Below are 57671 nucleotides of genomic sequence, written 5' to 3' on the forward strand. Positions count from 1 at the left end.
CACAAGCTCATCGCAAAGAAACTGGAGGCCGATTTCTTCTTCGCCCACCCCTATTCCTCTTGGGAAAGGGGACTCAACGAATACACCAACAAGCTTATCAGGCAGTATATACCGAAAAAGCAGCCCTTTGAACAATTCAATGAACAGGATATCAGAAAGATACAGCACAAAATCAATGCAAGGCCAAGAAAAAAACTAGATTACCAGAACCCCAAGAACATTTTTTATGCTACCTTAGACAAAAAAGTTGCATTGGTGAGTTGAATCTACCATTGTCCAATAACTGGAGTTTTGTTAGAGCTGAAAGGTCGACAATGAACCACGCGGTGCTCAGCGAAGCCAAGTGCCTGTTGAATCGAATCGGATATCTTTCTTCTGTCGTTTTTTCGTTTTGGTATGCCCAATCACTAGATTTGGCCGTGGAATTCCGTATTTTTGCGCCGTCGAACTTTTTAGGATCAACGAGTGAGAAATTGTCCTTTTTAGCTTCGAAAAACAAAATCATTAATGGCAAGAAAAGAGCTGGATTCAAAATCCTACATTATCATAAAGGGCGCACGCGTCAATAATCTAAAGAACATCGATGTTGCTATACCTAAAAACAAACTGGTAGTCATCACGGGTCTTTCCGGATCTGGAAAATCCTCTTTGGCATTCGACACTTTATATGCAGAAGGGCAGCGACGCTATGTAGAAAGCCTATCTTCCTATGCGCGTCAGTTTATGGGGCGAATGAACAAACCTGAGGTAGACTACATAAAAGGGATAGCTCCTGCCATTGCTATCGAGCAGAAAGTCATTACGAGCAATCCCCGATCTACTGTGGGAACTAGTACGGAAATCTATGATTACCTCAAGTTGCTCTATGCTCGAATTGGGAAGACCTATTCTCCCATATCGGGCGAGGAGGTGCGGAAGGACACGGTGACCAGTGTAGTTGATTTCATGGTGTCGTTGCCAGAAGATACGGTAGTAACTATTTTCAGCCCCTTGATCCCTATAAATGGGCGTGCCTTGAAGGAAGAGCTGGCCGTGCTGCTGCAAAAGGGATTTGTGCGGGTAGATTATAAAGGTGAAATCGCCAAGATCGAGGATTTGCTGGAAGATAGTGGTGTGGCAAATACCTTGGCCAAGGTTGGGGAATTGCGCATCGTGATAGATCGTATTCGGGTGAGTAAGGATGACGAAACCTTGAGCCGATTGGCAGATTCGGTCCAAACAGCTTTTTTTGAAGGTAAAGGAGACTGTTATATTTCGGAAAATGGGCAGGAACATGCTTTCTGCTACCGGTTCGAAGCTGATGGAATCGTGTTCGAAGAGCCTAGTCCCAATTTTTTCAGTTTCAATAATCCCTATGGGGCCTGTCCAACCTGTGAAGGCTATGGCAAGGTGATAGGCATAGATCCTGATCTGGTAATTCCGGATAAAAGCAAATCTGTATACGATGGGGCTATTGCACCTTGGAGAGGAGAGAAAATGGGCGAATGGTTGCAGCATTTGGTGCGAAATGCCATCAAGTTCGATTTTCCGGTACATAGGGCCTATTCCGATCTTAATAAGGAGCAGAAAGCCATTCTTTGGACGGGGAATAGCTATTTTAGGGGCTTAAATGAATTTTTTGCAGAATTAGAAGAACAGACCTATAAAATACAATATAGGGTCATGCTTTCTAGGTATAGGGGGAAAACGGATTGCCCTGATTGTCACGGCTCGCGACTAAGGAAAGATGCTTCCTATGTAAAGATAAATGGGAAGTCGATTAGTGAAATTGTGCTTTTACCCTTGGATCAGGTGTATGATTTCTTCTCCAATCTCAAATTGAGCGAAAACGAGGCGAAGATAGCCAAACGACTGTTGATGGAAATCGTTACTCGGGTGAAGTTCCTTATGGAAGTAGGCCTGAGCTATCTCACGTTGAATCGGCTGAGCAATACCCTTTCCGGTGGAGAGTCGCAACGGATTAACCTGGCTACTTCTCTCGGCAGCTCGCTGGTAGGATCTATATATGTATTGGATGAGCCAAGTATTGGTCTGCATCCGCGGGATACGCAGCGACTTATTGGCGTATTGCGCTCTTTGAGAGATGTGGGCAACACAGTGATTGTGGTAGAGCATGAGGAAGAGGTGATGAAGGCAGCCGATTACTTGATTGATATTGGTCCCGAAGCTGGAGTGAATGGCGGTCAGCTTATGTTTGCCGGCACATACCAAGAGATACTGAAAGATAAAAAAAGTTTGACTGGACAATATCTAGGGCATAGCCTAACCATTCCGGTACCGAACCAAAGACGTCCTTGGCAGCATGCTGTCGTCGTAAAGGGAGCTTGGGAGAACAACTTGAAAGGGATCGATGTGTCTTTTCCACTAGATGTATTTACGGTGGTGACGGGTGTATCTGGCAGCGGGAAGACTTCTTTGGTGAAACGGATTCTCTATCCTGCCCTGCAAAAGGCCACGGGCAATTATACAGGTGAGCATACTGGTATATACGATGGGCTAGAGGGGGACGTGGCCTTGTTGGAAAAGGTGGAGCTTGTGGACCAGAATCCCATCGGACGCTCTTCCAGGTCCAATCCCGTAACCTATGTAAAAGCTTGGGATGATATTCGAGCTTTATATGCATCTCAGTCTTCGGCCAAAGCGCAGGGGCTAAAACCCGCAGCCTTCTCATTTAATGTAGAGGGAGGGCGATGCGACGTGTGCCAGGGAGAGGGAGAGGTGAAGATAGAGATGCAATTCATGGCCGATATTTATCTGCCTTGTGAGGCATGTAATGGAAAGCGTTTCAAGCAGCAGGTGCTGGATGTGGTTTGGAAAGAGAAGAACGTGTCGGATGTGCTGAATATGACCATAGATGAAGCAGTCGCCTTTTTTGCTGACCAGCCTAAGATTTTGGCAAAGTTGCAACCCTTGGTGGACGTCGGCTTAGGCTACGTGCAGCTGGGACAGTCGTCCAATACGCTGTCAGGAGGCGAGGCGCAGCGTATCAAATTGGCATATTTCTTAGTGAAAGGAAATGATAGCAAGGGTACTTTATTCATATTTGACGAACCCACTACTGGCCTGCATTTTCACGATATAAAGAAATTGCTAAAGTCTTTTTCTGCTCTGATAGAACAAGGAAATACTATTCTGGTAATTGAGCACAACATGGATGTGGTGAAAAGCGCGGATTGGGTAATAGATATCGGACCGGAGGGAGGAGAGAGAGGAGGGCACCTTCTGTTTGCCGGTATTCCCGAGCATCTTGCAGAAGAGCCAGATTCCTATACAGGACAAGCTCTTAGGCCCTATCTCCAGTAGTTTACTTCTTGATTGGCTTTTACTTTAGAAAGTGATAGTCTTTTTTCCCTGCCTGAAAGCTTCTCTGACAAGTGGTGGATTCGCTTTACGTTTGCTTAAGAGGCGAAGGATATCTTCGACTATCGCCTTACGAAGTTGAAGAAGCTCTTTCGTTAGGGTTGGTCGGTGCTTGTGCGTCGAGTTTGCAGGGCAAAGTTGAATGTCGGAGAAAATGCTTATTTTAGCGGTTTATTTCTATCAAGGTAGATATGTTATCGAAAAAATCGAAATACGCCATAAAAGCTCTTATTGTGCTAGGCAAAAATTACGGGAACGAACCCATGCAAATTATCAAAATAGCAGGAGAGGAGGATATTCCCAAAAAATTCCTTGAGCAAATTTTGTTGGAAATGCGCAATGCAGGTATTCTGTATAGCAAGAAGGGAGCTGGTGGTGGCTACAGCCTTAACAAGGCGCCAGAGGACATCAAGTTGTCCCAAGTTATTCGTCTCACCGATGGCCCTATTGCCCTGTTGCCATGTGTGAGCCTCAATTTCTATAGAAAATGTGACGAATGTAAGAATGAGGAAACCTGCGGTATCCGCGATACGTTTGTAGAAGTGCGGAATGCCATGCTGCAAATACTGAACGATACGAGTGTTGCGGACTTGATAAATAGAGAAAAGCAGTTGCGCGAAGCTCTTAGTATACAGAATTAAATAGGTTCGTTTCGCACCTTTAGCCCTCCTCAAGCGACCAAAATCGTTTATTTTCGATATTCCAAAAAGAGGGCCCTTAAAGACTACTTGTTTACTAGATTATTTGTACCTTTGTTTTCAAAGACAGAAGGAGAACAAAATGGGAAACTATAAGTTGACAAGTGAGAGGGTATATGTAGACCCCCGCATTACCTTGGTAGGAGCAGGACCAGGAGATCCAGAATTGATCAGTCTTAAAGGTATAAAAGCCTTGAAAAGTGCCGATGTGGTAATATATGACGCGCTGGTGGACGAATCATTATTGGAATATTCTCCTAAACATGCACCAAGGGTATATGTGGGGAGCCATAGAGGGGATGAGAATTTTTCACAAGCCACCGTCAATAGGTTAATGGTGGATTATGCCATCAATTTTGGCCATGTAGTGCGTTTGAAAGGCGGCGATTTATTTGTTTTCGGCCGAGGATATGAAGAATTGGAATACGCTGCCAAATATGGAATTCCTACGGCTATAGTGCCTGGGATAAGTAGTGCTATTTCCGTACCTGGCCTGCAAGGAATACCCGTGACACACAATGGGACGAGCGATAGTTTGTGGATATTGAGTGGGTCAGAGGAGGGCACTAGTCTCCCAGCAGAAATGTATAGGGCTGCACAGAGTGATGCCACTGTAGTGGTCCTGCTTGCTTTTAACCAGCTAAGTGAGATCGTTTCGATTTATCAATCTTCTGACAAAGGGCAATTGCCAGCGGCGGTCATTCAAAATGGTTCCATGAAAAATGAAAAAATAGCATTGGGCGTGATTGACGATATAGAACAGGTAGTGCAGGATACCTGTATTTCTGATGATGGCCCCATATTGCTGATATTTGGAGATGCCGTAGCCAAGCATAACTCCTTTGAATCCATTGTAGGGGCAGTGAATACACAGTGCCTGTATGAAAAAAGAAAATAAAAGCGCAAAGCTTAAAAAAAAGCCACATACACAATGTGGCTTTTTTTTATGCTTTTCTTTTATTAATGTGCGCTAATTATTAGTAGGTTTGAATGTTTGTTTCAAAGCCCAAGCTATATGTAAGAATAGCTTTTTTCCGTGCCTAGGGTTGGTTGGCCTTTTTAATATTGATTTATATAATGAAAGAACAAAGTAAACTGGTTCGTAGCCAGGCAAAACGCTCGCAGAATAGGGAACATGCTGTACCTTTATACCTTACCTCTAGTTTTATATTTGACAGTGCAGAGCAAGGCAGAGCCATTTTTGCAGAAGAAGAAGAAGGGAACGTTTACTCGCGCTACTCTAATCCCAACACGACGGAATTCATTGAGAAAGTCTGCCAATTGGAAGGAGCAGAGGCAGGGCTGGCATTCGCATCGGGTATGGCTGCAGTTTTCGCATCCTTTGCTGCCCTACTTAAAAGCGGAGATCATATTGTTTCTTCTAGGTCTTTGTTTGGCTCCACGCATCAGATTCTCACAAAGATATTACCCAAATGGGGAATTAGCACCACTTATGTAGAGGCATCGCGTCCCGAAGAGTGGGAAGCCGCAATACAAGAGAATACCAAAATGATCTTTTTGGAGACCCCATCCAATCCAGGTCTGGAGTTAATAGACCTCGAGTGGGTTGGGAGTTTTAAGAAAAAATATCCTGATATTATCCTGAGTGTGGACAATTGTTTTGCCACACCTTATTTGCAGAAACCAATTCCTTATGGCTTTGATCTGGTGAGTCATTCAGCAACGAAGTACATGGATGGCCAAGGCAGAGTGCTTGGAGGAGTGGTGGTAGGGCGCCAAGACCTGATAGCGGAGATGATGTTTTTTATTAGGCAGACTGGTCCAGCTATGTCGCCTTTCAATGCCTGGATACTGTCAAAGAGTCTAGAAACATTGGGACTTCGGATGGATAGGCATTGTGAAAATGCATTGAAAGTGGCCGAAGCCCTGGAAAAAAATGAAGAGGTGGAAGTGGTGCGTTATCCATTCCTGCCTTCGCATCCGCAATATGAATTGGCAAAAAAGCAAATGAAGGCAGGCGGTGGTATCGTTACGTTTGTCGTTAAAGGAGGCTTTGATAGAGCGAAGCGATTTTTGGATGCATTGCAAATGGTGCTGATCACCTCTAACCTTGGAGACTCGCGTTCCATCGCGACACATCCCGCATCTACTACGCATTCCAAATTGAGCGACGCAGAACGCGAGCAAATAGGAATTTATCCAGGTACGATTAGAGTGTCTGTGGGACTGGAAGATATCGAAGATATCGTTTCTGATTTGGAACAGGCCTTAGAAAACAGCAAATAGAAATAAGAGGATTATGAAAGTGCAATTGAAACTGGAGAACGAAGCTGTTCATTTTCTCGGGCATAGCGACACGACCAAGGCGACTGTGCCCATTGATGGATCGCCGGATATAGGAGGGCAGGCCCTTGGCGTTAGGCCCATGGAGTTGGTGCTCATGGCCGTGGGATCATGTAGTGCCCTGGATTTGCTGAGCATCTTGCGCAAGCAAAGACAGGAGGTGACAGATTTACAGATAGAAGTAGATTCCGAACGGGTGGATGCCATTCCAGCAGTGTTTTCCAGCATCCATATCATCTTTCGTCTTAAAGGAGAAATTAATCTCGAAAAGGCGAAGAAGGCAGCGGAACTTGCTGTTAAAAAGTATTGCTCCGTGCACGATATGCTCGCTGCCGGCGGCGTAGACATCACCTATGAGGTAAACGTAGCCTGATAAATGTCATCGGGAGGTAATTCAAATACCAAATATATGTTTAAACATATATTTGGTATGTTTGTTGTGATCTGATCGGAAAAAAAGATAATAAAACAAAAATTCAAAAAGGAGATTGTGTTATGGCAATAAAATGGACAGTTGATCCCACTCATTCAGATGTAGAATTTAAGGTGAAACACTTGGTGATTTCTACAGTTACAGGTAAATTTACTTCTTTCGACGGGAGCATCGTCTCCGAAAGCGAAAGTGATTTTTCGGATGCAAAGGTTGAATTTAGTATCGATGCGGATAGTATAGATACTTCTATGAAAGATCGTGATGCTCACTTGAAAAGTGCTGATTTCTTTGATGCCGAGAAATATCCAAAATTGACTTTTAAGTCGACCTCTTTCACAAAGAAAACCGACGATGAATATACGCTGGTAGGTGATCTCACTATCAAGGACGTGACTAGAGAAGCTGTTTTTCAGGTTGAGTTAGGTGGTACTGCCGAAGATCCTTACGGGAATTTCAAGGCTGGTTTCGAGGCCTCGTCTAAGATAAGCCGTAAGGAATTTGGACTGACTTGGAGTGCTGTTACGGAAGCTGGTTCTGTGGTGGTAGGCGATGAAATACGTATCGCATTGAATCTACAATTCGTTAAACAACAATAGGTTTTCAGAGTCTTCAATACTTGGTGTTCTGTAAAAACTGAAGGGGATGCCTCAAAAAGGAAGCTAGTAGTTAGGCCTCAAATTTCATGACCTTTAATTTTCTCCTTTTTGGGGCATTCTTTGTAAGAACCAACAAACTTTTACAAAGGAATCGATAATAGTGGAACGGCACTTCTGGATGCCATGATGCGTGTTTTGCTGCGATGTACTAAGCTAGCCCAAAATCCGTATTTATTGGGCAGCATGACGAGAAGGTCGGCATTGGATGCTTGCACTTCTTTCCTGATTTCATCGATGATGGCACCTGACTCGACATTTTTGTAATAATAGCTTACACCGTCCAAGCCCTCGTCGATGGCTGCTTGGGAGTTCATATAGGGACTGTTCTCTTCCAATTTAACCAATTTCTTGCTTACGCTGAAAATCTCGATATTCGCACCGAGGCTAGATGCCAGCTCTTTTATCCTATCAAGTACTTGTTTCTGTACGCCTCTTAGCATGTCGCAGGCAAAGAGTACATTTTTGATGCCATGGAAGGAGACACCTGGAGGCACGGCAAGAACTGGACATTTTAGTTTGCTGATGGCGGTAGTTGTAGTGTTGCCCAAGATATCCTGCTCCAGTGATTTCGAGGCCATCCCCATGACGAGTAGGTCTGCCTTTTTCTCTATTGCCAAATTTGCCAGGTCATCTTCTAAGAAACTCAGGAAACCCACGTGGGTACTTACCTCTATCTGGTAGGTGGCGGCTAGCTCATCGGCTCGTCTTTGCAGCTTTGCACTGTTTTCATCTATGAGTTTTTGCACCTGATTGGCATGGAGACGTGCATTGGCCGCGTGAGAGGGCAACAGAAATGAGTTGTATAGCACGACTTGGGCGCCAATTTGTTGGGCCAAGGCACCCGCATATTCTATGGCGTTCTCGGCAACGCTCGAAAAATCTGTAGCTACGATGAATGTTTTCATATATTTAAGTATAAATTCAAAAGTAGAAACTAAAAACCGTTAGTATCTTAATATAGCACTGGCTAAGTTGCTATAATACTAACGGTTTTTAGATGATAAATATCATGTTATGAAATGATATTTCTTCCTTTAGCTAGAGGAACAAACGATAGCCTGTCTTTCAGGTTTATTTTGGTTCTTCGGTCTCGAGCGTTTGGAATATGTTATTGTCAACTCTTTGTTTGATGGTAGAATCGGTTAATTGCCTGTTAGACAATGCTTGGCATTCCTCAAGTGCTTGACTGAACATCATTTGTTCTGGCGGTGTCTTTTGCGTAGCGGCCGATGGTCCCCTCAATGCGCCCACGAGTCCCATTTCCCTAGCTACATATACATACCGTATAGCATCTATGACTACGCCGGCAGAGTTGGGAGAGTCTTGCACGGACAATTGAGCGTCCAAAATAACGGGAGCACCCATAAATCCTTCCAGTTCCAGACGGAAATTGGCCACTTTATTGTCCCCGTAGTAGGCAATGTACTCTGATGGGCCAGCATGTAAAAAGCTGTTTTCGGTAGAAATGCCCCTAATATCGTTTTGCGCGCGGATTACATTTTCCTTGGATATCTTCTTGGATTTAAGACGATTTTTGTCTTCCATGTTCAGAAAATCGGTATTGCCTCCTATATTTCGCTGAATATGCGCTTTCACATGGTGTCCGCGGGCAAAAGCCAGTTCCTGTAGCATTTGAGACAATATACTGGCTCCAAACTGGCTGCGCATGTCATCGCCGATCAAAGGTATTCCAGCGGCAATGAAGCGACGTTCCCAGGCGGGGTCGGATGCAATGAAAACAGGAATACAGTTTACCAAGGAGATGCCAAGCTCTAGGCAAATCTCGGCAAAGAACTCTGTGGCCTTTTGAGAGCCTACCGGAAGGTAGTTGATGAGTACCTCGGCTTCGTGCTGCTTGAGCCTATCTATAATATTTTGCCTATATTGGCTCACTAGCTCTTCGTCATAGTTCACCTCTTTGTCCAGCATGTCCGTGGCTTTTAGGTCCTCTCGAACTACAAATCGTTGGTCTTCTGGATGAGCCGCCATCATAGGTGATACGCCGTCCAGCACTACAGATGGGTAAATTGGAGCCTCGGAGCGGACATCGCTGTTTAGTACCATCGTGCAATTGGGCTTTTCGAAGATAGCATCCTTTAGCACCTTGCCTATTTTGCGATCGTCTACCTCAAATCCACAGACAAATTCAATGTTTGCAGCGGTGTAGCCTCCGATATTATCCGCCATTAAGCCTGATTTCTTCTCAGGATGCCTGGTGTAGTATTCCACCCCCTGTACGAGCGAACTGGCACAGTTTCCCACACCTACAATGGCAACCTTGATTTTGTTTTCCTTTGATTTCATTATATGGTTCGTTATGATATGATATTGATTATAAGCATATGCAAATATACTGGAAATGAACGTACAAATCTTCCATATTTAGCATCAATGCATTTAACATTCACAATTATTTTCAACTTTAATGCAATAATAGTCAATACTGCTTTATCCTGTGTGCACAAGGACGTTTTTTTGACATAAGAAATATTTATCTAGGTGTTTTTTCGCGTTTGGCCTATTCTGCAAGGGTCTGTGCTCGCGGTAATGAAGCATGGAGCCGCCTAAAAATTGGAAAGAACAGTGGCTGATCTGTCAGTGGCAAAACCATTGATGTCTATATTAAAATCTTATAAATTCCTCGATTTGCTGATTGGTGAATTTTAGCGTATCTTCCAGATAGAAGTCATAGTTCTCGTTAAATTCCTTACTAATATAGGAAATGTGTAGTTTCAGGGGCAGTACATGTAGCTGAAGGTAGTGACAAACACCGGTAAAGTGGTCCACGCCACGGATATTGCCATATTTTCCACTACTGATGCCTACCAATGCGGCTTTTTTTCCAAAAAAACTGTCGGGAAAACTGCAGCCATCAATAAGTGCTTTAAGTACACCGGGGAAGCTGCCGTTGTATTCGGGAATGATGAAAAGAAATTTCTCCGTGGCAGTAATGCGTTCTTGGATGGGCAAAAATGCCTCGCTTCTTTTGCCATACAAATCTGAGAACAAAAAGTCATGAGGTAATTGCTCAAGTGAGAGTATTTCGGATCCTATTTGCTTTTCTTCCAGTTTCTTTTGGTAATATCTTGCTACCTTCAGTGAATTGCTGTTTGGACGATTTGTCCCTGCTATAATAGTAATCATTGTGGATAATGTGTGTAAAACCTATGTGAGCGTTGGTGAATTAACCCTGCAAAATGTGTATCTTAGCAGCTTGATTTATGCGCGCTAAAAAAGCGAAAATAGAGATATAAAATTTATTAAGCTTTAGAATAATGTAAAAATATGGGTGTTAACCGTATTTGGACATTATTGGTTTATTTGGCGCGCTTTTTTTTAAGGAGTTACATGGGTAAGATAATAGCATTAGCTAATCAAAAAGGAGGGGTCGGCAAAACGACCTCATCCATCAACTTGGCCGCTAGTTTGGCAGTATTGGAACACAGAACATTGCTAGTAGATGCCGATCCGCAGGCCAATTCCACCTCGGGTATTGGTTTTGATCCGAGGACGATCAAGGCTAGTATCTATGAATGCATTATCAACGATATTGACCCGAGGGAGGCCATACAGCATACGGAGACACCTAATTTGGATCTTTTGCCAGCTCATATCGATTTGGTAGGGGCAGAGATAGAGATGATTAATTTGGACGATCGGGAGTTTAAGATGCGTTCTGTCCTTAATCAGGTAAGCAAGGACTATGATTTCATTATCATAGACTGCTCTCCCTCTTTGGGGCTGATAACCATCAATGCGCTTACGGCGGCTCATTCGGTCATCATACCAGTACAATGCGAATATTTTGCGCTTGAAGGGCTTGGTAAATTGCTTAACACTATCAAAATTGTACAAAATAGGCTCAATACTTCTCTGGAAATAGAGGGCATATTGCTTACGATGTATGATGTGCGCTTGCGTTTGTCCAATCAAGTGGTGGATGAGGTACGATCACATTTCAACGATTTGGTCTTTGATACCATTATACAGCGTAATACGCGGCTCAGTGAGGCCCCAAGCTATGGGGTGTCTGTCATTATGCACGATGCCAACTCAAAAGGGGCTATTAATTACCTCAATTTGGCACGCGAAATTTTAGTAAAGAACGGATTGCAGCAGGAGCAAGAAAGGGTAAAGATATAACACATGGCGCAACAGCGAAAAACAGGATTAGGGAAAGGATTGAGTGCCCTGCTGAATGACAATGAGGAACTAAAGCAGGCCAAAGCGACGTCTGGCGATTGGCAAAATGAAGTGGCTGGTATTTCGGGTGCGGCCACCACAGCGGCACCGGGGACTATCAGCAAAATACCTGTGGAACAAGTAGAGGTCAATCCCTTTCAGCCACGTACCGAATTTGATGAACAGGCGCTCAGGGAGTTGGCAGATTCCATTCAGCTGCAAGGACTGATTCAGCCCATTACGGTACGCAAAGTAGGGGACAAGAGTTATCAATTGATTTCGGGAGAGAGAAGGTTAAGAGCTTCCAAACTTGCCGGAATACAAGATATCCCAGCTTATATACGTACGGCGAATGACCAGCAGATGCTGGAGATGGCATTGATAGAAAATATACAACGTGAAAATCTCAATGCCATAGAGGTTGCCCTTAGTTTTCAGCGCATGATAGACGAATGCGACCTCAAGCAGGAAGAATTGGGGAGCAGGGTGAGCAAGAACAGGTCTACAGTGACCAACTACTTGCGCTTATTGAAATTGCCCCCTGCCATTCAGGCAGCCATTCGCGATGGACAATTAAGTATGGGGCATGCAAGGGCACTTATCAACGTGGCCGATGCGGACAAACAGCTGTTTATTTACCAGGAAATTATAAACAAGGGTTTGTCCGTACGTAAGGTAGAGGAATTGGTGCGGCAATTGGCAGAAAAAAAGCAAGGCAGTAAAGAAGAACCCAATACTAAGGACGCTGCTTTATCGTTCCAATTACGTAAGATTGAAGACGATTTGGCTACCAAGTTTGCTACGAAGGTAAAACTCAATGTAAAGGGAGCGAAAGCCCAGGGGTCTATTGAAATCCCTTTCTCGTCGGAGGACGACTTGAGCCGTATTCTTGAACTATTGGATTGGTGATGACCCGCGTTGTTTTTTTTGTAGCTACAGTCTTTATTCTCCTGTTTGCGGCTTTTTCCGCAAGAGCGCAAGTGCGTGATTCCATCAGAAGACCAGCGGATATCACTCGGGATGAGTTTGATATGAATGACTCCCTCAACAGGCCTAAACCTGAAGTGAAAAGGAACGATGCGGAGCAGCGTAGGGATACCATATTCAAAGATTCTGCCCGGCTAGCTTTAGAGGCACTTCCCGGAAGAGCAGCCCGCAGGTCACTCATGATTCCCGGTTGGGGGCAGATAACCAACAAGAAATGGGCCGCCGTGAAGGTACCTGTCATTTACGCAGGTTTTGCCACACTGGGATACTATATCTGGTTCAATAATAAGTATTATCAGGAAACCCTGGCTGAAGTGCAGCATCGACTGGCTAACCAGGATGTTCCCTTGAATCCCGATTATGAATTTGTACGTACAGACCAACTAATTCCCTATAAAGACTACTGGCGAAGGAATAGGGATCTCCTCATTCTTATTACCGCTGGTTTCTATGCCGTTCAGGCGATAGAGGCTTATGTTTCGGCCTACTTTTTTCGATACGATATCAGCCCAGATTTATCTTTTAAGATTAGTCCCGGTCTTTTTGCCCCGCCATCTCAGTCTTTTGCTTTCAATAGCTCACTTCCGACTGTTGGACTGAAAGCCGTTCTATATTTGAAATAAGCCAGTGTTGATTAATGAAAATTGAGTATAGCCTTTTGAAAAATTGTATTAGGTTTGCAATAGCACTATGAGCTAGGGCACAATTTTAAGTAAAACTTAGGTTTATGAATATTGCACTTTTGGGATATGGTAAGATGGGCCATATTATAGAAAATATCGCGTTAGCTAGGGGGCACGACGTTCCCTTGGTTATAGGTGCGCGTAATAGGGCGCAGATAACCGCAAAAGATTTTGCCGATATAGACGTAGCTATTGATTTCAGTACGCCTTATGCTGCATTGGCTAATATAGCACTCTGTTTCGAGGCGAATGTCCCAATTGTGGTAGGCACCACCGGTTGGTATGAGCATTTAGATAAGGTAAAAGATAAATGTCTCTCCGGGAACAAATCCCTGATGATAGGTTCTAATTTTAGCATTGGAGTCAATATTTTTTTTCATATCAACAAATTGTTGGCGAAGGCCATGAGGCCATATGAAGCGGATTATGAAGTACAGGTAGAGGAAGTGCACCATGTGCATAAGCTAGATGCACCAAGCGGCACCGCCATTACCATTGCCGAGGATATATTGAGCGAATTGGACGATAAGGTGAAATGGGTCAATAACTTGGTGGGGTCGGCGAATGAAGTGATGCCCAAAGCTGATGAGCTGCTTATTGCCTCTCATCGTATTGAGGAGGTTCCCGGTACGCATACTGTGATATACAGCTCGGAAGTGGATGAGATTGAACTGAAGCATACTGCCCATAGCAGAGCTGGATTTGCGATGGGAGCTGTAATCGCCGCCGAATGGCTGAAGGATAAGAAAGGTTTTTATACCGTAAAGGACATGTTTGATTTTAATTAAAGATAAATGGATTTATATAGTTTTATTTTATGGGTACTGTTGCTAGTATTAATAAATGCTGTTGCCAATATAGGTACCTTCTTTTTGTTTAAGAAGGCAGGGCATTTCAACAGTTGGAAGGCATTCGTTCCAATTTGGAACATAGTTGAATTATTAAAATTAGTTGGAAGACCAAATTGGTGGATTGCATTGTTCTTTATTCCCTTGATAAATTTCTTTGTGGGAATAGGATTAATGGTGGACGTGGCAAAGAGCTTTGGAAAGACCAGCTTCCTGCAACATGTTGGAGCCATTCTTTTGGCACCGCTTGTATTCCTTGTATGGGGACTGGATAAGGATACCAAATATCTGGGGGGCTCGGCTACCGAAGCGTTCAAGAAAAAATACCCTTATAAAAAATCAACTACAAGGGAGTGGGCTGATGCCATTGTGTTTGCCGTAGTTGCAGCCACTATTATACGTACTTTTTTTATAGAAGCCTTTATGATTCCTACCGGTTCTATGGAACGTAGCTTGCTAATAGGAGATTTTCTGTTTGTGAGCAAGGTGAACTATGGAGCACGATTGCCCATTACGCCTGTTTCCTTCCCTTTTGCGCACCACACCATGCCGGTGATAGGTACTAAATCGTATTGGGATGGTATTCAATTGAGCTATAGGCGACTGCCAGCCCTGCAGCAGATAAAGCGCAACGATGTCGTAGTATTTAACTACCCCATGGATGCCGACGAACCGTTTAATAGGCCAGTAGACAAAAGAGAAAATTATATTAAAAGAGCTGTGGGAATACCGGGCGATACGCTTTGGATAGACAATGCTCAGGTATACGTGAATGGTACAAAAGAATACAATCCTCCAGGGGAACAGCTGTATTATACGGTTATTACAGACGGTACGGATATCAATCCCGATCGCTTGCACGATCTGCGCATTGACGGCTATAGGGCTAGTGAAAGGGAGTATCTATTGGCATTGACCGAGGAGCTTGCTCAGAAACTTTCCGGTTGGAGCAATATTGTCAGCGTGATGCCCAGGTTAGAGGAGAAAGGGCATCCGGCAGATATGGATCCGGTTTTTCCGAAGGCGGCTATCAGTCAAAATTGGAACCAAGACAACTATGGCCCCATCATCATTCCCAAGAAAGGGTGGACAGTGCAGCTAAACGAAGAAAATCTGCCAATATATGAGCGTGCAATAGGCTTGTATGAAGGAAATAAATTGGAGAAGAGGGAAGGAGCGGTTTTCATCAATGGAGAACGGGCCAATAGCTATACCTTTAAGATGGACTATTACTGGATGATGGGAGATAATAGGCATAATTCCTTAGATTCCCGATACTGGGGATTTGTGCCAGAGGATCATATCGTAGGAAAAGCGCTATTGGTATGGATGAGCCTGGATGATAAGGCAGGTTCTTTGTTTGAACGCATCAGGTGGAATAGGATATTTAAATCTATTCATTAAACTTTGGCAATGTTCTGAACATTAAACTTTGGCAATGTTCTGAACATTGCCAAAGTTATTGCGCTTTATTCAGCCTGCCAGCCTCCGCCCAGGGCTCTGTATAGTTCCACACGTGCCACAAGCTGTTGCTGTCTGAGCTCATTTAGCTCCAGTTCACTATCTATGGCATTTTGTTGTGCGGTAATCACTTCCAGGTAGGTGGCATAGCCTGCTTTGAATAATAAATTGGCCTGCTGTACGCCCAGTTGGGAAACTTTTACTCTTTGTTCCCCTATTTCATATTCTTCACTAAGTTTTTTTAGGGTTATTAATGTGTTGGTTACTTCGTTTATGGCGTCTAACACCGTCTGTTGGAAGTCCAATTCAGCTTGTTCCCGTTCCAATTTTGCTACTTCAAGATTGGTCTTTAAGCGTCTCTGCTGGAATATAGGTTGTGTGAGGCCGCCAGCTATACTGCCAAACAAGGATCCGGGGATCTTCACCCAATTGGTAGGCAGCATGCTGTTCAGGCCGCCTTCTAGGTCGATGGTGAGACTTGGGTAACGGTATGATTGGGCTACGCCAACCTGCGCATTCTTTGAGCGAAGGGCAAGTTCGGCAGCGCGTACATCTGGTCTATGGCCTACCATGTAGAGCGGCACACCGGCAGATACTGAATCTTCAATGATTAAATCGGAGATAGAAGCATTTCGGCTTATGCTGTCGGGCAATTGCCCTGCCAGTGCTCGCAAGGTGTTTTCCTGTATCACGATTTGCCTTTCCAACTGAGGAATTAGCGCAGCTGTAGACAGTCGCTGATTCTCCGTCTGCTGAATGGCGAGTGATGTGACATTGGGCTCGCCTGCATCGCGCAGCAGTTTCACGATACGGAGGGTGCTATCGTTCAGTCTAAGGTTCCTTTTTGCTACTTCCATTTGCGCATCGAGCATCAGCAGGTTATAATATCCCTCAGCCACATCGGCCACAAGCTGGGTTTGGAGCAATTTGCGCGCTTCGTAGGTTTCTAGGTAATCTGCCAAGGCGCTTTCGTTTTGCCTTCGTATTTTGCCCCATATATCGGCTTCCCAACTTAAAGAAATGCCAGTGACATGATTGGAGCCGATGATGTAGCCATCTTTAGGAGCAGTCCTGTTGCGGTCTACATAGTATCGCGTACTAGGGGTGGATAATGCATTTCTAGAACGGTAACTCCTGTCTACATCGGCCAACTGGCCGGTGATGGTCGGGAAAAATTGTGCACGATTCTGAAACATGATCTGCTCGGCAATCTGTACCGTGCGCAGAGCCTTTCGCATGTCGTAATTATTCACAATAGCCGAATCTATGAGCTTTTGCAGGGTTGTGTCCACAAAGAAGTCCTTCCAATAAATGTTGCCAATTCCTATCGAATCGGCAGGTACTATTTCGTCTCTATATTTCTCAGGAAGAACCAGCTCTGGCCGTTGGTAGTTTTGCCCCACCTTGCAGGCCGAAACAAACCCGCAAAATAGAACGAAAAGCAATACTGATATCCGATAATGTTTTTTTTTCATGATGTAATGCATTAATCTTCTTCTTCTACGTTCATTTTGGCACTGAGTTTTTCTTGGATGTTTTGAAATATGATATACAAAACGGGAATAATGAAAATACCCAGAAAAACGCCGAACAACATTCCGCCAGCAGCGCCTATACTAATGGAGTGATTTCCAATGGCAGATGGGCCAACCGTCCACATGAGCGGCACTAAGCCTGCAACAAATGCCAGAGAGGTCATTAATATTGGACGTAAGCGCAATCTTGCACCCTCGATGGCCGAGTCATAGATGCTGAGACCTGCTTTTCGTTGCTGAACGGCAAATTCTACGATGAGTATCGCATTTTTGGCCAATAGGCCGATGAGCATAATTAAACTTACCTGAACGTATATATTGTTTTGCAAACCTGCAAGGTTGACCGCCAGAAAAACACCAACAAGTCCAACAGGTACAGAAAGTAGGATGGCAAAAGGAAGAATATAGCTTTCGTATTGTGCGGCCAGTAGGAAGTAGACAAAGAGGATGCTCAGTCCAAAGATAAAGGCCGTCTGTCCGCCCGATTCGCGTTCTTCTAGGCTCATGCCTGTCCATTCGTAGCTGTAATTATTGTTCAGCTGAGCAGATGCCACTTCTTCTACCACTTTCATGGCATCGCCAGTGCTATAGCCGGGAGCAGGTGTCGCATTGATGGTAATGGCATTGAAGAGATTGTACCTTGTAACCGTTTCAGGGCCTTGCTTTTTTACTAGTTTTATCAACGTATTTACAGGGACCATATCGCCGCGACTGTTTTTTACAAATATGTTCTTGAACGTTTCTGGACTGATGGTCTGCTGTAATTCTCCTTGCATGAAGATGCTGTATAGGCGCCCAAAGCGGCTGAAGTTGCCTATTCGAGCTCTACCGTAGTAGTTGGCTATAGTTGTCATCATTTCTTTTACGTTCACACCCAGTGTTTGTGCCTTTACATAGTCTATTTCCAGTAAATATTGGGGAAATGTGGCTTTGAAGGGCGTAAATGCAGTGGCAATTTCGTCGTGCTTTAGCAGCTCGTTTATGAAATTGTCGGATACGTCCGCGAAGGTGGCAAAGGAACCTCCTAACCTGTCTTGTAATACGAACTCCAGACCACTGAAATCACCAAAGCCTTGTACCGTTGGTCTGGGGAATATATTGAATGTAGCGCCATTTACTTGCGCTAAATCTTGCTTTAAGGTGTCTATGATGGCGCTGATGTTCTTAATATTGCCACGTTCTCCATATTCCTTAAGGTTAATATATGCGGTACCAAAGGACGGACTCACGGTAGCAAACAGGGCATTGTCGCCAGCGATGGTAGTCATGCTGGCTATCTGCGGACGTTTCCTTAAGATGCTATCCGCTTTGTCCAGCAGTTCTTCGCTCCTTCCCAAGGACGCGCCGGGTGGCAGAGCCATGGTCAAGGTTAGAAAGCTGTCATCTTCGGTAGGGATAAAGCTCTTAGGAGTTCTGTTCATGGCAAAAAGGCCCAGCAATGTGACAATGGCTAGTCCGCACATGCTCAGTGTCTTTCTGTTCATCAGGAAGTGTAGGGAGCGAATGTATTTGTTCGTTAATATATCGAACCACATATTGAAGCGCGTGAAAAAGCCCTGTACATATTTACCGATCAATGTTCGTTTGGGCTTAGCTTTATATTCTCCTTCATGCTCCTTATGCGGATTTTTTAACAAAAGGGCACAGAGTGCGGGACTAAGGGTGAGTGCATTTAATGCCGAGATGAGGATGGCAGTGGCCAGAGTATAGGCAAACTGTTGATAGAAGATACCTGCCGGACCCTGCATGAAACCAACAGGTAAGAATACTGCCGCCATGACCATGGTGATGGATAGGATTGCTCCGGTGATTTCGCCCATTGCGGATATGGTTGCCTTGCGTGCCGATAGTCCCGTTCGTTCCATTTTTTGGTGTACGGCCTCCACTACAACGATGGCATCATCTACCACGATGCCTATGGCCAGCACTAGGGCGAACATAGTGAGCACATTGATGGAAAAGCCAAAGACCTGGAGAAAAAAGAAGGTACCCACCAGAGAAACAGGGATCGTTATGGCTGGAATTAGGGTAGATCTGAGATCCTGCAAGAAGATAAACACAATAATGAATACCAGAATGAAAGCTTCAAAAAGCGTATGTTGGACTTGGTTGATGGATTCATTAATTTGATCCCGAACGCTATAAGTAATCTCATACTTCATTCCTTTTGGAAAAGCCTGACTTAGTCTTTCGAGCACCTTTCTTATACCTTCGTCTATTTCCACTGCATTGGAACCACTATTTTGCGTAATGTTCAACGTCAGTCCAGGATGCCCATCCACCTTGTTGTTTGCACTAATATTGGATGAGCCCAGCTCGATTCTTGCCACATCCCGCAGGTACAGTACCGATCCATCGTCATTGGTTCGAATCGGTATTTCGTTGTATTCTTCTGGCAATACAAAGCGTCCGCGATGCAACAGTACGGTTTCAAAAGCCTCTTTAGAAGCCTCACCAAATTTCCCTGGAGCTATTTCGAAGTTTTGGGATTCAATAGCCTTTCGTACGTCTTGCGTAGACAGGTTGTAGAGTGCCAGCTTATCTGGATTGAGCCAAATGCGCATGGAGTAATCTCTAGCGCCTACTCGTCCAACGCCTGCAACGCCAGGTACGCGTGAAAGTTCCCTGTTGACGTTGATTTGGGCATAGGCCTGAATGAACGTTTCGTCGTAGTTGTGATCTTCGCTAAAAATATTGATGGTCATGATTACCCCGTTTTGTCTGGGGGTAACGCTGATGCCTGATTCGTTTACCTCTGGAGGTATGAGGCTAGCAGCTCTTGATACGCGTGTTTGCACATTTACAGCTGCTTGATCGGGATCAGTTCCACTGGTGAAGAAAATATTAATGGTGCCCGTTCCGGAGTTGCTGGATGTAGAGCGCATATAGGTCATATTCGGCACTCCGTTTATTGCTTCTTCTACAGGAAGGAGTACACTTTGTGCTACTGTTTCTGCATTTGCTCCAGGATAGGTCATAGACACAGTAACACTGGGAGGTGCAATCTCGGGAAAGCGCGTAATGGGCAATTGAATCATGCCCACTATACCCAGTATGACCAAGAGAATGGATATAACGGTTGCCAGTACGGGTCTATTTATGATTGTTTTGAGCATAAATTAGTATATAGATATATCTTGTGTCGTATAAATTACGGATAGGCTGTCGCCGACGTAACTTTTATTACTGATTTTGAATTTGCGGTTTAATTTTCATGCCATCTTCCAGCTTTTCAATGCCCGATAACACGATGAGCTCATTTGGTCGCAATCCCTCCTTCACGATATAGTTGGCGCCACTTGTGCCGTCAAGGATGATGGGACGCATCTTGACGATGTTGTCGGGTGTCACGGTGTAAACGAACACTTTATCCTGAAGTTCGGTAGTGGTTACCTGTGGAATAAGGATAACACCGGGCTTGCGTTCTTCCATTTTTAAGGTTCCGGTATTGCCCGAGCGCAATATGTTTTTTTCGTTAGGGAACTTGGCCCTTAGGGAAATGGCTCCCGTATTCCGATTTACCTGTCCATCAATGGCATCGACTATCCCTCGCTCTCCATATTCTGTACCATCTGCCAATATCAGCCGTACGTAGGGGATGATGTCGTTTGTCTCTGCCACACTAGTCGAATCGGGCAAATCAATACCCTTGGTGAAATGTAAGAAATCGGCCTCACTCATGGAAAAGTATACATAGACTTCATGAGTGTCTGATAGTGTAGTGATTGCCTGAGAGTCGTTTTTCGTGACCAAGTTGCCAATCCGCTTCGGTATACGTCCTATATAGCCACTTACTGGAGCTTTGATAATCGTAAAGTCGAGATTTATTTTTGCGGTTGCTACGGCAGTGGCCGCTTGTTGAACGGATGCTTGCGCTACTTGATAGTTGGCTTGAGCGGTGCGCAGCTGCACATCGGAAATGACATCGTTCTCAACCAGGGGCCGCAACCTTTCCACTTCCAAAGCCGCATTTTTTAGTTTTGCTTTTTCTACCGTTTCTTCTGCTACTGCATTTTTAAGCGCTTCCCGATATGGGAGTTCGTTTACTTTGAACAAATCTTGGCCCTTATGTACGTACGCTCCTTCATCGACAAAGATGTTTTCGAGGATACCCTCAACCTGTGGTCTTATCTCTACATTCACTTTACCTTCTATGGTTCCTATATAATCCCTTACTGTCAATGCCGTACCTGTATCAACCTTGAAGACCGGTAAAGCCAGAAGGTCTTTTTCGTCTTTTTCGTTTTCGGAAGAACCGGAGCCGCAGTTAGCGAATCCGAATATAACAAATGTGGATAATAGCAATAAAATGAGTGATTTAAGCTGTTTGCGTTTTTTTTTCATTTATAAAGTATATTTCTATTTAAAAAAGACAACGCACCAGATACACGTGTCGTTTTGTATAAACCAACTAGTATTGAAATTTGTTGGATTAGCTGACTTAAAAAAGCATTTTTTGTGCCAATGTGCTTATTTGTTATATCAGGGAGTTTTTGCTGCACTTATTTTAGGAGCAATGACTTTTAACGATAGTCGTGCTGCAGGGTTGTCTTAAACGTTTCCGATAACGATTGCGTGATTAAAGCGTGTGAAATGCTTGGTTCCCTATGTTTATAATCGTAAAATTGTATGGATTCGATATGCAATGGGTGAAGGCAATCGCTAGAGTACCTATCCATAGCAAGGTACGAAACTTTGATATTGAATGTTTTTAACTAACCAACGAATTTAAACTTTATATGAAACCATTTTTGGACGAGCACTTTCTTTTAAAAACAAAGTCTGCGCAAACGCTTTATCATGAATTTGCTAAGGATATGCCCATTGTGGATTATCATTGTCATTTATCCCAAAGGCAAATTCAGGAAAATGCACGGTTTGATAATATTACACAGGTTTGGCTGAATGGCGATCATTATAAATGGCGTGCCATGCGGGCGAATGGGGTAGATGAAAAGTATGTTACAGGCAATGCTCCCGACAGGGAAAAATTTCGGAAATGGGCAGAAACGGTACCGTATACCATGCGCAATCCCTTATATCATTGGACTCACATGGAATTGCAACGCTATTTTGATGTGCATGAATTGCTAGATGGGAAGAGCGCTGATGCTATCTATGACAGATGCAAGGAGCGATTGAGCAAGGAGGATTATCGAGTGAGAGGCTTGCTGTCAAAGATGAACGTAAAGAAAATCTGTACGACAGATGATCCAATAGATGATTTGGCCTACCATCGGGCATTGCGTGATGAGGGGTATGATATCCAGGTGCTTCCAGCTTTCCGTCCAGATAAGGCGATGGATGTTTCTGATGCCAACATGTTTGGGGAATATGTGAAGCAGTTGGAGGAAGTGACCGATATAGCCATTCATTCCCTGTCTGATTACTTAAAAGCCCTGAAGCAGCGTCATGACTATTTCCATGAACATGGTGCCCGTGTATCGGATCATGGTTTGGAAGAAATTTATGCAGAAGACTACACTGATGAGGAGGTGACGAAAGCCTTTGAAGTGATTTTGTCCGGAAAAAACTTGGACGTGGTAAAGCAGAGAAAATTCAAGTCGGCGATGTTGATTCACTTCGCAGAGTGGGATGCGGATAAAAACTGGGTGCAACAATATCATTTGGGAGCTTTGCGAAACAATAACCACCGTATGTTGAAACTATTGGGAGCCGATACGGGATGGGATTCAATTGGCGATTTTTCACAAGCGAAGGCCTTATCGAAATTCTTGAACAACTTGGACAAGGAAAATAAACTAGCCAAGACGATATTGTACAATCTCAATCCCTCTTGGAATGAGGTGATGGCGTCCATGACAGGAAATTTCAACGACGGGTCTTTTCCCGGAAAGGTTCAGTATGGCTCCGCATGGTGGTTCTTGGACCAAAAAGATGGCATGACCAAACAATTGAATGCACTGAGCAATATGGGACTGTTAAGCCGCTTCGTTGGGATGTTGACTGACTCGCGAAGTTTTCTGTCTTTCCCCAGACACGAGTATTTCCGTAGATTGTTATGTGACCTCTTTGGCGACGACATAGAGCAAGGTGAATTGCCCAACGATATTTCTTGGGTAGGGAAAATAATCCAGGATATTTGTTACAATAATATTAACCAATACATTGATTGGCCATAGGCTAAAAAGAAAAATAGAAAACTTAAATTATGTACGAAACAAAAATTGGACGTTATCGTTGGACGATTTGCGCTCTTTTATTCTTTGCAACCACCATCAATTACCTAGATCGCCAAGTGTTGAGTTTGTTGCACCCTACTTTGGAGGCAGAGTTTGGCTGGACCAATAGCGACTATGCCAATATCACGGCGGCCTTTCAATTCATGTATGCTCTTTCCATGTTATTTGCTGGTAGGTTCATAGACTGGTTAGGTACCAAATGGGGCTATGGCATTGCTCTAGTTGTGTGGTCCTTGGGGGCCATTATCCATGCGGGGGCCATCCCTATAGGTCAAGGGGTAGTGAACATATTGGCCGTATTGGGTTTCACAGGGCTATCCGTTTCGGTCGTCGGTTTCATCGTCGCCAGGAGTGTGCTTGCATTTGGGGAATCGGGCAATTTTCCGGCAGCCATTAAGGCCACGGCCGAGTACTTCCCCAAAAAAGAACGGGCCTTTGCCACTGGTATCTTCAATTCTGGATCCAATATAGGAGCCATATTGGCTCCATTGACTGTACCATGGATTGCTTCGCATTGGGGCTGGCAGAGCGCCTTTATTATCATCGGAGCGATAGGGTTTTTATGGCTCATATTTTGGTTCATTTTCTATGACAAGCCGGAGAAGCAGAAAAGGCTTTCCAAAGAAGAAATGGATTACATCTTGGTGGACGTAGAGAAGGCCAATATAGTGCCCGTAGGAGAAAAGGAAAAACCGGTGAAATGGGTCAAGTTGTTGGGCTACCGACAGACTTGGGCCTTTTTCGTCGGCAAGTTTATGACAGATGGTGTATGGTGGTTTTTTCTATTCTGGCTGCCGGCCTATCTCAATGCACAGTATGGCATGACTGGGACGGATATTATGCTGCCATTGGCCGTACTGTACAGCATGACCATGATTGGCAGTATTGGTGGGGGCTACTTTCCGGTCTACTTCATCAATAAAGGGATGACGCCTTATGATGGCCGTATGAAGGCCATGTTCATCATCGCTCTTTTTCCCATACTCATTCTGATGGCCCAACCATTGGGCGGGATTACTTTTTGGTTGCCTGTGTTGCTCATAGGCATAGGTGCATCGGCCCATCAGGCTTGGTCTGCCAATATATTCACCACGGTATCCGATATGTTCCCGAAGAAAGCCGTGGCCTCGGTGACGGGTATAGGAGGCATGGCTGGGGGCTTGGGTGGAGTAGTTATCTCCAAGCTAGGAGGGGCATTATTTGACCATTATAAGGCAATGGGCAATATTCAGACAGGTTACACCATCATGTTCGCTATCTGCGCCGTGAGCTATGTGATCGCATGGACCGTCATGAAGTTCTTGGTGCCTAAATACAAGCCTATTACGGATCTGTAAATAGATGCGGAACGTGCAAATGCCTGCGAAAAAATTGTGAGAAAAGATTAGCGCAAGAGTTGAATAAGACGATTCTTGTGCTATTTGGTGAATTCTTTTTTTATTTTGTTGTATCAAAAGTTTAAAAACGGGTAATTTTATGCCATGATACATCAAAACTTGCTTTTAGTACTTTCGCTGTTCTTCATGATGTCCCTGCTGTACATGCTCAGCCAGCGACTGAAGATATCTTATCCTATTTTTCTGGTCATTGGGGGACTCGCCATCAGCTTCATTCCCGGCGTGCCTCATATAAGTGTAGAGCCTGATCTTATATTTTTGATATTTTTGCCCCCCTTATTGTTTGAGGCTGCTTGGGGTAGTTCTTGGAACCATCTGTGGAATTGGAGGCGGTCTATTCTCATATTGGGTTTTGGATTGGTATTGGTCACTTCGGCCGCAATTGCTTTTTTTTCAGTTCAAATTATACCGGGATTTACATTGGCCCTCGGTTTTTTGCTTGGGGGCATCATATCGCCACCGGATGCTGTGGCGGCTACTTCTGTATTGAAGGGTATGAGCGTACCCAAGAGGGGACTAGCTATTCTGGAGGGTGAAAGTTTGGTGAACGATGCAGCCTCCCTGACTATATTCCGATTTGCTATTGCAGCTATTTTGACTGGTCAGTTTGTGCTTGAGGAAGCGACCGTCGAGTTCTTTGAATTGGCTGTAATGGGTGTATTCGTTGGCCTCGTAATTGCGCATATACTTTATTTTGTATTGCGTTATTGGGTGAAAGGATCCAGTATTACTACTCCTATGACGTTGATAGCTCCGTATCTAATGTATATCGTTGCCGAAGAATTTGAATGGTCTGGTGTATTGGCTGCTGTGAGCGGTGGGCTTTTTCTGTCTTTTCGGTCTAGTGATTATCTCAACTACGATACGCGTTTGCAGACAAAGGAAGTGTGGTCTACGGTTGGGTTTCTATTAAATGGTTTTGTTTTTATATTGATCGGATTGGAACTTCCTGTAATCGTGGAAGGGCTAGGCAGTTATTCAATGGAGGAAGCTATACGTTATGCATTAATCATCAGCGCAATGGTTATTGTTATCCGTATTGTCCTTGTTTACCTTTCTGCTTTCATTCCTCGTCTACTTAGCAAAAGAATTAGGGAAAAAGAGCGTAGTCCAGGACTTAAACTACCGTTTATTATCGGCTGGGCAGGTATGCGGGGAGTGGTTTCGTTGGCATCCGCCTTGGCCATTCCGCTCACGCTAAATAATGGTTCGGAATTTCCTCACCGCAATTTGATCTTGTTTATTACGTTTGCCGTTATCTTGGTTACGTTGGTCTTTCAAGGACTTACTTTGCCATTATTCTTGAAGCTGCTTAAGGTGGAGGAAGTGGATATCTATATTCCGGAAGAGGAGCAAATAGAGGCTATTCGATTAGAGTTAGGGAAACAATCGATCGAATATTTGGATACCAACTACAGTTATGAAATGGGGCAATATGAAACAATTGCACGTATAAAGGAGCAGCTAGAGCGAAGCGTCGCGGCGGCCGAAGCCACGTCAAATGAAGATGACAAGAAACAAGCGCTAAAGTCCGTTCGTGGGTTATATCGCAAAATAATGCTTGAACTTGTGTCTTTGCGAAGGCAGGGATTGAATAAATTTCGCTTAGAAAAGAAATACGATGACGAGGTGTTGCGACTGATGGAAAACAATCTTGACTTGGAGGAAGCTAGGTTAAATAGGGACTAGACAGAAAATGAATTTTGTAAGGATAGCAGCATTGCATTTTAAGTTGTGAAAAAAGAGTTTTTGGATACTTAAGTTTTTTTATTTAATCCTGTTCTGATATTTAAGTGGATTAATGGGCTTGCTTAATATGAAGGAGGGCGTGTCGTAATCCGATATCTGAAATAAAAAATCCTGTATCAGTTTACGATACAGGATTTTTATGTATAAGATTTTTTAGTCAGAAGACTAATTTGCGGTAAGTGCTACCGGAGCCAGTTGCCTTGGTGATCCGTCAGGACCAACTGCGATGATTTGGTCAAATATAACCCTAGCTCCCGGGCTGATGCCGTTCAGTGCATTTTTCATTGCTGGGCTCAGCTGATTGTTGTTTGCACTTAATACAATCGCATCCGCTCTTGGATTGGCAATGATAAGACTGAATTTAGTGATATTAAACTTGGCGTCAAATTCGAAATTCTCCAACGTAGCAAACAGTGCACTTTGCGCTTTGATAGCTACAGTTGGCATGGAGCCTCCAGATTTGCCCGCAAACTTAGCAATTGGATCAGGAATACGCTTCACCCTGAACTCAGTAGTGCTCAACGTTTGTGATTTCCCTGGGGCTACTTCGGCGGTGATGGAAACCTTGGCAGTTCCTGGAGTCGTGGCGCGAACATTATACTTGCCATTGCTTCCAGATATTGTTCCTCCGCTCATACTCACCTTTATTTTGTCAGCAGGAATACCTGGTGCAGAGACAGAAACCGGATTGTCCACACCGATGTAGAAGACGTTCATCTTGTCTGGCGATACCACGGCAGATGGTCTTGCTACTGTGTACGATTGCTCTTTTGTAGTATAAGTTTTATCCGTGCCGTCGGTACCTTTTACAAGGATATTTGCCTTCCATGTGAACGTACCTTCCTTGCTTGTACTTACGGTATATAGGCCTCTTCCATCTTTAGTTGGCAAAGCGCTGCCACCTACCGTAACCGTAGGGTTGGATTTACTGTCGTAAGCGGTCAAAAACACCTCTGCTTCATATGGTTGTCCTTGAATGAGGTAGGATGTGGGAGCCACAGCGACAGCCTCGAACTGGTCAAGGGTTACAACAGCTTGATCCATTTGACCTAATATGCGTTTGACGACATCCGACTCGGCATTTTTTGCGTCTGCTTGTATTTTAGATAAAATAGTCATTGCAGCCGTCAAAGGAACGCCTTCCCCGAAATTTACTTGCTCCCAAGATCTTTTGGTACCCACAGCTTTCTTAGGGTCGTTTGCCTCTAGGGAGAATGTTGCCAATTCAGCATCTTTTGGACCTAGGATCTCGATGAGTTTTTCCCTGGTTTCATTGATTTTGTTTTTCAATTCCGTTGCCTTCTTACCATTTATCATGATACTTTGGGCAATATCGGTATTGTCTCTCATCTTGATGTCGCCAGTTTCCTCGTTTATTCCACCGCCATCATTTATGAACCGTTGTTTCAACTCCTCAATCATGGAGTTTAACTCTCCTGCCAATTGAGAAGCTTGTTTTGCTTTTTCATATATGGGCTTTGCCCTTTCTGGGTTATCCTTCAATTTTGTCTGTTCAAAACTAGTAAACAGTTGTTCTACGGATGTACTCACGTTCGAAGTTGAGGTCTCCAGACTGTCATTAATAGTTTTGAACGCTTCTAATATAGTATCCGAGACATTCAGCGCCAACATTGCTAGTAACACGAGGTACATAATGTTGATCATCTTCTGCCTAGTCGTTTCTTTTCCTCCAGCCATGCGTTTTTTTTTCTTTAGTTTATTATAAAAAAATAAGTGTAAAGCAGGGGGCTTAGACCCTAGGCTGGTTCAACGCAGAAAGCATGTTGCCGTATATTGAGTTTAATGTAGCGACATTCTTGGCGAGTTTGTTGGCTTCTTCTTTGAATTTGGCCGTGTTTTCTGAGGAGTCTGCGAAGTTTTGCAGTGTTTCAGCTAAGTTGGTATAGTAGCTGTTGATTTTCTGTAGGTTGCTGCTAGATTCTTTCAATTCAGATTCATAAATGCTGTTCAAAGCACCTAGATTGGTCGCCAGTTTAGTAACTTGTGTTTGATAGGCTTCCGTGTCGGTTTTGGTTTCGCCTATAGAAGACAAATTACTTGTTGCCTTTTCGAAAGCGATACTCAAACTGTCAAATTTACTACTTGCGGTCCTAAGTTTTTCCGAGAACTCACGTGTATCTAGCGATGCATCTGCAATTTGGTTGATTGCGCCGATTTTTTCACTAAATACTTTCAGGCCAGCGCCCAATTGTTCGAAACTTTTTGGTGAGAGATTGGCGTCATTCAGCATTTTGTCCAAAGCTGCGGTACTGCTAGGAGCAGCTGCAACATTTTGCCTTACAGGCAGTGGGCCGCTATAATCGTCTGCCAATTCTGGATATACTTTTTCCCAATGTGGATCTTCCGCAGGCGGATATAGACCTGTAAGAAAGAAAAGGATGGCCTCTATTGTCAAACCTGCACCTATGAGATAGGTTCCCAACGAACCTCCCCAGTGGTTGATTTTAAACATTGCTCCAATAATTACGATACTAGCTCCCCATGAAATTGCAACGTGCAACCATCCGGGGTTTTTTCCTTTAGCTTTTGCCATGACGCTGTGTAAATTTTGTCCTAAATTTTAAAGTGTAAATAAAAATCGATTTGTAAATTTTTTCCGAATATAAGGCATTTCTCGCACTAAGAAATAAAAAAACGGAAAAAAACTCTGAAATACCATCAATTAGGTATGCTTATGTGACTAAATCGTGTTGGGAAATACAAAAAAAACCTTAAACTTGCCAAAACTTTAAGAGATAGATAAGACATGAGCATTAGTAAAATTTGTTGTATTGGAGCTGGATATGTAGGTGGGCCGACAATGGCCATTATTGCCAAACAGTGCCCTCATATAAGGGTGACTGTAGTAGACCTAAATGAAGCAAGAATAGCTGCATGGAATGATCCCGATGTCGAAAAAATCCCGGTCTACGAACCCGGGTTAAGTGCGGTAGTAGCAGAGGCTAGAGGGCGAAATTTGTTTTTTTCAACAGATGTAGAAAGTGCGATTGAGGATGCTGAGTTGATTTTTATATCTGTAAATACGCCAACTAAGACGTATGGTGCAGGTAAAGGACAAGCAGCCGACTTAAAGTGGATAGAATTGTGTGCCCGTCAAATCGCTCGGGTTGCTAAATCGGATAAAATTATCGTTGAAAAATCTACTCTTCCTGTTCGTACTGCCAGTGCGTTGAAGGACATTTTGCAAAATACGGGAAATGGAGTAAACTTCAGGATTCTGTCTAACCCAGAGTTTTTGGCTGAAGGAACAGCCGTGGAAGATCTTTTTGAACCAGATAGGGTGTTGATTGGTGGCGACCAAAGCGAAGAGGGGCGAGAAGCCATTGAAGCATTGGTGGAGATTTATGCAAATTGGGTGCCTCGTGAAAGGATCCTTACAACTAATATCTGGTCTTCCGAGCTGTCCAAGCTTACTGCTAATGCCTATTTAGCACAGCGTGTTTCTTCTATTAACTCATTGTCAGAGCTTTGCGAGTATACGGAGGCCGATATAAATGAAGTAGCCAGGGCGATAGGTACCGATAGTAGGATTGGGCCTAAATTCTTAAAGGCATCCGTGGGTTTTGGTGGTTCATGTTTCCAAAAGGATATCCTAAACTTGGTTTATATCGCCCGTTCATATGGATTGACCGAAGTGGCTGATTATTGGGAGCAGGTCATCATCATGAATGATCATCAAAAACGCCGTTTTGCAAACAAGATTATTCAAAAATTATATAATACGGTAAATGGCAAGAAAATTGCGTTTTTGGGCTGGGCTTTTAAGAAAGACACGAACGATACCAGGGAATCTGCCGCCATTTATGTAGCCGATCACTTATTGCATGAGCAAGCTAATATTGCCGTTTATGATCCAAAGGTTACGGAGCAACAAGTATTGACTGATATGGACTATTTGGATACGCGGTCTCCTGAAGAAAACAGAAAGCTCATAAAGACATATCAGGATCCCTATGAGGCATGCAAAGATGCCCATGCGATCGCCATTTTGACAGAATGGGACGAATTTAAATCATATGATTGGAAGCGGATATACGACAATATGCTCAAACCTGCAAACATTTTTGATGGTAGGAACTTATTAGACAAGGCTGCATTGCAGCAAATAGGATTTAAGGTTTGGGCAATAGGAAGCTAGTGGATGTCTATTTTGCGAACAATGTTTTGGTTTAATTTTTTTCATTAATATATGGCTTTGGACACACTTGAAGCAACTGTTAAAACAAGGATAGATCAATGGTTGAGCGGCAATTACGACGAAGAAACCAAGAAGACGATACGGGAACTCCTGAACGCAGGAAGCTACGATGAATTAACCGACTCTTTTTATAAGGACCTTGAATTTGGTACTGGCGGCCTTCGAGGGATAATGGGCGTGGGGACCAATAGGATGAACAAATATACCGTTGGACTCGCTACCCAAGGCTTTGCCAATTATCTAAAGAAGCAAGGCTACAATACCATTAAAGTAGCGATAAGCTACGATAGCCGAAATAATTCAAAGGAGTTCGCCCAGACAGTGGCCGACATATTCTCGTCTAATGATATTGAGGTTTATTTGTTCTCTTCTTTGAGGCCTACCCCCCTTTTATCCTATGCCGTTCGTAAGCTGCATTGCCAGGCCGGGGTAATGCTTACTGCATCGCACAATCCCAAAGAGTATAATGGATACAAGGCATACTGGAATGATGGAGGGCAATTGGTACCTCCTCATGACGAGGCCGTAATTCACGAAGTGAATCAAGTTTCAATAGAGGATTTGGATTTTGGAGGGAAGCAGGAAAATATACACCTGCTTAAGGAGGAGCTCGATGATCAATATATTGAAGAAGCATTAAAGCTGAAGCTCAACGCGAAAGCTGTCGAAGAAGCGTCAGATCTAAAGATTGTTTATAGCCCGATTCACGGAACGGGAATTACCTTGGTACCCAAGGCGCTTAAGGCTTGGGGATTTAAAGATGTGCTGTTGGTGGATGAACAGGCCGAACCAAATGGCAATTTCCCAACGGTTGTTTATCCAAATCCCGAGGAGAAGGAAGCTATGTCTATGGCATTGAATAAAGGACAGGCTCTTTCTGCCGATTTGGTACTAGCGACCGATCCTGATGCGGATAGAGTGGGCGTTGGTTGTAAGAATATAGCTGGAGAATGGCAGCTGCTTAACGGGAACCAAATCGGAAGCCTTTTGGTAGATTATGTGTTGAGTTCCAAACATGCATCTGGCAATCTGAAGGACAACGACTATGTTTGTAAGACCATAGTCACTACCGAACTTATTGCCCAGATAGCAAAAGCATATGGAGTGCCAGTGTATGATGTGTTGACGGGATTTAAATATATCGGACAACTGATCACTCAGCGAGAAGGCAAACAGGAGTTTTTGGTGGGAGGAGAAGAAAGTTATGGTTTCTTGGTGGGGGAGATGGTAAGGGATAAGGATGCGGTGATTTCATGCGTTTTCATAGCGGAGATGGCTGCATTTTACAAAACAAAAGGGAAAACCTTGTTTGAAGCGCTGCTAGAGCTATACGTGAAGTATGGATTTTATAAGGAAAAGTTAATATCTGTTACCAAAAAGGGCAAGGCAGGTGCAGAGGAAATCAAAGCGATGATGGAAAGGCTCAGGCTAGATATGCCAAGGTCATTGGGTGGCTATGAGGTGGCACATGTGAGAGATTATGCAAATAGCATAGAAACTGATATGGAAAGTCTTGAATCGCGGACCATAGACCTACCTAAGTCTGACGTGCTCCAGTTTATTACTAAAGATGGAAGTGTCATTTCTGCTAGGCCATCGGGCACAGAACCCAAAATAAAATTCTATTGCAGTGCGAAGATGCCGCTAAAAGATATAGATAGCTACGATGAAGTAAATGGAAAATTAGACGATAAGATTGACGCCATGATGAAGGATATCTTGTCTTAAATCTTAGAGTTTGTTTTAATTGAGCCTAAAAAAAGTCTGCCCATTCTTTTTTTAGGTTTTTTTGTTTGTGTGCCTTTCACTACCTATTATATCGCCAAAGGCAATTGTCAGATAGACATTGTTGACATTATCGTTATGTTTAATATCGATACACCTTTAAGGATTACCTCCCCCCCCCCCAGTTGCCGATATAAATTAAGCTAAAAGTTTATCATTTCTTCTGTTTGAGCAGGAAGTTCCAAAGTTTATTTTCTTTTTGTTATCACATTTTTATCACATATTGTTTTTTATTTTGATAGAAATAAAATTAATTTTTGTTTTATTAGTTTGTTTTTTGTTTTTTTGTTTAGTATTTTTTGTTTTTCCAATGATTTTGTAGGTAGTTTTTTGTGTATGGAGAAAATATACTTTAGAGAGGGCTCGTTATATTTCTATCATTTTCTTTTTTCTAGTATGGCGGCATATTTTCTTCTTTCTGGAAGTTTATTTTTTCAACACGAAATTTATCTGTAAAAAGTTACTTCTAAGGTCAGGCAGACTGATGTATCTTGATTTTAGAAGGATTATATCGGGTTGCAGGTTCTTGAACCATTGTTCAAGAGTTTTTGTGGTTCGATAGGGAAATTTCGAAAAATGCGAGGGCAGAAATTACTGTTCCTGAATATTAAAATTGTTATTTATTTGCTATAATTGCATAAATAATCTAAAACTGAAAACTTGAAAACAGTAGTTTTTGGAGGGAGCGGACAGTTGGGGCAGTGCTTAGCGGAGCAAGTTCAAGGGAACCCCAATTATGTTTTCTTATCCTCAGATGAAGGCAACGTAACAAAGGCTGATCAATTGAGGCATTTGTTTGAAAAACTTAAACCTGACGTCGTGGTCAACTGTGCCGCCTACACTGCTGTCGATAAGGCAGAAGACGAAATAGACCTTGCCTATGCCATCAACTCACATGCCGTAAAAAACCTAGCCATATTATCCAAAGAATATAACTCAAAGTTAATACATATTTCGACTGATTTTGTGTTTGAAGGCAATAAGGTTGGATTATTGGCAGAAGATGATGAATGCAAACCCCAGGGCGTATATGGTGCTAGCAAACTGGAAGGTGAAGAAAATATCCGTGCCATACACAGCAAATATTTTATCGTGCGTACAAGTTGGCTCTATTCGGAGTATGGCGGCAATTTCGTGAAAACGATGCTAAGACTTGCAGATAGTAGAAACGAGTTATCGGTAGTGAGTGATCAGGTAGGAACACCTACTTATGCGATGGACTTGGCGGCTTTCATCCTTAATTTAATATCGTCCAAAAGCGAAACCTACGGGCTATACCATTATAGTGATATGGGGGTAGCCAGTTGGTACGATTTTGCGCACTCCATTTTTGACCTAGGAGAAAAAAAAATAAACTTAAGTGCAATTAAGACAAGCCAGTATCCTACTAGGGCTAGGCGGCCTTTTAATTCCGTGATGGACAAATCCAAGGTAATAGCAACTTTTGGTGAACACATTCCTCATTGGCGTGACAGTTTGCGTATTTGTTTAAAGAATTTAGTAAAAAAATAATTGCTTATAGGTGGTCGTAATATTTAAAAATAGACTTTTTTATTGTATGAATTTGAAAATCGATAAATGGTTGATTCTGTTGGCGGTAGCGATGCTTTGGTGTATTCCTGTCAAATCACAGAGCATGCTTGAGGAGGTGTCCTATGAGGATCTGGAAACACTGATTAACACTGCCAAGGAAAACTATCCAAAAATCCACGCTATGAGCAAACAAGTGGATATTGCCAACGTGGAAATAACAAGTGCTAAATTGGGGTGGTTTAAGCCGCTATCGATCATGTATTATTACACACCTTCATGGAGCTGGGCTGGGACTGACGATAGATTCTTTATGTTCAATGGCTTTCAATTTGGGATAATGCTCAACGTAGGCACATTGTTGCAAACACCATCGGAAATTAAGAAAGCTAAATTGTTCAAGGATTTTGCGGAATTAAACGGCGAGGAATATGTCCTATCCTTAACAAAGGAAGTGAAGAATAGGTATTACGCACTTATTGGTGCAAAAAACATGCTTAACGTTCGGATGAAAGCCAGTATTGATGCAGCGACCCTGCAAAAGGACATGAATTTTCGATATCAAAAAGGAGAGGTGTCGTTTGAGGACTTGATAAAATATAACAGTGACGTAACCCAGCACAGCATAGATAGGATTATAGCTGAACAGGATTACCTCACTAGCGTTGCCAACTTGGAGGAGTTAATAGGAGTACCTTTAGACACAGTCATAAAAATTCAACTACACAATGGAGATAACTAAATATTTTAAGCTTTTGTTAAAGAATAAGTACCTGTTGGTATTGATTCCTTTGGCTGCGGTAGTGATTACCTATTTCCTGGTTCAGAATTTGCCTGATGTTTACAAGTCCAACGCGCAAATTTCAGCCGGTCTGGTAGATCGGACTCAAAATATTATCAATGCGAGAGATGAGCTTTCTGACCAAGCAGTCAATCAACAGTTTAGCAATATGTTGAGTATTATGGAGCAAAGCTCTGTACTGAATATGGTCACATATCGCCTGCTGAGACACGATTTAGGCAATCCTGTTCCTTTCCGTAAGATTCCGGAGAAGTTTGATTTTCCGGGGAAGAAAAGGCTAGAGCTGATGGATGTGATAGATCGGCTTTATGAAAGACCTAGTGATTTGAAAGATATCAAAGCTTCTGCTGACTATAAAGTATTGACTGAATTTGCAGAGGTAATGAAGTACGATGTCAAGAGCCTACGGAGCAAATTGGAAAAATTCAGGATACAAAATAGTGATTATATAAATATTGAGTTTACTTCCGAGAATGCGCAACTTTCTGCTTTTGTGGCCAATGCCGTAGCGGAAGAATTTACCAGGTACTATAATTCGTTATTGAAAGATAGCCAGAATAATTCTGCCGATTTTCTAGGAGATTTAGTGAAGCAGCGGAGATTTGAGCTAGACAGTTTGACGCGCTTGTTAAGAGATTATAAAATTCAAAAAGGCATCCTTAATTTGGCTGACCAAAGTAAAACGCTGAATGGTCAAATTGCTGACTATGAAAGTCTTCGGGAAGCAAATAGAAAAAGCGTGGTATCTTCTGCTGGTGCTGTCAGCAAAATTGACCAAAAGTTTAACCCCAAGACTTTGGGTTATTACGAATCTTCTATATATGGTTTGAACCAACAAATCGTAAACGACCAGCAGCAGATTGATTTATTGACTAGGCAATATGTAGAAAGTGGTTTCAAGACCAATATCAAGAAGCAGATTGATTCCGTTAAGAAGCATTTGGAAGGCTTGGTAACCGCAGCTTCTGAGAATTATCCATACAATCCGTTAGTTGCAAAAAGCGACTTGATAGGCAAAAAATTGCAATTGCAGGTGGAAGGTGATAAATCTTTTTACAGTACGGAATCTATTAACGAAGAGTTGGAACGATTGAACAGGAAATTCACAGGACTTGTGCCCCATGAAGCCGTTATTCAATCGTACGAAAACGATATTATGATTGCTGGGCAGGCCTATTTGGATGCACTGAATAAATATAATCAGGTTAACCTGCAAAATAAGACGGCAACGAAAGTGCGTTTGGTAGAGCCAGCCTCTCCCAACAAGGCCGAACCATCTAAGAAGGTGTTGTATATCGTGTTTTCGGGTGTTGTCAGCTTGTTCTTCTGCTTGTTGGTGCTGTTTATTATATTCCTTCTTGACAATACCATTCGTACTCCGCTGGAGCTTCAGCGTGCCACAAAGCTTCCAGTATTGGGCTCATTCAGCCGTATCAGTGATCCTTCACTGGACATACAGCAGGTATGGGAAGGAAATACAACCAGTAGCGAGGCCCTGTCTTTCAAAAATGCACTGAGAGCGTTTCGTTTTGAAGCGCTGAATGCCATGGTACCTCCTTCCAAGATCATGTACATCACCAGTATGATGCCCAATGAAGGAAAAACGCTCATCAGTTTGAGCGTGGCCTATGCTTATCTGCGAACAGGCCTGAAGGTATTGCTCATAGATGGCAATTTTTCGCATTCGAGCATAACCAAAAAATTGGGATTGACGGATTATATTGAAGACTACCTCAATAAGGAAAAATATATAGACTATGATAATATAAAGTATGGAAAGCCATTGCTGAAAATATTGGGTAATCAAGGAAATGACGAATCACTCTATGAAGTGGCTCCTAAAACATCCATTGATGAGGTCTTTGCTAAGTTTCAGGAGGTTTTTGATCTTATAATTATTGAATCTGGCCCATTGGTGAAAAAGAACGAGGCCAAGGAATGGTACCATATCGGTGGTACGGTAGTGGCTGTTTTTCAGGCGGATCAGTCGATTGACAGTAAAAAGGAGCAGATGATCGAATATTATAGAAGCCTAGGAAATAATTTTGGCGGCTGGATTATGACGAAAGTGAAAGCAAAATCGTAGGATATGTTAGTCTTTTGGGGAGAGTGCTTGTTGCATGCTAGCTTGGTTGCTCTACAGCTTGTAGTGGGTGCTCACCTATTTCTGCCTTTCATTTTCTACTCGATTTGGAGAATGAGAGGCAAGCGACCCGTCATTTTGCCTAGCGTACTTTCTCAGCAAGAAACTAAAGTAGATTACGCTATTATCATCACGGCCTATGAGCAGACGCATCAGCTATCAACAGCGATAGCTTCTGTGCTTCAGAGCCGTTATAAGCATTTCCACGTCTACGTGGTGATAGATGCCTGCCAAGAGAGAAACTTCGCGTACGATGATCCTCGCGTTAGTGTGTTGTATCCTGAACAACACCTGCAATCTAACGTAGGGTCACATAGGTATGCCATTGCCAGATTCGTGAGGGACCATAATTGGATTTGTATCTTGGATAGCGATAACCTGATGGATTCCTGTTTTATGGACGCTACTTTACCTTTCATCTATTCAGGGTATGAGGCCTTGCAAGGAGTGCGACTTCCAAAAAACGTTAATACGGATATCGCCTGCCTAGATGCAGCCAGAGATGTCTATTACCGTGTTTATGATGGACGGATCCTTTTTGATCTAGGTTCTTCCGCCACTTTGACGGGATCTGGGATGGCTTTCAATACGAGCGCATATATAGCCAGTTTTTCGGGTGTTGACGATATAAAAGGAGCGGGATTTGACAAAGTATTGCAGTTCTTGATTGTCAAGAGTGGAAAGCGAATTGCTTATGTGGAGGATGCCTTTGTATGGGATACCAAGACCGCAGGCGGTTCACAGCTGGTATTTCAAAGAGCAAGATGGATCAATAGCTGGTTTAGGTATTCGTATCATGGAATTAGTCTTTTGGGCACTGGTCTGTTAAAAGCCAATGTCAATCAAGTACTTTTTTCACTTGCTCTTTTGAGACCCCCATTGTTTTTGTTGGTGTTATTTGCTTTTGTGGGATTGTTGTTCAATAGTTTCATAAACCTTTCATTGAGCCTGTTTTGGGCGATCAGCTTGGTGTTTTTTGTACTAGGTTTTTTTACGGCGTTGCGAGAGGAAGATGCCAACGGCAGGATATATCGTTCCTTGAAAAGGATTCCTTTGTTTATGTATCTTCAGGTAAAAGCATTGTTGTATTCCAGAAATGCAAATCGTAGATCGGCATATACCGATCATAGCGTGGGTGAATTAAAAAATTTTAACGGATAAGGCATATGTTCTCAACTTTTTCTGACGGGGATAAACCAAATTTAAGAACACTCTTGTTTGTTGCATTTGTGCTTCTTTCCGTTTCATTGATCAGTGTGTTGACCATTACATCATTGACGAGTGCGTTTGCTTTCGCTTTGGCGGCTCCTATAGCTGTCATTATCCTTATATTCGTTTTCAGGGACCCTAGGCTGGGTTTTTGTTTATATCTGATTTATTGTTTTATGCTGCCAGGCATCATGCGTAATTTGGGCATTTCGTCGTTGGGACCTGGCATGGAGATTATACTGGGTGTTACCTGGCTTTCGATATTGGTGCAACGCAAGGAGTATCACTGGGAGAACCTCAGCAACGATTATATGGCGTTGATCTTGGTCTGGTTTATCATAAGCGTGTTTCAGGTCGTAAATCCAACGGATGCGAGCATCAAAGGTTGGTTGGCAGAGTTTCGGTTTACCGCACTGAATTGGATTATGATTGCCCCGCTGGCATTTGTTTTATTCAATAGGAAAAAGGACTTGAACAGGTTTTTCTTGGCTATATTTTCCTTATCCCTGCTGGCATCTCTGTATGCCATAAAGCAATATTTGTTTGGTGTTTCGGAAATGGAGCAATTGTGGCTAAATAATGGCGCAAATTTTACGCATGTCATTTTTGGGCGACTACGTATGTTCTCATTCTTTACGGATGCTGGACAGTTTGGGGCTTCTCAAGCGCATATGGCATTGATGGCAATTATCCTGTCATTTGGACCTTTCTCACGAAAGATAAGGTTTATCTTAGTTCTATTGTCGGCCATTTTCCTGATAGGCATGCTCATTTCAGGTACGCGGGGAGCCTTTTTTACCTTGATGTCTGGCGGTATGGTGTGGTTGTTGCTGACGAAAAACTTTAAGACCCTATTTATCGGTACCATCATGGTCGTTGGTTTTGTCGTGTTTTTGAAATATACCAGTATAGGTAGCAGTAGTTATCAAATTGAACGATTGAGAACAGCATTGGACTTTAATGATCTATCATTCCAAGCCAGATTGGAAAACCAGAAGAAACTAGCTGAATTGATGGAAGACCTTCCTTTTGGTGGTGGATTGGGTGTCTCAGGAGCAAATGGGACGCTTTATAATTCCAGTAATCCACTTGCCAGTATTCCGCCAGATAGCTATTGGGTAAAGATATGGGTGATGTATGGCGTAGTGGGACTGGTTATTTGGTTTAGTATCATTTGTTATATCATTGGTAAGTGTTGTGGCATTTCATGGAATTTGAGAGATGAGAAATTGCGTGTGAAGATCATTGCGCTGACTGCTGGAACCGTTGGCCTTTTTGTCAGTAGCTATGGCAATGAAGTGATGAATTCAGTTCCATCCTGCATCGTTTTGTATCTATCTTGGAGCTATGTGGTACTGTCTCCTGCCATGGATGGGAAAAAGGAAGACGAATATGTTAGTTTGAAACAAAAAGACAAGTAAAATGCCTTTTGAAATCCTTATAATCCCATCTTTGATCTGCCTTGTGGCAGGGTTGATCAGTGGCTACAAAGCGACTGATGATAGGAGCAAGATGAATTAAATTTAGATTTTTGATGTGAACAATTTGCTACGGTATTTGCCGCAGAAACTACAACGCGTTACGTCGGGAAGAAAGATTATTTATGAAATCGACGGCCTGCGTTTCTTATCCATTTTCCCCGTGCTCGTGCAGCACCTGAGCGAACGTTTTGAACGCCATACTAATAACCATTTTGTAGACTTGCCGATCGATAAAGCCTCGTCTTTTGTGACTTCCCGAGGCTTTCTGGGAATCTATATTTTCTTTGTCATCAGTGGTTTCATCTTGGTGCTTCCATTTGCATCGCATTATTTGAAAGGGACTCGTAGGCCGCTTTTAAAAGATTATTATTGGAGAAGGCTTACTAGGCTGGAACCGCCTTTTCTTTTTTGGATGTCGGTTTTGTTCGTCGTTTTCTTGTTGGTCAATCATGCAAGCTTCCTAAAGTATATTCCGCATTTTTTGGCCAGTATCAGCTATACTCATACTGTGATATTTAATAAATGGTCTCCTTTCAACCCATCTACCTGGACGCTAGAGATAGAGATTCAATTCTATATAATTGCACCATTTCTGGCCAGAATGTTTTTTTGCATTAAAAAAAATATGGTAAGAAGGGGAGTACTTATTGGTGGACTTGTCGGATTCATGGTGGTTCAGCAGCTTCTCCATTTTTATGCCAATCCTTGGAGCTTTAATATTCTGGGACATCTGCACTATTTCCTGTTGGGTTTTCTTTTGGCGGATATCTATTTGTTGGAATGGCAAAAGATCAGGCGCAATCATTTATTTGATATACTGACATTGGTAGCAGGGCTGGGCCTACTGTTTTCCTGGAGCTGGAGCTATGAACTTGCAAGTCGATTGTTGGTTATTGCCTCCCTGTTTTTACTGTTTTGTTCCGTATTTAAGGGGATATGGGTCAATCGTTTCGTCGTCAACCCTTGGGTTACTTCCATAGGTGGCATGTGTTATACCATCTATTTGATTCATTTACCTTTGGCCGAATTGATGGTGCATTTTACCAAAGACATCCATGTCGGGCCTTATTTTACGGTCAATTTACTTTTCCAATTAGCCTTATTCTTGCCTTTTGTATTGGTTGTGGGCACATTGGGTTACCTAGTTATCGAAAAGCCCTGTATGGACAAAGATTGGCCTTTACATTTCAAAAGAAGGGTCTTATCTTTATTCGCTAATAGGCATTGATCTGCAGACAACATGTTCGAAAAGTTAATCCACACAGTCAAAAACAATCCGAACGGGAAAAAGTGGGCTCATAGGCTTTTGATCCCAAAAGGTGATTTTAAACCTAGGTGGTGGGTACTGGCCTTGTTGAATTCCTGGTTTCATCAAAAAGGGAAGGATTCCCGTATTCGCAGGAGTGTGCGCCGGGATCTTTTTCCTTTTCAGCCCTTCAGTATTGGGGACAATAGTTTGGTAGAGGATTTCTCGGTACTTAATAACGCAGTGGGGCCTCTGACCATTGGAAACGGTACAATTATAGGGCTATCCAACGTGATTATAGGTCCTGTGATGATAGGTAATAACGTGATGCTTGCCCAACATGTGGTCATTTCTGGTATCAACCATGGATACGAGGACATAACGCTTTCTCCTTCACAGCAGCCTCTTTCTGTCAGTAAAATAGAAATAGGTGACGATGTATGGATTGGCGCAAATTCCACTATTGTGGCTGGTGTGCATATTGGCAAGCATAGCATTGTGGGGGCAGGAAGCGTCGTTACCAAAAACGTACTCCCATATACCGTGGTGGTGGGCAATCCAGCACGAGCAATCAAGCGTTGGAACGAGGCGACTCAATTATGGGACAGGATATGATGAAAGGAGCGTCTTTGCCTGCAATCGTTTTTCTAGGTGCCGTTCGCTATGACGGAATATATGAGTCCACTAGCTTTAATACCGCCAAGAGCTTGGCGCAATATACAACGGTGTATTACATAGAGAATCCTTATACTATAAAGGACTTGTGGAAAGAGCGCAAGCAGATGCATCTAAGAAGAAGGTGGCGCCTCTTTTTCAAGCGGCGATCGATCTTGGACAGCGGCATAAAGAATCTGCTTATTATTGTGATACCTCCACTTTTATCCATCCATTTTTTGCCGGAAGGTAAGTTATATCGATTCTTCTTAAGGGTTAACCAGCGTCGGATTGCCGGTCATATTCGAAAATTGCTGCAAGAGGAAGGACAAAGTAACTATGTATTCATCAATTCTTTCAATTTTCATTATCCCGATGTGGGCCTATTTTTGTCTCCCATATTGCGGATATATCAATGTGTGGATGCCCTGGTAACACGATATGACACAAAACACGGCGTAGTTTCGGAGGATAAAGTAGTGAAACAAAGTGACTTGGTGGTATGCACGAGTCGTGAGCTCTGTCGATTAAAAGGGGAATTTAACCCCAATGTCTATTTCATGCCAAATGCTGCGCAGGTGGAGCACAGTATGAAATCGCTGGAACCAGATCTGAACGTGTTGAATGTCGTCCGCGAACTAAAGAAACCCATTATTGGCTATATAGGCAATATAGAACGAAGGCTAGATTACGATCTGCTGGAGAAATTGATTGGACGAAACAGACAGTACGATTTTGTTTTTGCAGGCCCGATAGCTTGGGAGGTGGTACCCGATTGGATCTTCAGGCAGCCAAATTTACATTTGATAGGGCGGATAGACTATGAATCTTTGCCCCAGTTGTTGAAGGGATTTGCTGTTTGTTTGATTCCCTTCAAGAAAAATGATGTGAGTGCAACGGTTTTTCCGCTCAAATTGTTTGAGTACCTAGGAGCTGGAAAGCCGGTCATTGCAACCAAATTTAATCCCGATTTGAAAGAATATACAAAAGATGTGGTTGTCTATGTGGATACTGCCGAGGAGTTTTCCATGGCAATAGAAAGGTCATTACAGCAAAATAGGGTAGCGGACGTAGAAAGGAGAGTAGCAATAGCTAAATACAACACATGGGATGAACGGGCAAAGGCATGGGCTGATCTGATAACTGAAAAGCTGGGCTAAGTTCTTATTCTACGGTCTTCCACCGGAACTTTGTTGTCATGATGCCTTTTGGAAACTCCTTTCCCATGCGGAAGCCAAGAAAATATTTGGGAGCAATCACCTGTTGTCCTTTTTTCGTACTTAAGTATGCTGCCCACCAAGAGAAAGTACTATTGGATATAATGGCTATATCTGCGTTCATAATAATTTGAAAGTCAATAATTTCACTGTTATTTGAGTAGAAATAGTTTTGACGATTTCCAAAAAAGGACTTGACCGTTGCTATATCGTCACTTACGAAAAAGATTCGATAACTGTCCAAATCGCCCAACTCCTTCAATTGCCTTTCGTAATACGTCATTGGGAGGGACAGGTCTCTTTTATAGTGGTTTTTGTAGTCCGTCAGACGGATGTGTACGGCAATATTTTTTTTAGCGTCATCGAAGAAATATTTACCGTAGCTATCGTTAAAGAGCGTTATATACTTTCTTTTTAAGCGTGGCTTGTTCCGCTCTTCCAATTGCCGATAGTAATAATCCGTTTGCCAATAGCCGTGATAAATCTCCCGGTAGCCGGGTTCAACAGGTTTAGGCGCTAGGAAATTAACGTGATAAATGTGTTTGAAGGTAAAAATCTGAGTGATCAATTTCGTTATCAAGGTATAAAGCTTGGTGTGAAAAAGCATGTTGGGGAGCCATCCAATATAGAAATAGCGCTGAAAATAAGCGTGATTTGGATAGAGGAAAAAGTAATATTTCTTTGGGTTCTTCTGTTTGAGATAACGCCAAAAGCAATATTGAAACAACTGATTGCCAAGACGGCCCTTAAATTCTACGCCAATCATTTCTTTTCTTTATTTAGGAATAATTTATCGATTAGGCTTGGATAGAACTGCCAAGCATAGATCCAGGGAGCCCACCAGTTTACTTTATACATTCGATGCAACATATATTGAGATAGAATAAAGCCTATGATATTGGCTGTTAAGGTAGCGTACGCGGCCCCAAGTATACCGAAATGACGTATGAAGGTGAAATTGAGGACGATGTTTATGCTTGCCGTGGCCAGAACGAGGAAGAAGTTCGTTTTCGCTTTTCCCACTGCCTCAAGCATGATGCCCACTTGTCGTCCGTAAGGAATGAATATGACGAACAGCAAAGTGATATTCAGCAAGGGAGCGGCATCTTCGTAGGTAGCGCCAGCGAGTAAATGGATGACTTGATCGCCAAAGATATATATGCCCAGCATAGCCGGTACGAGCAGGGCGAGGACACTGCCTACAGATTTTTCATATAAATATTTCACTGAGGAGCTGCCTTTCTCTTGGCTACGTTTGGCACCCTGTGGAAATACGATGGTGGCCATGGCATTGGTTGGGATTTCTACCAGGTTGGTGATGCGAATCGCCAAGTTGTAGGATGCCGCTGCAGATTTGGACAGGAGAGCACCAAGCATCCATTGATCGATATTGTTTGCCAATGAAGAACTGATAGAGCTTCCAAAGGAATATTTGCCAAAATTTAAGAGCTTTTTTACCCAATGGAAATCTAAATACCTGCTAAAATGTAGGTGTCGATTGGTAACCAGCCACGCAAAATAGGTACAGAGAATAGCCGAGCCAATTTGCAAATAGAGCAACTGGCGTAGACTGGGCACTACTTTATAGATATAGCAATATCCCACAAATAGGAGCAAGATGGCTTGCTTTGCTGTAATGGAAACAAAATTGCCTTTAAAGCTGAAATTAGCGAGTTCGGTTGCGTTCATGATATTTTGTAGTCCAGAAACAAAGAAGACGATCATATACAGGCATAATAAAGCACCGAAATCTTCATAAGCATAAATGCGGCTCAAAAATGGGCCGAGTGCCAAAACCAATAGGATGAGAATGGACGTAACCGTGAGACTGATGGCTAAGGAGGAAGTAAGTATCCGTTTTTTTTCTTGTTCAGTACCAGCTGCTAAATGCTTCACTAAGGCATTTTGTACCAGTCCGTTTCGCAACATTTCCAGGAAACTAACGGTGCCAACCAATAAGACCCATGCTCCGTATTCTTCCTTACTGAGAATACGTATCAACAACATGAAATTCAAGAAAGCCAACAGCACATTCATGCCGTTTTGCATCAAATTGATGAATCCCGATTTGATCCAATAATTGCTTTTCATGGTAGAAACTCCTTTTTGATCTGTGGATAAAGCTCCTCGTCTTCCTTGACTACCACAATTTTTACCTCGGACAATTTGGCATATATGGTTTCAAAACAATGAAAGTAGTGTTCTTCGCCTCTCTTGGAGAAAATGAGGTTGACGCCTCCAAAACAACAGGCGAGTGCTGCCGTTCCTCCATGCGTAGATATAAAATGCCTGGTATTGGCGTACACCAGCATCTGCATATGATTGAAGCTGCTAACCGATTCTTGGTGTTTTCGGTAAAGATCTTCCATCAAAATGACGTCTGGGTGTGTTTGTCTCAACCAATCAAGCTCCTCTAGGTCATATATTTCGCTGTTGTCTCCGGTAATCTGATTTGGTCGCGGTCTATTGTAGATGATTTGATAGTCGGCCTTTAACAAGGTGATTATCTGGTCTAGTCGTTCAATGCTGAAAAAGCTGATCGGAGGGCCATCCCATTCCATGTTGTATCTGTTGGCGATGACCAGTATGGGTTTCTCGTAGCGAAATAAGTCATTGGCAAAATGTTCCGCATATGGCACGGGAGCCCACTTCCTGATATTGTAATCGTGGCTGAAAAGTATTCTGGGCATCTCATAATTGTAGTTGTTTGCCGGATCCCTCTTCTCGAATATTTCTTGATGATCTGGAGAAAAGTAATACAGTGGACTGGTATACTTGCATCCTCTGGTTTGCTTTAAGGTTCCATTGAGGTAATGCCAATAGGCAAAGGGCGCGACAAATAAAAGCTCGGGGGCAAATTCGCCATTGAATTCCAAAACTTTGTATTTTTTTTTTCGCACGTAGTCGGCGAAGAAGTACTTCGCTTGGTGTATTTTGCAGTAATATGTATCGCGATAAAAATAGCGGTATATGCCCGGAACATGGCCATGCTTTATCCATACGTAAGCAGTTGTAAGTTTAAATAGCAATTTCCTCAACATGCGCTATCCCTTAATGTATTCTTTCCATTTCTTGGTATGTGCCGTAAAGCGGTGCCAGAAGGCGTTCCACAGCCCCCCCTCTGCTTCCAGTCTGCGTGAGGAGGTAAACACCTTGGCTCTGGGATTGTGCACTAGGGCTAGATTCCCTTTTTCCAGAAGCCGCATGGCCATGCGTCCGTCTTCTGCCTCGTCTACGAAATACGCGCTACCTAACGCATTGTCGTACATCCTGGCTTCATTCACCTGGAAGCCTTCCGTGCGTCGAGCTACCTCGGTAACAAACCCCATGCTGAGCCCCAGCACGTTTATATATTCCATTTTCCTTTTTCTGATTCGAATGAAAATACCGGTAATCATTTCATAAAGCAAATAAGGCAAGCGGCTTTTTCCTATTGGCGGAATGAAACAATAGCGACTGTATACCCCTACCGTTTTTTCGTTTTCTTCCATAGGTTGGATCATCAAATCTACCCAATCTGGCGGATATATGGTATCGGAATCCGCGCATAAGTGGTATTTCCCGCGTGCTTTTTCCAATCCAAGCTGTCGAGCATAGGGAGTGCCCTGTTTGGATTGAAGGTAGTTGATTACCCCAAGCTTGTCCAAAAGCACATTGGTATTGTCTGTCGAGTTGTTGTTGATGACGATGATTTCCACCGACCGCCGCGTGGAAGAATAAGCCAGGGATGACAAAGCCCTGAAGACTTGATCTTGCTCATTCCATGCAGGGATAACGATCGAAACCTCAGGCGCAGCAACCCGAAATCGCTGTAGCCTTTCTTTTAAGTCATCGAGTTCTGGCTTTGTCAATGTGGCGAAGGACTTTTCGGGATAGAGGTTTCTGGATACCCAGGATGGCAGAGAAAAAAGCATATCAAAAAAAGTAATCGAGGTTGAACTTTATGTGCCTATAAATGTGTCGTATGCATGCAATGAATAAGTTAGGTGAATTTCGTAACCCGCTTCTCTTCATGGTGCTTGGCTCCTCTTCGGTATTGCATTGTTCAAAGAGTGCTTGGTGGTCTACATAGGCAATACCTTTTCCCTTGTTTTTCAAAAAGGACATCATCATTTTATATTCCGTTTTATCACCTCTTTCACCTTCTACATATCGTCCAAATCTACTGAAAAAATCTTTCCTTCGTAGGTGAGGATGGTCGCTATAGGCATAGAACTTGCGGTATGAAGACAGAAAAGAATAGGGTTTAAAAAGCATCAATTGGAAGTCGGCTTTATAGGGCGTAAGGCAAGGGTATTTGAAATAGGCAAAGAAACGTGCAATATCTATCGAATGATCTTGCTCCAAGAGCGATATGGCCACGGCAAACTCTTTTCTGAATAAGGGAGTAGGTAGAAAATCTTCTTGTACATACAAGGTATAAGGTGTCCGTACGGCATCTTGGCCCTTGTTTATGTTATGTCCCAAACCTTTATTATGGGTAGTGGTTAGTATCCTGACCTTTTTGTTGTCGCATAGGAGGTCGATCATATGCAAATTCTCGGGTTTGCTGCCATCGTCGGCAATGATTATTTCGGCAAAGGACATCTGCAGGGCATCGAATTGTTGTAAGAGCCGCAGCAGGGAATGCGGCCTGTTGTAATGCGTGATAAGCAGTGTCACTCGGTCAAAAAAAAGATCCTTCCCTACCTCCATGTCCATTAACGAGCTTTTATTTTCATGGAAATATAATCCCAATGGAATTTGCAGGTTTTCAGTTGAAGATACAACCAGCGAAGGCTTCTTACGAAGACGTTGCTGCTTGTTTTCCACGAAGAGCGGAAATCGGCTGTGCTAGGTTCTTCATCGTTGTTTGCATGGTCAAAATTGCTGTTTATTTTCTTGTATATGAGCCCTCTGCCTTTTTTTTTCAAGAAGGATAGGCACATGGCATATTCGGTCGCATCGCTATTGTTCCCCGCGGTATATAAACCAAATTTCTCAAGAAAGGAGCTCTTTCGCAGGTGGGGCATATCACTGTACTGATAGAATTTCATATAGCCGTAATAATACCATTTAAACCTCATTTCCAAAAAGGAACCATCGTAAACCTTTGTATAAGGGTAGGGGAAATAGCCGTAGTATCGGATAATATCGATGGAGTCATCGGCTATCATGCAGGATAGCCCGTCACGAAAATTGGTTGCAAAGTCTACTTTTGGGACGAAATCTTCCTGTATGTATAAGGTGTAAGGAAGGGAAACCGCCCGCTGTCCCTTGTTGATGTTGTCCGCAAGACCACGATTGACCTCCGATGTGATGAGCTGATATTGAAAGGTCTTTTGCAATCGCAAAAGTTCCGCAAGATTGCCAGGATCACTGTGGTCGTCAGAAACAATGATTTCGCCAAAAGATATCCCATAATTTACGAACAGCTGTAGCAACCTAGAAAGGCTTTTGGGCCTATTGTAATGTGTGATCAGTAAAGCTACTTCAGGAAAATGATGCGTTCGACTAGTCATACAGAGGCTACAATCCAAAACAAAAATGGTACGGGTAAAGTTATGAAAAAAAAATAATAGGGCTTTAATACCTTATAGCCTGCCATCTACCCATTCTTTAGGCCATATACCCTTTATGTCATAGCATACTGTGCCACTAGCTTTGAACTTTTGAAGGGGAAAATCCCTAAATTCATGGTGTCCTACTGCCAATACGATACAGTCGTATCGGCTTTCCTCTTTTAGCGCTTCCAAAAGGTCTATTTGGTATTCTTTTTTTACCTCTTGTCGATTGGTCCATGGATCGTATACATCGGTATGAATGCCAAAAGACTGGAGTGTGCTGACCACATTGTACACTTTTGTGTTTCTTATATCAGGGCAGTTTTCCTTGAATGCAAAGCCCAGGATAAGAGCTCTCGAACCTTTTATATGGACGTTCTTTAAAGCCATGAGCTTGATGATCTCATGTGCTACGTATTCTCCCATGCCATCGTTCGTACGTCTTCCGCTGAGTATCACTTCTGGGTGATAGCCTGCTTTTTGGGCACGTTGGGCTAAATAGTATGGATCTACCCCAATACAATGACCGCCTACTAGACCGGGTTTGAATTTTAAAAAATTCCATTTTGTGCCGGCAGCTTCAAGGACTTCATGGGTGTCTATATCCAGTTTGTTGAATATCTTGGCCAGTTCGTTTACAAAGGCAATGTTTACATCTCTTTGCGCATTTTCGATTACCTTGGCAGCTTCCGCAACCTTGATGGAAGGAGCCATATAGGTGCCGGCTGTGATGACGGAATTATATACTTGGTCTATGACTTTTGCAGCTTGTGGATTTGATCCCGACGTGATTTTTAGGATATTGCTGAAAGTATGTGTTTTGTCTCCGGGATTAATCCGCTCGGGTGAATAGCCCACGTGGAAATCCTGGTTGAATTTTAGGCCGGAGGTGCTTTCCAATACGGGTACGCATTCCTCCTCCGTAGCTCCGGGGTAGACCGTTGATTCGTAAACTACGATATCACCTGGTTTCAATATCTGTCCAATCATTTTGCTCACCCTTCTCAGGGGTTCTAAATCTGGCGACTTCTGTTTGTCCACTGGTGTGGGAACTGTTACGATATAAAAATTGCAGTGGCGGATTTCCTCGATGCGGTTTGTGAGTCGGCTTTGCCGCTCTTTTGCCGAAATCAAAAAATCATGTAGGGTTTCGGGATTTATTTCCAAAGTATGATCATTGCCCTGCAACAATTCAGCAATGCGCGACTGATCTATGTCAAATCCCGTTACCGGATATTTGCTTGCCAGAGAGATTGCTAAAGGGAGGCCGACATAACCGAGGCCGACGACCGCAATATTGAGATTGGCAACAAGTGCTTTTTCCATCAATTAAGTAAATTAGATTAGGCGAAGGTAAAGTTCCTAGCATAAAAAAAGAAGAAATGACTTTTCTTCTAGTTCAAGTTCAGACGTCTGTTTTCTGGAAAAGTGCAGGAATGGTTTTGACTATGATCTTGAAATCTAACCAAAAGGAAAAATGTCGCGCATAGTAATTGTCCAATTCCTTTCGTTCTTTTTCAGACATGCCATTTTCTCTATCCTTCCTGATCTGCCATAGCCCTGTTAGACCGGCAGGCCCCAAGAAACGTTCGGCCCATTGGTCGGATGTAAGCATTTCTGCCTCATATAAGGGCAGGGGCCTGTTGCCTACCAAGCTCATATCTCCCTTAATTACATTCAGGAGTTGCGGGAGTTCGTCTATACTGGTTTTGCGCAAGAGCCTGCCTATTTTGGTTACCCTGGGGTCATTTTGGATTTTGATAAAAGTGGCTTCCTTATTGGAGCCGTCACTGACATATTGGTTATAGGGTTTTAGATCAGCAAGGGATTTGTCTGCATCCTGCCGCATGGTTCTGAATTTATAGAAATCAAAAATATGATAACCCCTCCCTACACGCTTACTTTTATATATTACAGGTCCGGGAGAGGTGAGTTTAATGGCAATAGCTATCAGAAAAGAAGGTATGAGAAATACAGTTAAGAGAAACACTGAAATGCTGACGTCGAAAAGTCTTTTTGTAAAAGGGAATTTATATCTCCTGATGTTATTTTTATCCATCATGTACGATTGGCGGTCTTTCGATGTAAAGCGGATTAAGAAATAAATACGTTTTACCAAATCTTCATAAGGGATTGGTATGGCATAATAGTCCTGAAATTTCAATGGCACAGCTGCACGTCGTTTTGTTATGGTCAAAGGTTGGTTGCCCAATATAATGATGGGGACTCGGTTTATTAGAGGCAGGCTCCTAATTATTCCCACGATCGCGAAATCGGTTTCTTGGCATGTTTCAAGGATAATGAGTGAAGGGGTTTCCAAGAGGTCAAGTTTTCCCAAGTATTGAAAAAGCTGTTCCTCATTTTGTATGTGAATGAGAACATCTGGAGGAATCCGATGTTGAATTTCAGAAAAAAAGCAGTTTCCTTGGTAAACGATCTTCATCAAATGGTTGCTGTTTTTTTAATTCATTGTTCTGTTTTTTCAGAGAATAGCGCTATAAAATAAAAAATATAGCTATTTGTCAGTTTGTTGCTTGTTTACCGATAGCAACTGATCTAGTTTTTCATGTAAATATCTTGGGTTAAAAGGTTTTCGAATAAGCAACTTTGTTTTCTCTCCCAAATCTGCTATTTCTGCATCAGTGGCCGAAGTGAGTATTACTATGGGAATATCTCGCCAGAGTCCGCTCACTTGCAAGTTTTCGATAAAGATTTTGCCATTTAAGAATGGCATATGCAGGTCTGCAATGATCAGGTCTGGATAATTACCTTCCATCAACCATTCTAGTGCCTCTTCACCATCATGTTTTACGACGATATTATATTTACTAGAAAGGACGTTTTTTAGTAAAAGTTGCATTATCTGGGCATCGTCTATAGCAAGTATAAGTTGTTTCATGATTGTTCGTTTCATCTATACTTTCTGCCAATGGTTTAAAGCATATGATAAATGCGATTTGTTCAGCAATTCAATGATATATAACGTGATATATAGGTGTTCAGTTGATAAGTTTCTTCTTGGTTCAGCAAATTTGTGTTTGTTAAGTATTGCTTTTTATTTTTTCTATGAGTTCTTTTCTCTTGTTAACCATGAGTTTGCTGTAAATCTTTTTTATATGCGTACGTACCGTATCGATGGATATCTGTAGTTTATCGCTTATTTCTTTATAAGAAAGATTGTCCACCAAGCATAGAGCTATTTCTTGCTCCCTGCTGGACAATACGGTTAGTATATTTCGACTTTCGCGCAGATAATTGACCAATACGTTCATGGCGGATTGGCTTAGGTTGGACTTGCCATTCAAGGCATCTTCAATGGCCTTTTTGATATCTGTAGAGATATTTTCCTTGTTTAAATAGCTAAAAGCACCATTTTGTAGGGCACGTACAATGTTCTTTTTGTCGATCATTGCCGTAAGCATGATTATCTTTGTTTTCGGATAGAGATTTAATACATGTTGGATCCCTTCAATACCATCTATATCAGGCATTTGTATATCTAATAATACGACGTTTGGAACTTGAGTTTTCGGAAGGGAATATAAATCTGAGATACTGTCGATTTCAAACGATACCTTGTATGCAGGATCACTATCTAAAATTTTTTGAACAATGGTTCTTATCAACTTGTCATCATCTATTATACCTACATAAACCATAACCTGAAGAGCGCTTTAGTTAATAAACAGTTACAAATATAATCAAATGCAGCTATTTGCGTGTCATCTTTTTGCTTTCTCCCAAACACTAGACTGTGTGCCTCTGAAATATTTGATTATGCCCATCACTACGGCATAGTTCATGACACAGAAATAAAATGGGATAAAAAAAAGCCTGATTTTAACCTTTTTTCGCTGAAAGTACATTCCCACAAGAGCTAAAAGGTAAAATATAGATTGCACCAGCAGAAGGGCGGCATAAACTTTAGACGGATTATCTTGGTACAGCCAGATATTTGTGAAAAAAATAACGGGAAGTAAGAAAGGGGTGATGGTCCATCTCAATACACGATGACTGATATACTGAAAGCTTAAAATCGGGTGTTTGAATGGATTGAATAGGGATTTGAGTCGCGATATGGACTGAATGCCCCCAGCAGCTATACGTATTCGTCTTTTTAGTTCTTCTCTGATGCTGATAGATGCTGTTTCTGTTGCATACGAATCGGGCTCATAGACGATGCGGTAACCAGCTTTTGCTATGGTCATGGATAGCATAAAATCATCTAAAATGGTGTCATGTGGAAGCTTCGTATAGAGGTGGGTCTTAATGCCGAAAAGCTCTCCTGCGGCGCCTACAACACTGTATAGCTCGCTATCCCATTTTTTTAACGTCGATTCGTATTTCCAGTAGATACCCTCGCCGATTCCGCTATCCTCGTCAGGGGCACGCGATATTACTCGTTTCTCGCCCGAGACAGCTCCTACCGAAAAGTTGTCATAGTGTTTGGCTATATTGATGAGTGCATCTTTGTTTAGAATAGCATTGGCATCTGTAAAGACCACTGTTTCAGTGCTGACATGTTGCATGGCCCTATCTATCGCTATGATTTTTCCTTCTCTTTTATCCTGATGCAACAGCAATAAATCGGAATGTTTCAATATAATCTCCGGAGAGTCGTCGGTAGAACCGTCAGTGACGAAAAGTATACGCAGCTTCCCCCTTGGATATGTTAGCGACTGACAGTTTTTGATTTTTTCTTCTAAACAGCCCGCCTCATTATAGGCTGCTATAATCAAGGTGCAAGTAGGCAGGCTATCATGATTTACTTCAAATGAATGACTTTTTTTATAAGAGGAAGAAGCCAGTCTTTTCAGCCTTGTAATTACGTAGAGAAGGATACCATATCCGATAAAAGAGTAAAAAACGATAAATACGGCAATCCAAAATAATAACACCATACGAACATGATTTGCAATGAGCTTCCTGCAAAAGTACAGTATCAATTTTTCAGATAGGAAGTTAAAATGAAAAAATAATGATTTTTATATATGAAATGTAAAAATAGCAGTCCTATTTGTGGGGAATTTTCTATATTAGGGTTGCTTTTTTTGCAAGAACACGCTTTCATATTGAAGTAATGCCGCCAACTGATTTTGTAGACGTTTCCATTATCACAGTCAATTTTAATCGGGCTGCTGTCACAGAGGACTTACTTTCATCGATATTTGGTGCAAGAGGCAAAAGGACATGTGAGGTGATTGTTGTAGATAACGGGAGTACCGAGAATCCCATTCCCGATTGGAAGAGACGATATACCTCATCTCCAATCCGCTTTATCCGATCGGAACGAAATCTAGGCTTTGCTGGGGGGAATAATCTGGCCATTCGGCAGGCAAGGGGGAAATATGTTTTTTTTGTGAACAACGATACCATTTTTACCAAGGGTTTAGTAGAAACCTTGATGGACACAATGGAAGCAAATGAGGAGATTGGCATGCTGTCACCACAGATCAACTATTACGAGCCAAGTGCCCTGGTTCAATATGTAGGCTTCACAAAGATGAACTATTATACCATGAGAAACTCATGTATGGGTTATCGGGTAGATGATGAAGGGCAATACAAGAATAAGGTATACCCTACCTCCTATATTCATGGTGCTGCCATGATGGTTAGAAAAAGTGCTCTTAAAAAAGCGGGACTAATGCCAGAAATTTACTTTCTCTATTATGAGGAAATGGACTGGTGCGAGCGGATCAAAGAGGCCGGTTATCAATGTTGGGTGGATACACATGCCCTGATCTATCACCGGGAATCGCTTTCGGTAGGAAGGGAAAGCGTCCTGAAGACCTATTATATGAACAGGAACAGAATACTGTTTGCGCGGCGAAATGCCAATTTCTTGCAGTTTGTATGTTTCTTTTTATACTTCTGTACGATTGTCTGCATGCGTAACACGCTGGTTTATATGAGAAAAAGGCAATATAGTCACATAGTTGCCCTGCTAAAGGCAGTCATGTGGAATGTCATGCACTTGTTTGATCCCGTAAGAAAGCAGCAATAGCTCAACCTATAGACAAGCTGAGCTTTATTATATAAAATACCAAAATTCAGGGATTTTTCCAGAGTGCCAATCTGATATTTTTATTTTATTGTTTTCAATTGTCAATGTTCAATGCGCCCCATCCGCTGAACAATATGGCTAAGGCTTTCCAGGCAACTTCCGCATCATTGAAGGTGTAAACGGGATCTTTTACCGTGATTTGCATTTCGGTTTGGGCTATCGGTCTCTGGATAATTTCCGTTGGTTTCATCACAAGGGTCGGCTCGGCCGAATCTTCGTAATAGATTTCCAATTGCAATATGCCATGGTCTTCCGGCAAATAAAAAGGATGGGTGAAATTGATGGTGTTGTTGAATAAGCTGGATGTGTAGGTCACCAATTTATAGAGCTGGGGCGATTGGGGGAGCGGATTATTTGGATCTGTTTCTGAAATATACGCTGATTTGAGTGTATAGGTGGATACGTCACAAACGTATCCCGCTACGGTTTCCTTGTTTGTTTCCGTTTGCCGGTCATATAGCGTATGATCTACGGTTCCTCCGCTTCCTACTCCCAAATCCGTGGAAGGGACATAGCTGAAAGACAGTTCGCGGTCTTCTTCCGCTATGTCGGGTGAATTGACCAAGGTGCGGAGGAAAACCTTACCCTCATCATTTCCTTTATCGTGGTAGTTGTCGAGCTCATAGCCAAAACCGGTGGCCTTTCCCAGCACGACATTATCCTTGATATAATAGGTGCATATATTGGCGTTCAGCATCAGGCTCAGTGCCACAAATGGATTTGTTTGTCCCACTTCCTGAAGAAGCGCCATCATGTTTTGGCCATCTCCTGCACCTTGTGCAAGCGCTAGAAACTGTTCGTGAACATCGTCCTTGGAGAAGTCGAGGCGTTCAATGAAATAGCCTAAGTCGACACCATGGCTGTACATGCCCATTTTGATGGTGCCTTCCGTAAAAGGAGTTGTTTCGGTAGGAAGTTCTGGTTGTTGGGCATCATCCTTTTTACTACAGCTTACAAGCAGGAACAGTGAAATGGCAAGGAACGTGGCAAAAATGTTTTTCATATCTCGTGTCGTTCGAGGGCAACAATCTTATTTTAGCGTGCTCAGGTCAACTTCGTCAATAGCTTTTTTCAGTGTTGCAAGATCTATGTTCGTACCTTTAAAAGAAAGGAGAAAGCGATTTGCATGCAGGAGTGTAATTTCCGATCTGGGATTGCCATCATAGTCCTTGGACTGCTCTACGGTGGCACGATTGCCTTTGATTTCCTCGGTTCGTTTAAATCCGTCCTTGGTTTCTTCTTCCATATCCATGTTGAGGGCATAGCTAGAGGTAATGATCATGGCGCTTCCCATCTCGCCGGCACCGTCGGTAATCGAAAAAGATATTTCTTTTCCCGAAGCCTCATCGGTATATTCGGCAGAGCCAGAGTTGATATTGAACAACTGGGCTTCACCTAAGGTCAGCTTGGTACGCTTGAGGCCTAAAAGACTTTCTGGAATGGCCGTTCGCAAGGCCTCTTTGGAGATGGGAGTGGTTTCCTGTAGTTTCTTTTGAAGTGCTTCTATATCGCCCATGCGGTCTGCTGCTTTTTTTAGTTGGTTTGCTCCCTTGATGGCATCGGTAATCCCCGCCGTTTTAGTTGCTCCTTCCTGTTGTTCCGATGAGCCCGATCCGCCACATGAAATGAGTGCGAATGAGATGAGTGTAGACCAGCAAAGTCTATTTTTGATATTCTTCATATACTCTAATAACGGGTTTTATGAGACCCAAAAATAAGCGATGCGCACTTACATTGTGCGGGCGCTGGACATGTTTTGAGGATTTGAGGGCTTCTGTTGAGGATTTGCCGCACTATCAGTAGGAAGTGAGGCGGTCCAAGTGGCTCTGCACTTCGTTCTTCTTTCCCATGGAAACGGGAATTTCCGTGCCATCAGTCATTTTTAGGAACAGTTTTTTTCGGTTGAATGACTTGATGTGCCTTAGGTTGACCAAGTGGGATTGATGCACACGTACAAATCCAGAAAAATCGAGCTTGCGCTCAAAGGTTTTCAGCGGCCGGGAAATGAGAATCGCTGGAGCGTTGCCTATAAAAAAACGGCAGTAATTGTTGTCGGCTTCTACCTGTATGATATCGGCGACAGATATCACATGTGTTTCTTCGGCCGTTTTCAGGACAATACGCGCTTCTTCCTTGCCATAGGAAATATTATGCAGGAAAGTCTCCAGTTGTTTCCGGTAGTGGAGGTCGTGTATTTGGCGTAGTGCCTTTTCTATGGCTTCTACCAGTTCTTCGTTGCGAAAGGGTTTCAACAGGAAATCCAGGGCGCTGTGCTTGATGGCCTGTAGGGCATAGTCTCCTTGTCCCGTGACAAAAATAACCTGAAAGTCTTCGTGCTCTTTGTCGCGTAAATGCTTCAGTAAAGAAAAAGCGTCACCATCCGGCAGGTTGATGTCAAGGAGGAGAAGTTGAGGGACATGTTGTTGAAAGTGTGTTTCGGCAGACGAAATGTCTTTAGCGGGATATATTCCCAACTGAGGAAAATGTTTCTTCACAGTATCGCATAGCATAGACAAGGAAGATTCATCGTCTTCCAAGATTAGCAGTGATACCTGTTGTTCTTTATTGCTCATCAGTCAAACATCGGGATAGACAAAGATATACATGTTCCAGGAAAATCGGCATCATCATTTTCAGCGGGGCTTATCTGCAAGACGATGGGCTGCTTATGGGTTTTGTTGTACTCCTCTATTTGCTGGCGTACAATGGCATTGCCGAAAGAGCGTCTTGATGCAGGTTCTTTTTCGTTGTTCGTAGTGAGCATGCCTTTCCCGTTATCGGTGATGTTGATCAATAGAATATTGTTTTTTCTGCTCACCGTAATCTGTATGAGGCCGTCAATTCGATGTTTCAGTCCATGGATCACGGCGTTCTCTACAAAGGGCTGGAGAAGCATGACGGGGATGCTTACATCTTCGGTATCCAATCCAGGTTCTACCTTGATGACGAAATCGAAAGGAGCCTTGCTGCCCATCTGTTGTATGATGAGGTAATGCCGAAGCATATCGAGCTCATCGGAAAGGCTCACGTAGATTTTGTCGGACGTTTCGAGTATGAGTCGCATGAGCGAGGCAAATTCAGTGAGGTAGGTCGTAGATTTCTCGGCATCATGGTGATGGATGAATTGCTTGACTTTGTCCAGGGCATTGAAAATGAAATGGGGATTCAGCTGCGCGCGCAAGAGCTGTTGTTTTATCTTGGACTGTTCTAGGGCTTGCCTGGTTCGCAGGTTGCGCAAACGGAGCCATACGACCGTCAAGATGAAGAAAAAGAGAATGG

The 57671-nt window shown here is 42.9% G+C and carries 49 protein-coding genes (1 of these 49 running past the window's edge); 26 read left to right on the plus strand and 23 right to left on the minus strand.

Going from position 1 to position 57671, the window contains the following annotated elements:
- From A37S_RS24595 to A37S_RS0112425, 7 genes are all read left to right on the plus strand, one after another.
- A partial coding sequence (locus tag A37S_RS24595) for an IS30 family transposase (protein ID WP_036602392.1) occupies positions 1 to 264 on the plus strand: 264 nt, incomplete at its 5' end.
- Positions 265 to 507: 243 nt separating this feature from the next.
- On the plus strand, positions 508 to 3303 hold the full coding sequence (gene uvrA, locus A37S_RS0112400) for an excinuclease ABC subunit UvrA (RefSeq protein WP_028297257.1): 2796 nt from the start codon (positions 508 to 510) through the stop codon (positions 3301 to 3303).
- 248 nt (positions 3304 to 3551) lie between these two features.
- Complete coding sequence (locus A37S_RS0112405; RefSeq protein ID WP_028297258.1) at positions 3552 to 4001, plus strand: RrF2 family transcriptional regulator; 450 nt, start codon at positions 3552 to 3554, stop codon at positions 3999 to 4001.
- A gap of 139 nt (positions 4002 to 4140) precedes the next feature.
- Entirely contained in the window at positions 4141 to 4956 is an 816-nt protein-coding gene (gene cobA / locus A37S_RS24600) for a uroporphyrinogen-III C-methyltransferase (RefSeq protein ID WP_051293116.1), read from the plus strand.
- A gap of 179 nt (positions 4957 to 5135) precedes the next feature.
- On the plus strand, positions 5136 to 6305 hold the full coding sequence (locus A37S_RS0112415; RefSeq protein WP_211229787.1) for a trans-sulfuration enzyme family protein: 1170 nt from the start codon (positions 5136 to 5138) through the stop codon (positions 6303 to 6305).
- Between the two features lie 13 nt (positions 6306 to 6318).
- Positions 6319 to 6735 carry an OsmC family protein gene (locus tag A37S_RS0112420; protein ID WP_028297260.1) on the plus strand — a complete coding sequence of 139 codons (417 nt, stop codon included), beginning with the start codon at positions 6319 to 6321 and terminating at the stop codon, positions 6733 to 6735.
- A 122-nt stretch (positions 6736 to 6857) separates the two neighbouring features.
- Positions 6858 to 7391, plus strand: a complete 534-nt coding sequence (locus A37S_RS0112425) for a YceI family protein (protein WP_028297261.1) — start codon at positions 6858 to 6860, stop codon at positions 7389 to 7391.
- A gap of 140 nt (positions 7392 to 7531) precedes the next feature.
- Here the strand turns inward: A37S_RS0112425 and A37S_RS0112430 are convergent, their stop codons facing one another.
- The 3 genes from A37S_RS0112430 to A37S_RS0112440 all read right to left on the minus strand — a co-directional run bounded on the left by A37S_RS0112430 (position 7532) and on the right by A37S_RS0112440 (position 10595).
- Positions 7532 to 8356, minus strand: a complete 825-nt coding sequence (locus tag A37S_RS0112430) for a universal stress protein (RefSeq protein ID WP_028297262.1) — start codon at positions 8354 to 8356, stop codon at positions 7532 to 7534.
- Positions 8357 to 8522: 166 nt separating this feature from the next.
- Complete coding sequence (locus A37S_RS24605; protein ID WP_051293118.1) at positions 8523 to 9755, minus strand: inositol-3-phosphate synthase; 1233 nt, start codon at positions 9753 to 9755, stop codon at positions 8523 to 8525.
- Between the two features lie 318 nt (positions 9756 to 10073).
- A complete protein-coding gene (locus tag A37S_RS0112440; RefSeq protein ID WP_028297263.1) occupies positions 10074 to 10595 on the minus strand; it encodes an NADPH-dependent FMN reductase in 522 nt (173 codons plus the stop codon).
- A gap of 204 nt (positions 10596 to 10799) precedes the next feature.
- Between A37S_RS0112440 and A37S_RS0112445 the strand changes: the two genes are divergently transcribed.
- The 5 genes from A37S_RS0112445 (at position 10800) to lepB (ending at position 15555) form a co-directional block, all read left to right on the plus strand.
- Positions 10800 to 11594 (plus strand): ParA family protein, encoded by a 795-nt coding sequence (locus A37S_RS0112445; RefSeq protein ID WP_028297264.1) that lies wholly within the window; start codon positions 10800 to 10802, stop codon positions 11592 to 11594.
- Between the two features lie 3 nt (positions 11595 to 11597).
- The gene (locus A37S_RS0112450; protein WP_028297265.1) at positions 11598 to 12542 is read left to right on the plus strand and encodes a ParB/RepB/Spo0J family partition protein; all 945 of its coding nucleotides are present in this window, start codon (positions 11598 to 11600) and stop codon (positions 12540 to 12542) included.
- Complete coding sequence (locus A37S_RS26300) at positions 12542 to 13243, plus strand: DUF5683 domain-containing protein (protein WP_028297266.1); 702 nt, start codon at positions 12542 to 12544, stop codon at positions 13241 to 13243. The genes A37S_RS0112450 and A37S_RS26300 overlap by 1 nt, the downstream gene beginning before the upstream one ends.
- Positions 13244 to 13347: 104 nt before the next feature.
- Complete coding sequence (dapB, locus tag A37S_RS0112460) at positions 13348 to 14091, plus strand: 4-hydroxy-tetrahydrodipicolinate reductase (RefSeq protein WP_028297267.1); 744 nt, start codon at positions 13348 to 13350, stop codon at positions 14089 to 14091.
- Between the two features lie 6 nt (positions 14092 to 14097).
- Positions 14098 to 15555: a signal peptidase I gene (gene lepB, locus A37S_RS0112465; protein ID WP_084163886.1), complete on the plus strand. Its 1458-nt coding sequence runs from the start codon at positions 14098 to 14100 to the stop codon at positions 15553 to 15555.
- Between the two features lie 65 nt (positions 15556 to 15620).
- Here lepB and A37S_RS0112470 read toward each other — a convergent pair whose 3' ends face one another.
- The 3 genes from A37S_RS0112470 to A37S_RS0112480 all read right to left on the minus strand — a co-directional run bounded on the left by A37S_RS0112470 (position 15621) and on the right by A37S_RS0112480 (position 21491).
- A complete protein-coding gene (locus tag A37S_RS0112470) occupies positions 15621 to 17087 on the minus strand; it encodes an efflux transporter outer membrane subunit (RefSeq protein ID WP_211229788.1) in 1467 nt (488 codons plus the stop codon).
- Positions 17088 to 17098: 11 nt separating this feature from the next.
- On the minus strand, positions 17099 to 20263 hold the full coding sequence (locus A37S_RS0112475) for an efflux RND transporter permease subunit (protein WP_028297270.1): 3165 nt from the start codon (positions 20261 to 20263) through the stop codon (positions 17099 to 17101).
- Positions 20264 to 20330: 67 nt separating this feature from the next.
- Positions 20331 to 21491 (minus strand): efflux RND transporter periplasmic adaptor subunit, encoded by a 1161-nt coding sequence (locus A37S_RS0112480; RefSeq protein WP_028297271.1) that lies wholly within the window; start codon positions 21489 to 21491, stop codon positions 20331 to 20333.
- Positions 21492 to 21886: 395 nt separating this feature from the next.
- Between A37S_RS0112480 and uxaC the strand changes: the two genes are divergently transcribed.
- The 3 genes from uxaC to A37S_RS0112495 all read left to right on the plus strand — a co-directional run bounded on the left by uxaC (position 21887) and on the right by A37S_RS0112495 (position 26436).
- Positions 21887 to 23290 (plus strand): glucuronate isomerase, encoded by a 1404-nt coding sequence (gene uxaC / locus A37S_RS0112485; RefSeq protein ID WP_028297272.1) that lies wholly within the window; start codon positions 21887 to 21889, stop codon positions 23288 to 23290.
- Positions 23291 to 23319: 29 nt separating this feature from the next.
- Complete coding sequence (locus tag A37S_RS0112490) at positions 23320 to 24687, plus strand: MFS transporter (protein ID WP_028297273.1); 1368 nt, start codon at positions 23320 to 23322, stop codon at positions 24685 to 24687.
- A gap of 144 nt (positions 24688 to 24831) precedes the next feature.
- Positions 24832 to 26436 (plus strand): Na+/H+ antiporter, encoded by a 1605-nt coding sequence (locus A37S_RS0112495; RefSeq protein WP_028297274.1) that lies wholly within the window; start codon positions 24832 to 24834, stop codon positions 26434 to 26436.
- Positions 26437 to 26661: 225 nt separating this feature from the next.
- Here A37S_RS0112495 and porM read toward each other — a convergent pair whose 3' ends face one another.
- Positions 26662 to 28194, minus strand: coding sequence for a type IX secretion system motor protein PorM/GldM (porM, locus tag A37S_RS0112500; RefSeq protein ID WP_028297275.1), 1533 nt, complete (start codon positions 28192 to 28194; stop codon positions 26662 to 26664).
- Between the two features lie 52 nt (positions 28195 to 28246).
- A complete protein-coding gene (porL, locus tag A37S_RS0112505) occupies positions 28247 to 29050 on the minus strand; it encodes a type IX secretion system motor protein PorL/GldL (RefSeq protein ID WP_028297276.1) in 804 nt (267 codons plus the stop codon).
- A 213-nt stretch (positions 29051 to 29263) separates the two neighbouring features.
- Between porL and A37S_RS0112510 the strand changes: the two genes are divergently transcribed.
- From A37S_RS0112510 to A37S_RS0112555, 10 genes are all read left to right on the plus strand, one after another.
- Positions 29264 to 30655: a UDP-glucose 6-dehydrogenase gene (locus tag A37S_RS0112510; protein ID WP_028297277.1), complete on the plus strand. Its 1392-nt coding sequence runs from the start codon at positions 29264 to 29266 to the stop codon at positions 30653 to 30655.
- 51 nt (positions 30656 to 30706) lie between these two features.
- The gene (locus A37S_RS0112515) at positions 30707 to 32443 is read left to right on the plus strand and encodes a phospho-sugar mutase (RefSeq protein WP_051293120.1); all 1737 of its coding nucleotides are present in this window, start codon (positions 30707 to 30709) and stop codon (positions 32441 to 32443) included.
- 717 nt (positions 32444 to 33160) lie between these two features.
- Positions 33161 to 34012, plus strand: coding sequence for a dTDP-4-dehydrorhamnose reductase (gene rfbD / locus A37S_RS0112520; protein WP_028297279.1), 852 nt, complete (start codon positions 33161 to 33163; stop codon positions 34010 to 34012).
- A 46-nt stretch (positions 34013 to 34058) separates the two neighbouring features.
- Positions 34059 to 34772, plus strand: a complete 714-nt coding sequence (locus A37S_RS0112525) for a TolC family protein (protein ID WP_028297280.1) — start codon at positions 34059 to 34061, stop codon at positions 34770 to 34772.
- Positions 34759 to 36918: an exopolysaccharide transport family protein gene (locus tag A37S_RS0112530; protein WP_028297281.1), complete on the plus strand. Its 2160-nt coding sequence runs from the start codon at positions 34759 to 34761 to the stop codon at positions 36916 to 36918. The genes A37S_RS0112525 and A37S_RS0112530 overlap by 14 nt, the downstream gene beginning before the upstream one ends.
- 3 nt (positions 36919 to 36921) lie before the next feature.
- Positions 36922 to 38136 carry a glycosyltransferase gene (locus tag A37S_RS0112535; RefSeq protein ID WP_084163887.1) on the plus strand — a complete coding sequence of 405 codons (1215 nt, stop codon included), beginning with the start codon at positions 36922 to 36924 and terminating at the stop codon, positions 38134 to 38136.
- Positions 38137 to 38141: 5 nt separating this feature from the next.
- Complete coding sequence (locus A37S_RS24615; protein WP_084163888.1) at positions 38142 to 39605, plus strand: O-antigen ligase family protein; 1464 nt, start codon at positions 38142 to 38144, stop codon at positions 39603 to 39605.
- A gap of 115 nt (positions 39606 to 39720) precedes the next feature.
- Positions 39721 to 40893: an acyltransferase family protein gene (locus tag A37S_RS0112545; protein ID WP_169719492.1), complete on the plus strand. Its 1173-nt coding sequence runs from the start codon at positions 39721 to 39723 to the stop codon at positions 40891 to 40893.
- A 12-nt stretch (positions 40894 to 40905) separates the two neighbouring features.
- Entirely contained in the window at positions 40906 to 41526 is a 621-nt protein-coding gene (locus tag A37S_RS0112550; RefSeq protein WP_028297284.1) for an acyltransferase, read from the plus strand.
- Positions 41523 to 42725 (plus strand): glycosyltransferase, encoded by a 1203-nt coding sequence (locus A37S_RS0112555; protein WP_028297285.1) that lies wholly within the window; start codon positions 41523 to 41525, stop codon positions 42723 to 42725. Before A37S_RS0112550 ends, A37S_RS0112555 begins: the two co-directional genes overlap by 4 nt.
- A gap of 4 nt (positions 42726 to 42729) precedes the next feature.
- On the opposite strand, the gene A37S_RS0112560 is transcribed toward A37S_RS0112555, so the two are convergent.
- The 11 genes from A37S_RS0112560 to A37S_RS0112610 all read right to left on the minus strand — a co-directional run bounded on the left by A37S_RS0112560 (position 42730) and on the right by A37S_RS0112610 (position 53226).
- Positions 42730 to 43548, minus strand: a complete 819-nt coding sequence (locus A37S_RS0112560) for an alpha-1,2-fucosyltransferase (RefSeq protein WP_028297286.1) — start codon at positions 43546 to 43548, stop codon at positions 42730 to 42732.
- On the minus strand, positions 43545 to 44873 hold the full coding sequence (locus A37S_RS0112565) for a flippase (RefSeq protein ID WP_028297287.1): 1329 nt from the start codon (positions 44871 to 44873) through the stop codon (positions 43545 to 43547). Before A37S_RS0112565 ends, A37S_RS0112560 begins: the two co-directional genes overlap by 4 nt.
- Positions 44870 to 45823 (minus strand): hypothetical protein, encoded by a 954-nt coding sequence (locus A37S_RS0112570; protein ID WP_211229789.1) that lies wholly within the window; start codon positions 45821 to 45823, stop codon positions 44870 to 44872. Before A37S_RS0112570 ends, A37S_RS0112565 begins: the two co-directional genes overlap by 4 nt.
- A 3-nt stretch (positions 45824 to 45826) precedes the next feature.
- Entirely contained in the window at positions 45827 to 46696 is an 870-nt protein-coding gene (locus tag A37S_RS0112575; RefSeq protein WP_036602393.1) for a glycosyltransferase family 2 protein, read from the minus strand.
- Position 46697: 1 nt separating this feature from the next.
- On the minus strand, positions 46698 to 47477 hold the full coding sequence (locus tag A37S_RS0112580) for a glycosyltransferase family 2 protein (protein ID WP_028297290.1): 780 nt from the start codon (positions 47475 to 47477) through the stop codon (positions 46698 to 46700).
- Between the two features lie 5 nt (positions 47478 to 47482).
- Positions 47483 to 48283 carry a glycosyltransferase family 2 protein gene (locus A37S_RS0112585; RefSeq protein WP_028297291.1) on the minus strand — a complete coding sequence of 267 codons (801 nt, stop codon included), beginning with the start codon at positions 48281 to 48283 and terminating at the stop codon, positions 47483 to 47485.
- A gap of 72 nt (positions 48284 to 48355) precedes the next feature.
- Entirely contained in the window at positions 48356 to 49651 is a 1296-nt protein-coding gene (locus A37S_RS0112590; protein WP_028297292.1) for a nucleotide sugar dehydrogenase, read from the minus strand.
- A 79-nt stretch (positions 49652 to 49730) separates the two neighbouring features.
- The gene (locus tag A37S_RS0112595; RefSeq protein ID WP_036602399.1) at positions 49731 to 50768 is read right to left on the minus strand and encodes a sugar transferase; all 1038 of its coding nucleotides are present in this window, start codon (positions 50766 to 50768) and stop codon (positions 49731 to 49733) included.
- A gap of 72 nt (positions 50769 to 50840) precedes the next feature.
- Entirely contained in the window at positions 50841 to 51239 is a 399-nt protein-coding gene (locus tag A37S_RS0112600) for a response regulator (protein ID WP_036602401.1), read from the minus strand.
- A gap of 127 nt (positions 51240 to 51366) precedes the next feature.
- On the minus strand, positions 51367 to 51984 hold the full coding sequence (locus A37S_RS0112605; RefSeq protein WP_028297295.1) for a response regulator transcription factor: 618 nt from the start codon (positions 51982 to 51984) through the stop codon (positions 51367 to 51369).
- Positions 51985 to 52047: 63 nt separating this feature from the next.
- Positions 52048 to 53226 (minus strand): glycosyltransferase family 2 protein, encoded by a 1179-nt coding sequence (locus tag A37S_RS0112610; protein WP_028297296.1) that lies wholly within the window; start codon positions 53224 to 53226, stop codon positions 52048 to 52050.
- Positions 53227 to 53405: 179 nt separating this feature from the next.
- On the opposite strand from A37S_RS0112610, the gene A37S_RS0112615 reads away from it, so the two are divergent.
- Positions 53406 to 54332, plus strand: a complete 927-nt coding sequence (locus A37S_RS0112615; RefSeq protein WP_028297297.1) for a glycosyltransferase family 2 protein — start codon at positions 53406 to 53408, stop codon at positions 54330 to 54332.
- A 94-nt stretch (positions 54333 to 54426) separates the two neighbouring features.
- Here A37S_RS0112615 and A37S_RS0112620 read toward each other — a convergent pair whose 3' ends face one another.
- The 4 genes from A37S_RS0112620 to A37S_RS0112635 all read right to left on the minus strand — a co-directional run.
- Positions 54427 to 55395 carry a hypothetical protein gene (locus A37S_RS0112620; RefSeq protein WP_028297298.1) on the minus strand — a complete coding sequence of 323 codons (969 nt, stop codon included), beginning with the start codon at positions 55393 to 55395 and terminating at the stop codon, positions 54427 to 54429.
- 27 nt (positions 55396 to 55422) lie between these two features.
- Positions 55423 to 56073 (minus strand): hypothetical protein, encoded by a 651-nt coding sequence (locus tag A37S_RS0112625; protein WP_028297299.1) that lies wholly within the window; start codon positions 56071 to 56073, stop codon positions 55423 to 55425.
- A 115-nt stretch (positions 56074 to 56188) separates the two neighbouring features.
- On the minus strand, positions 56189 to 56965 hold the full coding sequence (locus A37S_RS0112630) for a LytR/AlgR family response regulator transcription factor (protein ID WP_028297300.1): 777 nt from the start codon (positions 56963 to 56965) through the stop codon (positions 56189 to 56191).
- Positions 56965 to 57671, minus strand: partial view of a tetratricopeptide repeat-containing sensor histidine kinase gene (locus A37S_RS0112635; protein ID WP_157278626.1) — the end only. It continues 1018 nt past the right edge of the window; only the last 707 of its 1725 coding nucleotides appear in the window; its start codon lies beyond the right edge, outside the window; its stop codon occupies positions 56965 to 56967. Before A37S_RS0112635 ends, A37S_RS0112630 begins: the two co-directional genes overlap by 1 nt.

Source organism: Olivibacter sitiensis DSM 17696, from assembly GCF_000427965.1.
Taxonomy (GTDB): Bacteria; Bacteroidota; Bacteroidia; order Sphingobacteriales; family Sphingobacteriaceae; genus Olivibacter; species Olivibacter sitiensis.

Excerpts from the sequence above, each read along its gene's own strand:
- uvrA (WP_028297257.1), top strand. The coding sequence starts at position 508 with ATGGCAAGAAAAGAGCTGGATTCAAAATCCTACATTATCATAAAGGGC.
- A37S_RS0112405 (WP_028297258.1), top strand. The coding sequence starts at position 3,552 with ATGTTATCGAAAAAATCGAAATACGCCATAAAAGCTCTTATTGTGCTA.
- cobA (WP_051293116.1), top strand. The coding sequence starts at position 4,141 with ATGGGAAACTATAAGTTGACAAGTGAGAGGGTATATGTAGACCCCCGC.
- A37S_RS0112415 (WP_211229787.1), top strand. The coding sequence starts at position 5,136 with ATGAAAGAACAAAGTAAACTGGTTCGTAGCCAGGCAAAACGCTCGCAG.
- A37S_RS0112420 (WP_028297260.1), top strand. The coding sequence starts at position 6,319 with ATGAAAGTGCAATTGAAACTGGAGAACGAAGCTGTTCATTTTCTCGGG.
- A37S_RS0112425 (WP_028297261.1), top strand. The coding sequence starts at position 6,858 with ATGGCAATAAAATGGACAGTTGATCCCACTCATTCAGATGTAGAATTT.
- A37S_RS0112430 (WP_028297262.1), bottom strand. The coding sequence starts at position 8,356 with ATGAAAACATTCATCGTAGCTACAGATTTTTCGAGCGTTGCCGAGAAC.
- A37S_RS24605 (WP_051293118.1), bottom strand. The coding sequence starts at position 9,755 with ATGAAATCAAAGGAAAACAAAATCAAGGTTGCCATTGTAGGTGTGGGA.
- A37S_RS0112440 (WP_028297263.1), bottom strand. The coding sequence starts at position 10,595 with ATGATTACTATTATAGCAGGGACAAATCGTCCAAACAGCAATTCACTG.
- A37S_RS0112445 (WP_028297264.1), top strand. The coding sequence starts at position 10,800 with ATGGGTAAGATAATAGCATTAGCTAATCAAAAAGGAGGGGTCGGCAAA.
- A37S_RS0112450 (WP_028297265.1), top strand. The coding sequence starts at position 11,598 with ATGGCGCAACAGCGAAAAACAGGATTAGGGAAAGGATTGAGTGCCCTG.
- A37S_RS26300 (WP_028297266.1), top strand. The coding sequence starts at position 12,542 with ATGACCCGCGTTGTTTTTTTTGTAGCTACAGTCTTTATTCTCCTGTTT.
- dapB (WP_028297267.1), top strand. The coding sequence starts at position 13,348 with ATGAATATTGCACTTTTGGGATATGGTAAGATGGGCCATATTATAGAA.
- lepB (WP_084163886.1), top strand. The coding sequence starts at position 14,098 with ATGGATTTATATAGTTTTATTTTATGGGTACTGTTGCTAGTATTAATA.
- A37S_RS0112470 (WP_211229788.1), bottom strand. The coding sequence starts at position 17,087 with ATGAAAAAAAAACATTATCGGATATCAGTATTGCTTTTCGTTCTATTT.
- A37S_RS0112475 (WP_028297270.1), bottom strand. The coding sequence starts at position 20,263 with ATGCTCAAAACAATCATAAATAGACCCGTACTGGCAACCGTTATATCC.
- A37S_RS0112480 (WP_028297271.1), bottom strand. The coding sequence starts at position 21,491 with ATGAAAAAAAAACGCAAACAGCTTAAATCACTCATTTTATTGCTATTA.
- uxaC (WP_028297272.1), top strand. The coding sequence starts at position 21,887 with ATGAAACCATTTTTGGACGAGCACTTTCTTTTAAAAACAAAGTCTGCG.
- A37S_RS0112490 (WP_028297273.1), top strand. The coding sequence starts at position 23,320 with ATGTACGAAACAAAAATTGGACGTTATCGTTGGACGATTTGCGCTCTT.
- A37S_RS0112495 (WP_028297274.1), top strand. The coding sequence starts at position 24,832 with ATGATACATCAAAACTTGCTTTTAGTACTTTCGCTGTTCTTCATGATG.
- porM (WP_028297275.1), bottom strand. The coding sequence starts at position 28,194 with ATGGCTGGAGGAAAAGAAACGACTAGGCAGAAGATGATCAACATTATG.
- porL (WP_028297276.1), bottom strand. The coding sequence starts at position 29,050 with ATGGCAAAAGCTAAAGGAAAAAACCCCGGATGGTTGCACGTTGCAATT.
- A37S_RS0112510 (WP_028297277.1), top strand. The coding sequence starts at position 29,264 with ATGAGCATTAGTAAAATTTGTTGTATTGGAGCTGGATATGTAGGTGGG.
- A37S_RS0112515 (WP_051293120.1), top strand. The coding sequence starts at position 30,707 with ATGGCTTTGGACACACTTGAAGCAACTGTTAAAACAAGGATAGATCAA.
- A37S_RS0112525 (WP_028297280.1), top strand. The coding sequence starts at position 34,059 with ATGAATTTGAAAATCGATAAATGGTTGATTCTGTTGGCGGTAGCGATG.
- A37S_RS0112530 (WP_028297281.1), top strand. The coding sequence starts at position 34,759 with ATGGAGATAACTAAATATTTTAAGCTTTTGTTAAAGAATAAGTACCTG.
- A37S_RS0112535 (WP_084163887.1), top strand. The coding sequence starts at position 36,922 with ATGTTAGTCTTTTGGGGAGAGTGCTTGTTGCATGCTAGCTTGGTTGCT.
- A37S_RS24615 (WP_084163888.1), top strand. The coding sequence starts at position 38,142 with ATGTTCTCAACTTTTTCTGACGGGGATAAACCAAATTTAAGAACACTC.
- A37S_RS0112550 (WP_028297284.1), top strand. The coding sequence starts at position 40,906 with ATGTTCGAAAAGTTAATCCACACAGTCAAAAACAATCCGAACGGGAAA.
- A37S_RS0112555 (WP_028297285.1), top strand. The coding sequence starts at position 41,523 with ATGATGAAAGGAGCGTCTTTGCCTGCAATCGTTTTTCTAGGTGCCGTT.
- A37S_RS0112560 (WP_028297286.1), bottom strand. The coding sequence starts at position 43,548 with ATGATTGGCGTAGAATTTAAGGGCCGTCTTGGCAATCAGTTGTTTCAA.
- A37S_RS0112565 (WP_028297287.1), bottom strand. The coding sequence starts at position 44,873 with ATGAAAAGCAATTATTGGATCAAATCGGGATTCATCAATTTGATGCAA.
- A37S_RS0112570 (WP_211229789.1), bottom strand. The coding sequence starts at position 45,823 with ATGTTGAGGAAATTGCTATTTAAACTTACAACTGCTTACGTATGGATA.
- A37S_RS0112575 (WP_036602393.1), bottom strand. The coding sequence starts at position 46,696 with ATGCTTTTTTCTCTGCCATCCTGGGTATCCAGAAACCTCTATCCCGAA.
- A37S_RS0112580 (WP_028297290.1), bottom strand. The coding sequence starts at position 47,477 with ATGGAGGTAGGGAAGGATCTTTTTTTTGACCGAGTGACACTGCTTATC.
- A37S_RS0112585 (WP_028297291.1), bottom strand. The coding sequence starts at position 48,283 with ATGACTAGTCGAACGCATCATTTTCCTGAAGTAGCTTTACTGATCACA.
- A37S_RS0112590 (WP_028297292.1), bottom strand. The coding sequence starts at position 49,651 with ATGGAAAAAGCACTTGTTGCCAATCTCAATATTGCGGTCGTCGGCCTC.
- A37S_RS0112595 (WP_036602399.1), bottom strand. The coding sequence starts at position 50,768 with ATGAAGATCGTTTACCAAGGAAACTGCTTTTTTTCTGAAATTCAACAT.
- A37S_RS0112600 (WP_036602401.1), bottom strand. The coding sequence starts at position 51,239 with ATGAAACGAACAATCATGAAACAACTTATACTTGCTATAGACGATGCC.
- A37S_RS0112605 (WP_028297295.1), bottom strand. The coding sequence starts at position 51,984 with ATGGTTTATGTAGGTATAATAGATGATGACAAGTTGATAAGAACCATT.
- A37S_RS0112610 (WP_028297296.1), bottom strand. The coding sequence starts at position 53,226 with ATGGTGTTATTATTTTGGATTGCCGTATTTATCGTTTTTTACTCTTTT.
- A37S_RS0112615 (WP_028297297.1), top strand. The coding sequence starts at position 53,406 with ATGCCGCCAACTGATTTTGTAGACGTTTCCATTATCACAGTCAATTTT.
- A37S_RS0112620 (WP_028297298.1), bottom strand. The coding sequence starts at position 55,395 with ATGAAAAACATTTTTGCCACGTTCCTTGCCATTTCACTGTTCCTGCTT.
- A37S_RS0112625 (WP_028297299.1), bottom strand. The coding sequence starts at position 56,073 with ATGAAGAATATCAAAAATAGACTTTGCTGGTCTACACTCATCTCATTC.
- A37S_RS0112630 (WP_028297300.1), bottom strand. The coding sequence starts at position 56,965 with ATGAGCAATAAAGAACAACAGGTATCACTGCTAATCTTGGAAGACGAT.